This is a genomic window from Streptomyces sp. DH24 (genome assembly GCF_029813775.1).
Taxonomy (GTDB): Bacteria; Actinomycetota; Actinomycetes; order Streptomycetales; family Streptomycetaceae; genus Streptomyces.
The window spans coordinates 1-50,377 of record NZ_JARVKW010000050.1; the positions used below are offsets into that span (position 1 = coordinate 1).

Genomic DNA, 50,377 nt, shown 5'->3' on the forward strand with positions numbered 1-50,377 from the left:
CGTGCCGCGGACACCGCGAGACCCGGCCCCGCGACCGGGCGGGCGCGCGACCCCCGGTGGCCCGCGTCCGAGGCGACCGACGGCGAACGCGCCCTGCTCGCCGACTACCGGCTCGGCATGCGGGCCGTGCTCGAAGCGCGGCTCGACCAGGCGATCGAGCCGCTGCGGCGCGTCGTCGCCCAGGCCGGGGCCGACGTCCGGCCGCAGGCGCTGCTGAAGTCGGCCGCCGCCGGGCTGCTGCTCGGCGACGTGGCCGCCGCCCGCCGGGCCGGCGCCCGCGCCCTCGCCGCGACACGGAACCTCGGGCCCGCCGCGTTCGTACCGCAGGCGCTGGAGTACCTCGCCTACGCCGAACTCCGCGCCGGGCGGCACGCCCAGGCACGCGCCCACGCCGAGGAGGGCCTGCGCGCCGCGCAGCGCACGGACCAGCGCAACACCGCCGCGCAGCACCACGCCGTCCTCGCCCTCGCCGCGTCCATCGAGGGGGACACGGCCGCCGTCGTCGAACACGTGTCGGCCGCGCTGACCACGGCGAGACGGCACGGACTGGCGCAGGCGGCCACCCTCGCCGAGTGGGCCGCCGCCCGCGCCGACCTGGGCCGCGGCCGGCCCCTCGACGCCGCCGACCGGCTCGGCCCGCTGGTGCGCCCCGGCCCCCGGCGCGGCCACTTCGCCGTCTGGATGCTCGCCGTGCCCTGCTACGTCGAGGCCGCGGTGCTCGCCGGCCGGCCCGACGACGCCCGCACGGTCGTCGCGGAGTTCGCTCTGTGGGCCGACTTCGGGGCCGACCCGCACGCCCCCGCCCAACTGGCCCGCTGCCACGCCCTGCTGGCCGGCCCCGACGAGACCGACGCCCTGTACCTGCGGGCCCTCGCCCGGCACGAGGAGGCGGACGGCGACTTCGAGCGGGCCCGCACCGAACTGCTCTACGGCAAGTGGCTGCGGCGGCGGCGCCGGCTGCGCGAGGCCCGCGACCGGCTCGGCGCCGCACTCGTCGGCTTCGAGCGCTCCGGCGCCCGCGTGTGGGCCGAGCAGACCCGCGGCGAGCTCCGGGCCAACGGCACCGCCCCGCACGGCACCGGGGCAGGCACCGCGCGAACCGCGCCGCACGGCCCCGGAGCCGGCCCGCTCGCCCGCCTCACCCCGCAGCAGATGCGCATCGCGCGCTACGTGGCCGAGGGTGCCACCAACCGGGAGGTGGCGCTGCGGCTGGCCGTGAGCACCCGCACGGTCGACTACCACCTGCGTAACGTCTTCGCCGCAGTTGGGGTGCGATCCCGCGTCGAACTGGCCCGCCTGGTCGAGCAGGCCGAAAAGACCGCTGCACAGCCCTAGGGACCGACCGGACGGTATGCCATCCTTCGGAGCAGGACGAGTCAGGCGGCAGCCACCGCGCAGGCGTCCGTGCCCCGGGGCCACGACGGGACGACCGGAGCCGGACGCACCGCGGACAGCCGAACGTGGGGGAGGACCGCGATGCAGCACGCCGTACGGTCACGCACAGCGATTCGCCGGGCGCCCGCGCCCGCACCGGGAGCCCGGCCGCGCCGCGTCCGGTCCCTGATCGACGCCGACGCCCTGCGGGTCCTGCACCGGGCCGCCCGGACCCTGCTGGACGACCTGCCCGACCTCACCGACCGGCTGATCGCCGCGCTCCAGGAACAGGAACCCGCCTACCGCGCCACCATCGAGAGCGACCCGGTCGGCACCTGGCAGGAGGTGCACCGGTCACTGCGGCACAGCGTCGCCTCGCTGATCGACCCGCGCGACGCCCGGGAGGCGGCCCGCCGCTGCTCCTGGCAGATCGGCGCCTCCCGCGCCGAGCAGGGCCTCCCGCTGGACGCCCTGCTGCACGCCTTCCGGCTGGGCGGCTCCCTGGTGTGGCAGGGGCTCGTCGAGGAGACCTCCCGCGCGGCCCCGGAGGAGGTGCGCCTCCTCGTGCACGTGGCCTCCGACGTGTGGAACTTCGTGGACGAGCACTGCGGCCTCGTCGCCGACGCCTACCGGCAGGTCGAGCGGCAGCTGACCTGGCGGCGCGAGAACCGGGTGCGGCTGCTGGCCGGCGCGCTGCTCGACGGCACCAGCCGCATCTCCGACCTGCCCGAGGCCGCGCAGGCCCTCGACCTGCCCGAACACGCCCGCTACGTCGTCGTCGCCGTCGCGGGCGGCCACCCCTCGGCGTGCGCCGCCGCCCGCGCCGCAGCCGTGCCCGACGGCATGCGCGTCCACTGGCACACCGGCGTGGAGGTGGACTACGGCATCGTCCTGGCCGGCGACGGCGAACTGCCGGTTCCGGCGGCCGAGGCCCCGCCCGGCGCCCGCATCGGCGTCGGCAGCGCCGTCGAGGGCCTGGCCGCCGTGGGGGACGCCCGCCGGTCGGCCGACACCGCGCTCGGCATCTGCCCCGAGGAGGGCGGCACCGTACGGCTGCCGGAACATCTGGCCGCCGCCCTCGTCGTCTCCTCACCCGCGCTCGGCAAGGCCCTCGTGGCGCGGGTCCTCGGCCCGCTGCTGCGGCTGGAGCCCGCCGACCGGGACGTCCTGCTGGACACCCTGGCCGCGTGGCTCGCCTGCGACGGCTCCGCCCAGCGCGCCGGCGAGCGCCTGTACTGCCACCGCAACACCGTCCTCAACCGCCTGCGCCGCTGCGAACAGCTCACGGGCCGCTGCCTGGCCCGACCCGCGGACGTCGTGGAGATCAGCCTCGCCCTGACGGGCCACCGTCTCCTGCGCGACTGACACCGCCGTCGCGGGCGCCCTTCCAGGAGAACGCCCGCGACGACGCCCGCCCCTGGGCCCGCCTCCGGCCCGCCCCTGGGCCCGTCCCCGACGCCGCTCCCGGCCCGTCCCTCAGCCCGTCCCCGGCCCCGCTCCCGGCCCGCCCCCCGGCTGGGCGCTCCCGGCTTCGCCGCCGGCGCGTCCGGCCTCGGGGGCGTGCCCCTTCCCTGTACCTGTGCCCGGCCTTCGTGGTGCTGCGTGCCCTGGCCAGGCCGGTCGGCGTCGGGGCGTCCGGCCGCGGGGGCGTGCCCCTGCGCCTGTGCTCGCCCTCGGGCCGCTCCCCGCCACGCGGCACTGCGCGCCCCGGCCACGCCCTCCCCGGCCACGCCCGCCGCGTCGGCGCTCCCGCCCCCCGGGCGCCCGTACCCGTACCCCCCACCCCGTTCACCCCGCCCACCACCCCTGGGCACCCGCACAACCTCCCCCCTCCCCGGTTGTAACGGCGCAGCGTACGAGCCTGAAGACCTGTACCCGTGCCCGGCGCGCGTGCTGTCGTGAGCTCCCCTTCACTTCACCCGAAGACCCGTGCCGCGACCGGCACGGTCCCGAGGAGCCGCGATGTCCCACGCACCACCGGACGGGGAACAGGCCCTGCACGTCGAGGGCCTCGACGTGACGTACGGCCGCGCCCTGTCCGCCCTCCGCTCCGTGTCGCTCACCGTCCCGCACGGCGGCGTCGTCGCACTGCTCGGCGCCAACGGCGCGGGCAAGACGACGCTGCTGCGGGCGGTGTCGGGCACGCTGCGCCTGCATCGCGGAGCCGTCACCGCCGGGACCATCCGCTACGGCGACACCGCGCTCGACGGCCGCGACCCGGTCGCCGCCGTCCGCGCCGGGGTCGTCCAGGTCCCCGAGGGCCGCCGGGTGTTCGCCGGCCTCTCCGTGGACGAGAACCTGCGCTCCGGCGGACTCGGCCTCGGCCGCCGCAGGCCCGAGCTGGTCCGCGAGGCGCGCGACCGCGTGTTCACGCTCTTCCCGAGGCTCGCCGAGCGCACCCACCAGGCGGCCGGACTGCTGTCCGGCGGCGAGCAGCAGATGCTCGCCATCGGCCGCGCCCTGATGGCCGCCCCGCGCCTGCTGCTCCTCGACGAGCCGTCCCTCGGCCTCGCCCCGCAGATGGTGCAGCGGATCGCCGGGGTGATCCGCGAGATCAACGACCAGGGCACCGCCGTCCTGCTGGTCGAGCAGAACGCCGGCATGGCGCTGTCGCTCGCACAGCACGCCTACGTCCTGGAGGTCGGCGAGATCGGCCTGTCCGGACCCGCCGGCGAACTCGCCCGCACCGACGCCGTGCGCCGCCTGTACCTGGGCGAGGCCGCCGACGACCAGGGGGCCGCGTGACCGCCCGTACCACCACACCGCCCCGGCTCGAGGTCCGCGACGTCACCGTCCGGTTCGCCGGACTGACCGCGCTCGACGAGGTGTCCTTCACCGTCGCCCCCGGCACCGTGCACGCCGTCATCGGACCCAACGGCGCCGGCAAGTCGACCTGCTTCAACGTGCTGTCCGGCCTGTACCGCCCGGCCGCCGGCACCGTCCGGCTCGGCGACACCGAGCTGACCCGGCTCGCCCCGCACCGAATCGCCGCGCTCGGCGTGGCCCGCACCTTCCAGAACATCGTCACCACCGAGGGCACCGTCGCCGACAACCTGATGCTCGGCCGGCACGCCCTGACCCGCGCGGGCTTCGCCGCCAGCGCCCTGCGCCTGCCGCGCGCCGTGCGCGAACAGCGCGAACACCTCGCCCGCGCCCGCGAGATCGCCGAACTCACCGGTCTGGAACAGCACTTCGACTCCCCGGTCGCACTGCTGTCGTACGGCGACCGCAAGCGCGTCGAGTTCGCCCGTGCCCTCTGCCTGGAGCCCAGCGTGCTGCTGCTCGACGAACCCGTGGCCGGCATGAACGGCGCCGAACGCGCCCGCACCGCCGAGGTCGTCCGTACCGTCCGCGACCACCTGGGCCTGTCCGTGGTGCTCGTCGAGCACGACATGGGCCTGGTGATGCGCCTGGCCGACGACGTCACCGTGCTCGACTTCGGCCGCGTCATCGCCCACGGCACCCCGGACGAGGTCCGCCGCGACCCCGAGGTGCTGCGCGCCTACCTCGGCACGGAGACCCCCCGGGAGGACGTGGCATGACCGGCTTGCTCGACAACGTCCTCAACGGCATCGCCCTCGGCTCCGTCTACGCCCTGGTCGCCCTCGGCTTCGTGGTCATCTTCAAGGCCTCCGGCGTGATGAACTTCGCGCACGGCTCCCTGCTCCTGCTCGGCGGCTACCTCACCGCCGTCCTCCACGACGACCTCGGCTTCGCCGGGGCGCTGGCGGTGGGCGTCCTCGTCACCGCGGCCGTCGCGGGCGCCATGGACCGCTTCCTGCTGCAACGCGGCGACCCCGACCCGCGCCACGCGCACGTGCAGACCATCGTCACCATCGGCGTCGACATCGTCCTGCTCACCGACCTGGCGCGCCGCATCGGCGGCGACCTGCTGTCCATGGGCGACCCCTGGGGCGACTCGGTGAGCGGCCTCGGTCCCATCACCGTCGCCGACAGCCGGCTCGCCGCGATCGTGGTGTCCGCCGTCGTCATCGGCGCGGTCTTCGCCCTGTTCCGGTTCACGTCCTGGGGCCTGTCGCTGCGCGCGGCGGCCGAGGACGTGGAGGCGGCGTCCCTCATGGGCGTGCGCCTGGTCCGGGTGCGCACGCTCGCCTGGTGCCTGGCCGGAGCGCTCGCCGCGCTGGCCGCCGTGTTCCTCGCCGCGTTCCCGGCACCAGGCCTGGAGCGCACCACCGGCCAGATCGCCCTCAAGGCGTTCCCCGCCGCGATCCTCGGCGGCATGGCCTCACCCACCGGCGCCCTCGCCGGCAGCATGATCATCGGCCTGACCGAGGCCCTGGTCGCCGGCTACCAGACCGACCTGCACGTCCTCGGCGAGGGGTTCGGCGACGTCGCCCCGTACGCGGTGATGATCGTGGTGCTCCTGATCCGGCCCACCGGACTGTTCGGCGCGAGAGGAGCGGCTCGTGTCTGAGCTCACCGCCCGCCTGCTGCCCGCCCGCCTGCTGCGACCGGCGCTGCCGCTCGTCCTGCTCTGCGCCCTGCCGTTCTACCTCGACGCCTTCTGGCTGCGCATCGGCCTGTTCTCCATGGCCGCGGCCATCGGCGCCGTCGGCCTCGGCCTGCTCAGCGGCACCGCCGGCCAACTCTCCCTCGGCCACGCCTTCTTCCTCGCCGTCGGCGCCTACGGCTACGTGTGGCTCGCGGGCGAGCCCGGCCCCGGACTGCCACCGGCGCTCGCGATGGTCCTCGCGGTGCTGCTGGCCGGTGCCGCAGGCGGACTGTTCAGCCCCGTCGCGGGCCGCGTGCGCGGCATCTACCTCGGCGTCGCCACCCTCGCGCTGGTCTTCATCGGCCACCACGTCCTGCTCACCGCCGACTCCGTCACCGGCGGCTTCAACGGACGCTCCGTCCCGCCCCTGGAGATCGGCGGGTTCACCTTCGCCTCCGCCGACCCCGAACTGGTCGTCCTCGGCGTGCCGTTCGGCGCCGAGGAACGGCTGTGGTACCTGGGCCTCGCCCTGCTCGCCCTCACCTGGTTCACCGCGCGCGGACTGCTGCGCGGCCGGCCCGGACGCGCCCTCGTGGCGCTGCGCGACAGCGAGACCGCCGCGTCCGTGATGGGCGTCAACATCGCCCGCTACCGCTCCGCCGCCTTCGTCGTCTCCTCCATGTACGCGGGCCTCGCCGGCGTCCTGCTCGCCCTCGCCTTCCGCCGTGTGGTCCCCGACTACTTCGGCCTCGTCCTGTCCGTCGACTACCTCGCCATGATCGTCATCGGCGGCCTCGGATCCGTCGCCGGAGCCACCGCGGGAGCCGTCTTCGTGACCGCGCTGCCCCTGCTGATGACCCGCTACGCCGACCAGCTCCCGCTGGTGACCGCACCCGGCTCCGCCGAGGGCACGGTCGGCCCGACCGAGGCGGCCCGCTACCTGTACGGCGCCGCCATCGTCGTGATCCTCCTCTACGCCCCCGACGGCCTGCACGGCCTTGCCCGGCGCACCCGTGCCCGGCTGCGCCGCCGACGGCCCGCCACCCCGCCCGCCGGGACCCCGTCGTCGTCACCCCAACCCTCACCCGCACGAACCAAGGAGCACACCCCGTGAACACGCACCACAGGCACCGCACCACCAGAGTCATCGCTGCCTCGGCCCTCTCGGCCGTGCTCCTCGCGGTCACCGGCTGCAGCTCCAAGGCGGGCGGCACCAGCACCGAGGAGGGCGGCGACGGCGTCAAGACCGGCCCCGGCGTCACCGCCAAGACCATCAAGCTGGGCGCCCTGACCGACCTGACCGGCCCCTACGCCACCCTCGGCAAGAGCATCGTGCAGGCCCAGCAGATGTGGGCGGAGGAGACCAACGCCAAGGGCGGCATCTGCGAACGGAAGATCGAGATCGTCGTCAAGGACCACGGCTACGACGTGCAGAAGGCGGTCACCGCCTACGCCGACATCGCCCCGGACGTCGTCGCCATGCCGCAGGTCATCGGCTCGCCGGTGGTCGCGGCCCTGCTCGACGACATCGAGCGCGACAAGGTGCTCACGTTCCCGCAGGCCTGGGCCGCCTCCCTGCTCGGCAAGGACCCCGTGCAGGTCCTCGGCACCACCTACGACGTCGACATGATCGGCGCCGTCGACTTCCTCGTCCGCACCAAAGGGCTGAAGAAGGGCGACACCATAGGCCACGTCTACTTCGAGGGCGACTACGGCACCAACGCCCTGGAGGGTTCCACCTGGGCCGCCGAGCGGGCCGGGCTGAAGATCACCGGCCAGAAGATCAAGGCGACGGACACCGACCTGTCCGCGCAGGTCTCGGCGCTGCGCAAGGCGGGGGTCAAGGCCGTCCTGATCAGCGCCGGACCCGCCCAGACCGCCTCCCTGGTCGGCGTGGCCGCCTCCAAGGGCCTGCGCGTCCCGGTCGTCAGCAGCGCGCCGGGCTTCGCCCCGCAGCTGATGAAGACGCCGGCGGCACCCGCCCTTGAGGCCATGCTGAACGTGGTCAGCGCGGCCCCGGCCGTCAGCTCGGACCTGCCCGGCGTCAAGAGCATGGTCGCCGCCTACCAGAAGAAGTACCCGGGCTCCCCGGTCGACTCCGGGGTGCTGTCCGGGTACAACGCCGCCCAGCTCCTCGGCCAGGACCTGGAGAAGGCCTGCGAGGACGGCAGCCTCGCCCGCGAGGACGTGGTCAAGGCCCACCGCGCACAGCGGAACGCCGACACCGGGCTCGGCACCCCGCAGGACTTCTCGGACGTCAACCGCCCCGCCAGCCTCGCCAGTTACATCCTCAAGCCCGACCCCAAGGCGGTCGGCGGAATCGTGCAGGTGGAGAAGGCCCACGAGGCGCCCGGCGTCGAGGAGTACCTGAAGTCCGGCGGCTGAGCCTCCGCCCTCGGGGTTCACAGGGAGCGCGGACGATTCGGCGCCGCCGGTGCTGAACCCGTTCGCGATCCCCTGTCCGACCACCGGCCGCCGCACGGCAGGCCCGCTGCGAGCGCCCGGCCCGCCGGAATCACCTCCGGCGGGCCGGCGGGCCGGCGTGCCGTCGCCCGGACCGCGGCTGTGCGACGGCTCGGCAGCGGCGGCGGACCACTCCTGACGGCCGCCCAACCCACGGAACCGGACGCGGGCCGAAGCGTCCTGCGTCCGTGGACTGGTTTCGCTGAAGGGCTGCTCCCTAGGATGTACTCTCAGTCAGGCCAGCGCAGTTGGCGCGTAGTGATGCTGGGGGAACGATGCAACCGGGTAAGCAGCTGTCCACGGAGATCAATGCCAACGTGCCGACGGCCGCTCGCATGTACGACTTCTACCTGGGCGGCAAGGACAACTACGCCGCCGACCGGGCGGCGGTGGCGGAACTCGACAAGGTCGTGCCCAGCACCCGCCAACTCGCCCTGAACAACCGGCGCTTCCTCCAGCGGGTCGTCAAGGTGCTCGCCGCCGACTACGGCATCCGGCAGTTCCTCGACCACGGGTCCGGCCTGCCCACGCAGGACAACGTGCACCAGGTCGCCCAGCGCATCGCCCCCGAATCGCGCGTGGTCTACGTCGACAACGACCCGATGGTCCTGGTCCACGGCCGTGCGCTGCTCGACCAGAACGACCGCACCGCCGTCATCCACGCGGACATGCGGGAGACCGACGAGATCTTCTCGCACCCGGACACCCAGCGCCTGATCGACTTCTCCGAGCCGGTCGCCGTGCTGTTCAACTCCGTCTTCCACTGCATCCCGGACAGCGAGACCGACGGCCCGCTCGCGGTGGCCCGCCGCGTCCGGGAGCGCCTGGCGCCCGGCAGCATCATGGTGATGTGCCAGCTGGTCAGCGAGGACCCGAAGGTCCGTGAGACCGTCACGGACTTCATGGACCAGGTGACGCAGGGACACTGGGGCCGGGTCCGCGAGGAGAAGGACGTCGCCGAGCTGTTCGAGGGCCTGGAGATCCTGGAGCCGGGCCTGGTCGAGGTGTCCACCTGGCGCCCCGACACCGAGGTGGCGCCCCGTCAGAGCACCCAGGAGTGGATCGAGTTCGGCGGCGTGGGACGGATCGCCTAGCCAAGACGGCCGAAGGGCCGTCGGCGTCGGTCTCCCGACGCCGGCGGCCCTTCGCGCATGTTCAGACGGAATCAGTACGCCCCGCCGGGCGCCCGCCGATCACGAGGTGGCCGGGTAACGCCCCTCCATGGTCTCGCGCAGCAGCTTCAGCGTCTCGCGCGGCTGGAGGGCCTCGTCGGCCAGCCGGTCCAGCGCGAGCCGGTACTCCTCCGTCTCGTCCCTGTCCTCCAGGAAGTTGGCGCTGCGGATGTGCTCCAGATAGACCACGTCCGGCAGGTCGAGCCCGCCGAAGCGCAGATAGGTGAGCGGGATCGCGGGTGCCGACGCGTTCGTCACCGCGAGCGGCACGACCTGGAGCGTCACATTGGGCCGCTGCGCCATCTCCACGAGGTGGGCGAGCTGCTCCCTCATGACCTCGGGGCTGCCCAGCACCCGCAGCAGAACGGATTCGTCGATGATCGCCCACAGCTGCGGGGCGTCCTGGCGCAGCAGCAACTCCGCGCGGCGCATGCGCAGTTCCACCCGGCGCTGCACCTCGCCCGAGGGCGCGTTCGGCAGGCCGCGCTCCACGACGGCGCGGGTGTAGGCGGCCGTCTGGAGCAGGCCGGGCACGTACTGGATCTCGAACGTACGGATCGTGGCGGCGGCCTCCTGGAGTCCGACCAGGCGGTCGAACCACTCCGGCATCAGCCGCTTGTCGTAACGCTGCCACCAGCCCGGCTCACCGGCGCGCTGCAGGATCTTCAGCAGCACCGCCACCTCGTAGGGGTCGGTGCCGTACAGCTCCAGCAGGGCGCGGACGTCCCGCTCGGACGGAGGTCTGCGGCCCTTTCCGGCCTCGATGCGCGACAGCTTCGCCGGGCTGAACCCGAGCTCGCGCGCCGCCTGGTCCTGGGAGAGGCCCGCGTCCTCGCGGAAACCCGCGAGCTGCACGCCGACCAGCATCTTCAGCAGAGTCGGCGCGGGCTCCGGCCGGTCCAGGTAAGGTTCGAGGCGGGAGACGCGCTGTGACTCGGCGGACATCCTGGGCTCCCCAACAGACCGGCAGAATTGAGACTTACACTATCTCACCCGGTTCGGCGATGCCGCATCCCGACGGACAAGTCACGGAAAGTCGCGCGGCCGTGTTCCGTTTGTGCACGCCGCCCGGGGCGTGCGTGGGGCACACCGCCCGGGCCCGCGCGGCGAGTGGCCGAAAACCGCCGCGCCCGGACCCCGGGCCGCGGGACTTTCAGAGCAGATGGTCGAACTCGCCCGCCTTGGCCCCGGCGAGGAACGCGGCCACCTCGGCGTTCGTGTAGACGAGCGCGGGCCCGTCGGGATCGCGGGAGTTGCGCATCGCCACGCCGCCGTCCACCAGCGCGACCTCGACGCAGTTGCCCTCGGCGTTGCTGTAGTGGCTCTTGACCCAGCGGGCGTCCAACGAGCTCGCCCGCACTCCGTTCTGCACTGGTGGCACCGCACTCTCCTTGCTGTTCGCGTCCGTGCCGCCCGCCGTCCGAGCCGCCGCGGAGGGCGACGGGCCGCACGCTCGACGGTCCTGACTGCTCCCGATCGATTTTCGCGCAATTTCTCGTGCAATTGCACGCGAGCGCCATCGGCGTGGATAATAGCCGTGGCGTCAACCCCTCGGAGGACGCCTGGTCCTGACGTCGCATCAGGGAGATGTCGTGTCGTTACCTGCGCATCGAGAGCTCCGCATGCCGAGCCCGCCCCTGTCGTGGGGGCCCGGTGTGGCGGGCCCGATCAGCGGGTTGCCGACCGACCTCCTCCCGGCCGGTGAGCGCCGGGCGCCGGCACCGTCCCCCGTGCTCCACCGGCCGACGGCCGTAGAGATGCACATCGGCTGCACCGGGGAGGGATTCGCCCGGGCGCGCGGCTTCACGCGCGACACCCTGCGCCGCTGGGACCTCGACCACTGCGCCGACGACGCGGTCCTCGTCCTGACCGAACTCGCCTCCAACGCCGTGGCCCACGCGGTCCCCCGGGCCCTCGGTGGCGACCAGGACGTCCGGCTCGGGCTCGCGCTCGGCCCCACGCACCTGACGCTCACCGTCTCCGACCCCGCCGACGCACCCCCCGTGTGCCGGCCGCCGGACGGTTACGCGCTGGAGGAACACGGCCGCGGCCTGTGCCTCGTCGACGCCCTGTCCGACGAGTGGGGCTGGACCCCGAGGCCCCCGGCGGGCAAGACCGTCTGGGCCAGGCTGTCGACCCGGTCGCACCTTCCCCCCATCTGACATGACTGCCGCGGAAAGGCCTCACGCCATGCGCACCGCTCCGACTCACCAGACGAGCACACCGCGCACAGCTCGCGAGACGCTCCCCACCGAGATGGCCGGGACCGGCCCCCTCGCCGCCGTGCACCAGGTCCCCTGGCACCAGATCCAGGACTCGACCGGCTCCGCGGCCGCCATTCCCGCACTGCTCGCCGACATCGCCTCGGGTGACGCCGACACCGCCCTGGCCGCCCTTGAGGACCTGCGCAAACGCGTCTGCCAGTACGGCTTCGTCGTGGAGCAGGCGACCGCGGCCACCGTCCCCTTTCTCTGGGAGCTCGCCCAGCTGCCCCAGGTGACCTGCCGCGCGCAGATCATCCAGCTGCTGAAGAACATCGCCGACGCCCGGCAGTGGGAGAACACCGCCACCGCATACCCCAAGCTGCTCAACCACCGTGAGAACCACGTCGTGTGGGAGCGCAAGGCCCGGCAGGCCGTCCGCGCCCGCCGCAACGCCATCGAGCGGTTGATGGACGAGAGCGACACCGAGATCGCCCGGGCCACCACGGAGCTGGCCCGCGCCCTCGCGGACTGAGGCGGCCCCCTCCTCACGCGGCGGGGGAGGGGAGGGAAGGGCGGCCCGCCCCGCTGTGGTCCACGGCGAGCGCGGCGTGATGTACTCCTCACCGACTGGCGCAGAAAGCGCTTGCCGTCGATTCCGGCAACCCGGGGAGGACCACCGCCGATGGCGTCGTCGCTGGAGAGACCACTCGACCACCGCTACCGCGGCGAGCACCCGATACGCACGCTCGCCTATCTGTTCCGCGCCGACCGCTCGCGCCTGGCCGGAGCCGTCGTCGTCTTCACCGTGAAGCACAGCCCGGTCTGGCTGCTGCCGCTCATCACCGCGTCCATCATCGACACCGTCGTCCAGCACCAGCCCATCAGCAGGCTCTGGACCAGCACCGGGATCATCATGTTCATCCTGCTGGTCAACTATCCGCTGCACCTGCTGTACGTCCGCCTGCTGTACGGCAGCGTCCGCCGCATGGGCACCGCGCTGCGCTCCGCGCTCTGCACCCGCATGCAGCAGCTCTCCATCGGCTACCACTCACGCGTCAGCGCCGGCGTGCTCCAGGCCAAGGTGGTGCGCGACGTGGAGACGGTCGAGCAGATGGTCCAGCAGACCGCCGAGACCGGGCTGGGCGCGACCACCGTCCTCGTGGGCGGCCTGGTCATCATCGGCGTCCGCACCCCCGAGTTCCTGCCCGTCTTCCTCGTCGTCGTGCCCGCCGCCGCGCTTCTCGTGGCCCGGCTCCGGGCCCGGCTGCGCACCCACAACGAGGACTTCCGGCACGAGGTGGAGACCCTGTCCTCCCGCGTGACGGAGATGACCCGGCTCATTCCGGTCACCCGCGCGCACGGCCTGGAGGGCAAGGCGCTGCGCCGCATGGACGGCACCCTGCACCGCCTGCTGACCTCGGGGATGCGCCTGGACCTGCTCAACGGCCGCTTCGGATCGCTGGCCTGGGTCGTCCTCAACGTGGTCGGCGTCCTCGTGCTGGCGGGCGCCGCGCTGATCTCGTACTACGACGTCTGGGGCGTCACCGCCGGCGACGTCGTCATGCTCAGCGCCTTCCTGACGACGCTCACCAACTCGACGACAACGTTGGCAGGCCTCGCGCCGGTCATCACCAAAGGGCTGGAGTCCGTCCGCTCGGTCGGCGAGGTCCTCCAGGCGCCCGAACTGGAGGACAACGAGGGCAAGGCCGAGCTCACCGCGCTGCGCGGCGCCGTCACCTTCGAGAACGTCGGCCACGCCTACGAGGCCGACGGGCGGCCCGCCGTCCGCGACTTCACGCTCGACGTCGAACCCGGCGAGACCATCGCCCTGGTCGGCGCGTCCGGAGCGGGCAAGTCCACCGTCCTCAACCTCGTCATCGGCTTCATCCGCCCGACGTCCGGCCGGCTCCTGCTCGACGGGACCGACATGAACACCCTCGACCTGCGCACCTACCGGCGTTTCCTGTCCGTGGTGCCGCAGGAGTCGATCCTCTTCGACGGCACGATCCGCGAGAACGTCGCCTACGGCATGGACGACGTGGACGAGGAGACGGTGCGGACGGCGCTGCGCGACGCCAACGCGCTGGAGTTCGTGGACCGGCTCCCGCGAGGAGTCGACACCCTCGTCGGCGAGCGCGGCGCGCGGCTGTCCGGCGGGCAGCGGCAGCGCCTCGCCATCGCCCGCGCGCTGATCAGGGACCCCAAGGTGCTCGTCCTGGACGAGGCGACGTCGGCGTTGGACACCCAGTCGGAGGCGCTCGTCCAGCAGGCGCTCGCGCGGCTGCTGCGCGGCCGCACCACGTTCGTCGTGGCGCACCGGCTGTCCACGGTGCGCGGCGCGGACCGGATCGTGGTGATGAGGGACGGCCGGATCGAGGAGATCGGCACCCACGAGGACCTGCTGCGCCTCGGCGGGGCCTACGCGGGACTGCACAGCGGGCAGGTCGCCTGACGGCGCACCGGTGCGCGGCCCCGCGCGCGACCCACGGCGGTGGCGCGCGGGGTCAGGCCGCGCTGCTGCGCGGGGCGCGGTGGGCGCAGGCCGCGTCGTGGTCGGTGCCCAGGCTGGTCCACCACCGCTCGCAGCAGGCGGCGTCGAGCTCCCTGCGCACGATCGTGTCGGCCAGTCGCTCGCCCTGCCCGCGCGGCCCGGCGGACAGCTCGGCGAGGGCCCGCTGCTGGTCGCCGATCACGCTCTCGCGTACGACGGCGATGGTGGGGACCAGGCTCGCCGCCGTGAACAGGAACGCCGCCCACAGCGGTCCGTACCGGTACTGGAGGACCGCGGTCCAGGCGAGCAGTCCGCTGGTGAGGACGTACAGGGTGGACAGCAAGCGGCTGTAACGGTTCATGGGGTCGTACACCGTCCGGGGTGAGGAGTCGTGCCCTCTGCACAACTGCTCAGGGCCGCCCGGGAAGCGGGTCGGCGGGGGCGAATTCCCGGCCGCTGCCCGGCACGGGCCGCTTCCGGTCGATCTTCGCCGCTGTCCGCTCAGACAACGACATGTTTTCGTCATTCCTGAGCACTTGTGCGTGTGTGGTGAATGCTTACGGCCCGTTCGGGCATACGGAGCGAAAATCGAGAGAGGGGCGCATCGTGCTCGTACCGGACCCGAAGGTCGTCAGGACGTTGCTGACGCGTTACGCGTCGCTGCAGATCGCTCAGGCGGAGCGGGACAGGCCGGCGGCGGCGCGGGAACTCGAGGACGTCAGCTACACGCTGTGCGTGATGATGGGCACCAACGACGTCCGCGAGGCGATCGACAGAGCGGACGCCCTGCTGATGGGCAAGGAACCGGCGGCCCCGGCGGCGGAGCCGGACGGCGAGAGCGACCTGTCGCTGGCCGTCTGACTCCGGCCCGTGGGCCCGCCCCTCGGATCACCCCGGGACCCGGTCCCGGGGTGATCCGGCGGACGGCCCGCGGTGGCCCGCCGAGCGCGCGGGCCCCGCGCGGAACGCCGCCCGGTAGGCGTACGGCGTCGTGCCCACCACCCGGCGGAACCGCTCGCGGAAGGCCGTGGGGGAGCCGAACCCGGCCTGGTGCGCGATCCGTTCGATCGCGTGGTCGCTGTTCTCCAGCAGGTACTGCGCGCGCCGCACCCGCGCCCGCAGCAGCCACTGCAGCGGTGTGGTGCCCGTCTGCTCCCGGAACCGGCGGCTGAAGGTGCGCTCGCTCATGCCGGTGCGCGCCGCCATCGTCCCGAGTGTGATCTCCCCGGCGAGGTTGTCCTCGATCCACTCCAGCAGCGGTTCGAACGCCGAGCCGCGCGGCACCGGCGGATGCTCGTGCACGATGAACTGGGCCTGCCCGCCCTCCCGTTCGAGCGGCATCACACACATCCGGGCGGCGTGCGCCGCGACGGCCGAGCCCAGGTCCCGGCGGATCATGTGCAGGCACATGTCCAGCCCCGCGGCGGCCCCGGCCGAGGTGAGGATCTGGCCGTTGTCGACGTAGAGCACGTCCGGCTGCACCTCGACCTCGGGGAAGCGCCGCGCCAGTTCGTCCGCGGCCACCCAGTGCGTGGTGGCCCGCAGGCCGTTCAGCAGGCCCGCCTCCGCCAGCACGAAGGCGCCCACGCACACGGACGCGATCCGGGTGCCCGAGGCCGCGGCCCGCCGCAGGGCCGCCGTCACCTCCTCGGGGAGCGGGCCCGCGTCGGGCGAACGGCCGGGCACGATGATCGTGTCGGCGTCCTCCAGCGCCTCCAGCCCACGGTCGACGCGCAGCGTCATCCCCTCCGCGCGCACCTCGGGGGAGGCGGCGCACAACCGGATCCGGTACGGGCGCCGGCCGTCCGGCAGCCGCGTCCAGTCGAAGGTCTGCATGGGCGCGGCCATGTCGAAGGGCACCACGTCGTCGAGAACCAGGATCGCCACCGTGTGCATGACCGCCACGATAGACCGGTTCCCGCCACACCGACGAGCCGCAGGTCAGCGCACTGATCACGGTAGGCGGACCGGCCAGCTGTGTTGGCGAGAACCCGTTGGAAGCTGTCGATCCAGCCCCTGTGCCCTCCCTCGGCGGCTGCCTAGCGTGGGGCCGGCACCACCGCCCGACGACCGCACCCCGCCCTCCGGAGCCCCGCACGATGACGAAGTTCCTGCTGACCCTGCACGTCCTGGCCGCGATCGTGGCCGTCGGCCCCGTCACCGTCGCCGCCAGCATGTTCCCGCCCGCGGCGCGCAGGGCGGCGGCCGCCGCGGGGGACGAGGCGCCGACGGCCGTGGGCACCGTCCGGCTGCTGCACCGCATCTGCCGCGTCTACGCGCGCCTCGGCATCGCGGTGCCCGTCCTGGGATTCGCGACCGCCGCCGCGATGGGCGTCCTCGGCGACGCCTGGCTCGTCACGTCCATCACCCTGACCACCGTGGCCGCGGGCATCCTGATCGCGTTCGTCCTGCCCGGCCAGGACGAACTCCTCGGTGAACTGGCCGGACGGCAGGCCGTCGAACGCGCCGACACGGTCCGACTGGCCATGTTCACCGGTGTGTTCAACATCCTGTGGGCCACCGTGACCGTCCTCATGATCGTGCGGCCCGGCTCCACCACCGGGGCCTGACCAGGCCGTAAGACCGTGATCCCGTTCGCGTCAAGACCTCCGCGAATTCCCGCCCCGGGGTGCCCGGACGCATACACTCGGCTGTTGTTGCCCATCACACGGGCAGACGACACGAAAGGCGCGTTGACGGGTGTTCCAGGATTCCCCCATTTATGACCGACTCGTCGCGGAGTGCGGCGACGTACCCGCGCAGGTGCGCCGGGAGGCCGAGCGAGTGAGCAGGGAACTGGAGCTGGTCATGCGCCCGCTGCACGCTTCCGGTCCCGCTCCGGGCGGCCAGCACCCGCCGGGCAACCCGGGAGCGGGCTGGCAGCGCACGGCTCTGCTCCCCGGGCCGCGCTGACCCGGCGGTACGAGACCGCCGGCGTCCCCCACGTCACCGCCGCCGTCCTCCCTGTGTCGGCGGCGGCCGCCCTCGCCGGCACGCTCAGCGCACGGTGGAGCCCTGCCCGTTGACGTGCGCGTGTTCCTGGGGTCCCGAGTGGGACAGCCATGCGGCGATGGCGCGGGCGATCGGCTGGGCCGTCTCCACCTCCACGAAGCCGAACTGGCCGGACTGGTTGCACTCCAGAAACCACCACGTGCCGTCCGCGTCCTCGGCGAAGTCGAAAGCACCGTAGGACAGTTCCGTCTCCCTCATGTACGCGTGGACCGCCTCGGCGATGCGCGGCGGCACGTCGGCGGGCCGCCACGGCGAGGTCGGGGGAGCGAAGCGGACGTCGACCTCCTCGGCGTCGGGATCGGCGGCCCTGCGGGCCGCCAGCAGCCGCTCGCCCACCACGGTCAGGCGGATGTCGGCCCGCTTGGCGACCCGTCTCTGCAGCAGGGTCGGGCCGTACGCGACGGCGGAGAAATCCGTGTCCGGCGCGACACGGCTGGTCGGCACGGCCCGCGGCGGATCCTTCGGATGCGCCCCCGAGACGGGCTTGACGACCAGATCCGGGAACCGCTGCGCGAACTCCTCGGCGGCGCGCGGAAACGTCGTGATCAGCGTGGCCGGCACGGGCAGCCCGCAGAGCTGCGCGACACGCAGCTGCCACGGCTTGTACCGGGCGCGCCGGGCCGCGTCCGGATGGTTCATCCAGCGCGCCCCGCAACCGCGGAGCATCCCGTACAACGCCTGGGAGGTCTCCTCGGTCAGCCACGCGGAGGGCTCCTCGGCGCGGCCGGCCGGGGTGCCGGGTCTGCGCACCCAGACCGACCGCAGTCCGTCGATGCCCACCAGGCGTCCCCCGGACGACAGATGACCCTGGAAGGAGCCGTGCACGTACTCGCCGGAGAGCGCGACACCGCCGGGCAGGTCGGCGGGATCGAGGCGGACCACCGGAACCCCGGAGGCGTTCAGGTGGACGACCACCATGTCGGCGGTCACGTCTTCTTCACAGGTCAGGATCAAAACGGTCATTGTCGTCCGGTCGGTGTTCAGTCGTCGAAGTGTGTCTTCGAGCCCGCGGTGGAGGTCGTGGTGGCCAACTCCCGCAGCAAGGCGTGGTCGCAGGCGGCGGGACTGCCGTCCAGGAGCACGTTCAACTGCCGCCCGGAGTCGTAGACGTACGGCACGACGGCCTCCAACTGCGCTGCCGGACGTGCGTAGTTGAGCGCGAACGGTTGCATCGCCTCTCCCTGGGTCGGTGCTTCCCCGGTCAGGCGGGGCCACCCCGTGACGCCGCCTGGTCCGCTTCTTCCTTGGACTTCCAGTCACTTATACGAATCGAACGGGTGAATGGTTTCCTTACGCTCCGTAGTGGCCGGAGGGTCACCCTGCCGCCGCGTCAGGTATCAGACCCTCGCAGGCCGCGCAGAGCGAGGAGGAGCACGCCGATGTCGTCCAGGTACACGGGATCGGGCAACAAGTCGGTCGGCAGTACGAAATAGAGCACGGCACCCCAGAAGATCCAGCGAGGTCCTGTCGGAAGCCCGGCGCGCCGCAGCTCACGCCGGGTGCGCACCAGCCGCACGAGTACCGCGACCGCCACGGCCAGCACGGCCGCGGCGAGGGCCGCGGCGGCGGCGACCAGTGCCGTCGTCGAGTCCACGCTCCCCCCTCCCATGTCCCCGTGTGCCCCGATCCCGCGTGTCCCCGTAGAGGATTCCCTGCTTGGCCAGGTGTATGGCGCCTGGCACGCAGTGTCCTAAAGGGGTTGTTGGCGGCCGAGCGTGCGGACGGGCGCGGACCGGTCACCGCGCACGGGCGCCGCCCAGCAGCCCGGTCAGCACCCGGTCGGGCGTGAGGGGCAGCTCACGGAACCGCACCCCCGTGGCATGGTGCACGGCGTTGCCGATCGCGGCGGCCGTGCCGACGATGCCGATCTCACCGATGCCCTTGCTGCCCATGGGGTTCAGATGCGGATCGTCCTCCTCGACCCAGTGCGCCTCGGTGTCGGGAACGTCGCCGTGCACCGGCACGTGGTAGGCGGCGAGGTCCTTCTCGGCGAAGTCGCCGAACGCCGGATCCACGGTGCTGTTCTCGGTGAGCGCCATCCCGAGGCCCATGGTCATGCCGCCGACGAACTGGGAGCGCGCGGTCCGGGCGTTGAGGATGCGCCCGGCGGCGTAGACACCGAGCAGCCGGCGGACCCGGACCTCGCCGGTGACCGTGTCGACGGTGACCTCGGCGAAGTGCGCGCCGAAGGCGTGCCGGGACCACGGGCTGTCGGTGCCGGCCCGGCCACCGGTGTCAGCACGCTCGGTCAGGCCCTCCTCGGGCAGCGGGCCCCGCCGCTCCGCGAGGCGTTCGGCCAGCCGGGTACAGGCGTCGTGCACGGCCCAGCCCCAGGACGCGGTGCCGGACGAGCCGCCGGCCAGCGGCGCCGACGGCAGGTCGCTGCTGCCCACCTCGGTCCTGACCCGGTTCAGGGGCACCCCGAGCGCGTCGGCCGCGATCTGCGCGAGCACCGTCCGGGCGCCGGTGCCGATGTCGGTGGCGTTGGTCCGCACGACGAAACCGCCGCCCGGCAGGGCCCGCGCGGTCGCGGTGGAGGGCCCGACGAGCACGGGATAGGTCGCGGCGGCCACGCCCGAGCCGATCAGCAGCGGCCCCGCCGCACGCGAACGCGGCCGGGGATCGCGCGACGCCCAGTCGAAGCGCCGGGCGCCCTCGCGCAGGCACTCGACGAGATGCCGGCTGCTGAACGGCTTGCCGCTGTCGGGCTCGGTGGAGGGCTCGTTGACGACGCGCAGCTCGACGGGGTCCATGTCCAGCTCGCCGGCGAGCTCGTCCATCGCCGACTCCAGCGCGTACATGCCGGGGGCCTCGCCGGGCGCGCGCATCCACGACGGCGTCGGCACGTCGAGCGCTGCCACGCGGTGCAGCGTGCGGCTGTTCGGGGTGGCGTACATGACGCGGCCCGGCGTCGCGGCCTGCTCCACGAACTCCTTGACGCGGGAGGTGTGCGTGGTGACCTCGTGCACGAGGCAGGCGAGGCGGCCGTCGCGTCCGGCGCCCAGCCGCAGCCGGTGCATCGTGGGCGCCCGGTGCCCGACGACGGCGGGCAGGTACCGCCGGGGCAGGGCCAGGCCGACGGCCCGGCCGGTGTGCCGGGCCGCCATCGCGGCGAGCACCACGTCGGGGCGGGGCGTGCCCTTCGACCCGAAGCCGCCGCCGACGTGCTCCGCGACGACGCGGATGGACTCCTCGGGCAGCCCGAACATCCCGGCGAGCACGGCCCGTACGGCGTTCGAGCCCTGGCTGGAGGTGTGCACCGTGAGCCGGTCGCCGTCCCAGCGGGCGGTGCTGGCGTGCGGCTCCATGGGGTGGTTGTGGAGCGGCGGAACCCGGTACTCCACGTCGACCCGCACGGGGCTCGCGGCGAGCTCGCCCTCCGGGTCGCCGTGCTCGCGGACGGCCGGGTGGCCGCCGTTGGCCTCCTCGGGCACGTACGCCGCGGGGTGCGCCGGCGCGAGCGTGACGTCGGGCTCCTCGCGGGAGTAGTCGACGCGCACCGCGTCGGCGCCGGCGCGGGCGGCTTCCAGGCTCTCCGCGACGACCAGGGCGACGAACCAGCCGCGGTGCGGCACCCGCGGGTTCTGCAGCACCGCGAGCGTCGGGTCGTCGGGGTCGGCGAGGCGGGGCGCGTTCTCGTGGGTGAGCACGGCGAGGACACCGGGCTGCGCGAGCGCGACGGACGCGTCGACGCCGGTCACCCGGCCGCGCGCGATCGACGCCGGTACGGGCCAGGCGTGTGCGAGGCCGGGGGAGAAGTACTCGGCGGCGTACCGCGCGGTGCCGGTGACCTTCTCCCGGCCCTCCCGGCGCTCGGCGGGGGCGCCGAGGGCGGGGCCTGCCCCGGTGGCCCGCGGGCCGGCTTCGGCGGTGGTCCGGGAGCCGGCCGCGGTGGCGTTCGTGGCCGCGGCTTCGGCTCCGGTCCGGGCGTCGGTCATGGCGGGAAGCCTCCTCGGGAGCGCCGGTTCAGGTCCGGGCGGGCGCGGCGAGCCGGGTCAGGACGTCCAGGGCGATGCCGCGCGCCAGCGGCACCTTGTAGGCGTTGTCCCGCAGGGGCCGCGCGGCGGACAGTTCCAGGTCGACGGCGCGTTCGAACGCCGCCTCGGTGGGCGCGGCACCCAGCAGGGCCTCCTCGGCGCGGCGCGCCCGCCAGGGCCGGTGCGCCAGCGCGCCGAACGCGATCCCGGCGTGGGCGACGACACCGTCCTCGACCCGCAGCACCGCCGCCACGGACGCCAGCGCGAAGGCGTACGACGCCCGGTCCCGCACCTTGCGGTACGCGGACGGCAGCCCGGCGGTCGCGGCGGGCAGCAGCACGCCGGTGACGAGTTCCCCGGGCCGGATCTCGGTGTCCTGCTCGGGGTGGTCGCCGGGCAGCCGGTGGAAGTCGGCGGCGGCCATGCCGCGGGCGCCGTCGGGACCGTACAGTTCGACGCCGGCGTCCAGCGCGGCCAGCGCCACGGCCATGTCCGAGGGGTGGGTGGCGATGCACCGCGCGGAGTGCCCGAGCACCGCGTGGTCCCGGTGCACGCCGTCCCGCGCGCCGCAGCCGCTGCCCGGCTCGCGCTTGTTGCAGGGCTTGGAGGTGTCCTGGAAGTAGGGGCACCGGGTGCGCTGGAGGAGGTTGCCGCCCGTGGTGGCGGCGTTCCGCAGCTGCCCCGAGGCGCCCGCGAGGACCGCCTGCGACAGCGCCGGGTACCGGTCCTGGACGGCCGGGTGGGCCGCGAGGTCGCTGTTGCGGACCATGGCCCCGACGCGCAGGCCGCCGTGGGGCAGCTCCTCCACGGCGTCCAGCGGAAGCCGGGTGACGTCCACGAGGGCGGAGGGTGTCTCCACGCCGAGCTTCATCAGGTCGACGAGGTTGGTGCCGCCGCCGAGATAGCGGGCGCCGGGCCGGACGGCGCACTCGGCGGCGGCTTCCGCCACGCTGCCGGCGCGCACGTAGGCGAAGGGCTTCACCGGATCACGTCCTCCACGGCCTCGGCGATGCGCGGATAGGCGCCGCACCGGCACAGGTTGCCGCTCAGCCGCTCCCGGATCTCCTCGCGGCCCAGCGGCACGGGCCCGCCGGTGGGCGTCGCCGGATCGGTGACCCGCGAGGGATGGCCCGCCGCGGCCTCGGCGAGCGCGCCGAGCGCGGAGCAGATCTGACCGGGCGTGCAGTACCCGCACTGGAAGGCGTCCCGGTCCAGGAAGGCCCGCTGCAGCGGGTGCGGCTCCTCCCCGTCCCCGGCGAGCCCTTCGACGGTCGTGACCTCGCAGCCGTCCAGCGCGACCGCGAACAGCAGACAGCTGTTGACGCGCCGCCCGTCGACCAGGACGGTGCACGCGCCGCACTGACCGTGGTCGCAGCCCTTCTTCGCGCCGACGAGGCCGAGATCCTCCCGCAGCACGTCCAGCAGGACGCGGCGGTTGTCGACCGTGAGGGTGTGCGGTTTGCCGTTGACCCGGAGCGTGGTGTCCGAGTGGTGCTGGAGCGACGCGGCGGTGCCGCCGGGCCCGCTGTCGTCGTGGTGCCGGCTGCCCATGGGCGGATGACCTTCCGGGACGGACGGGCGTGCTGCTGTCCGCACCGCGTATCCAGGTTGCGGCGGCCGACACATCGACCGCCCCGGACGGCCGGACAGGCCGCCCCGACGGCCTACCGGCCGTCGTCCTCGCGCCCGGTTTCGGCGGCCGGAGCGGACCGCGGGCCCCTCACCCTGAACCGGTCCAGGGTCCGCGTCAGCTGCTGCAACGGCGACGCGGGGGCGGGAAGGGACACGGGCTTGGGGCCGCCGCCCGCCCCGTCCGCCTCGCGCAGGGCGGCCAGTGCCTCGTTGGCCGCCTCGGCCGCCTCCCGGTACAGGTCGCGGGACTTCGTCATCGCTTCCAGCGCCTCGGCGTACATCGCGACCAGCCGGCGCTCGCGGGCGAGCTCCTCCTCCAGGGTCAGCAGGCGCCACTGCTCGCGCAGCGCCGTCAGCGCCCGGTCGGCGTCCTCGGGCAGCGGCCGGTCAAGGGCGGCGTACGCGGTCACCGCCGCGACGAGCTCGGCCGGCTCGGAGCCGTCCAGGAAGACCGCGCGCACCGAGAAGTCCCGGTCGTCGTACCCGGCGGGCGGCGGATCGCCGGGCAGGACGACCGCTCCGCCGCGCGGGACCTCCACGTCGAGCGCGCGCAGCGCCCAGTTGACGACCCGCAGCTGCTGGGGGGCCGCTCTGTGCTCCACCACGCGGTGCCGCAGTCCGGGCGGCAGGTGCCGGGCGAGGGGCACCCGGCCGCGCTCGTCGGTCGTGTGCGCCTCGTGGACGACGACGTGCACGCCCCAGGCGCTGCGCCCGGCGTCGCGCAGCAGACGGCGTGCGTCCTTGTCGTCGTCGGGGAGGGGGTTGATGTCCCGCAGGCGCAGGCCCGTGGTCGCGTCGTGGTCCCAGGCGGTGTCCGGTGCGTCCGGCCAGAACATGGTGGCGGGCGAGGGCCATGCCTGGTCCCAGTGCTGTTCGGCCTCGGCGATCAGCAGCCAGTCCTGCCCGCCGCCGGACGCGGGGGCCAGCTCCAGCCGGGCGCGGACCGTGACCGTGCCGTCCACCCGCCAGCGGGCTTCGAACACGCGGTGTCCGCCGGTGCCGTCCGCCCCGTCTTCCCCGGGGGCTTCGGCGCCGGGCAGTTCGAGGAAGTCGTCGAGGACCTGGCCGTCCTTGTGGCGTTTCAGGGTGCCGAGGACGACGTCTGCCGCGTCGGTTCCGGTGTGGCGGCCGCGGGCCGGCCACACGGTGGGGGGAGCGGGGCGGGCGGTTCGGGAAGTCGGCATGGGTCCATCTGGAGGCAGGGGCTGGTGCGACTGCCAGTATCGCCGCCGCGGGGCGCGGAAGATCGGCCGGGGGTGTCCGGCCTCGCCCGGTCCCGGCGGTCCGCTCCCGGTCGAGCCGCCGGTCGGGGCGGGTTTCGCGGCCCGTGGCGAGGTCCGTCACACCGGGCGCGTCGGCCGTGTCGTCACCCGTACGAGGGCTCGGGCAGACGCCGGACCGCCGTCGTCGCCGGGCCTGCCCGCGCCCGGCCCGTGTGCCGCGCGCTCGGGGTGTGCGGGGTTCGCACGTGCCGGGCGTCGTTCACACGTGGTCCGGACGCGGGCGCGGTCACGACAATGGCGTGCGCGGACGGGGTCCGTTCACCATCCGCATCGGGACGGGCCCCGCTCGCGTGTCACCGGTGGAAGGTGATGTAGCCGTTGTTGTCCGCGTCGGAGCCGCTCTTGGTGTACGAGTGCACGTCCGCCCGGCTGCCGGTCGGCTTGTACAGGTAGATCGTGTCCTTGTCGTTGTTCCACATGAAGTTGCAGTTGTCGCGGTAGACGACGTTGCCGGCGTCGGAGTCCGAGCCGTTGCCGCCGCGCAGCTTCACGTAGTCGCCGGGCTGGAGGTAGTGGTTCGCCGTGAAGGCGAAGCGGTTGCCTGCGGCGTCCTTGACGACGTAGCCCTTGAGGTTGACGGTCTTCGACGAGGAGTAGTTCTTGACCGTCAGGTACTCCTCGTCGGTGTTGCCCGTGGAGCAGTTGTTGGAGTCGCGGCCCGGCGCGTCGTACTGGACGCCGCGGACCTTCAGCGCGGAGTCGTACTCGGCGGCGTGCGCCGGGACGGCGGCCAGTGCGGTCAGCGAGCCGGCGACGGCGGCGGTGACGAGCGTGGCGGCGGACATGCGTATACGCATGAAAAGAACCCCCCTTGTGTGGATCTGGTGAAGGACTGGAGCGTATACGTAGCGTGGCCGGACGGGAACACCGGGGTAGGGAAAGGGGGTTGGGGGCAGGGCCCGGCGGGGCATGCGAAAGGGCCCGGAGGTGGTGCCTCCAGGCCCTTTGCCGATGTCGGCGCCCTGCGCGGGCAGGTTACGCGCCGCTGGCCCGCAGCATGTCCTCGCGCTCGACGATCTTCACACGCTCGCGGCCCTGCGGCTCGCCCAGCGCCTTCTCGGCCGCGTCCAGCCGGTACCAGCCGTCCCACGTCGTGAAGCGGACGTCGTGCTCGGCGAGGAACGCGTCCACCGCCTCCGGCTCGGGCGCGTCCGGCGTGTGCAGCCGGCCGTTCGCGAAGTCGTCCAGCAGATTCGCCACCGTCTCGTTGGCGTCGCCCTTGGTGTGCCCGATCAGACCCACCGGGCCGCGCCGGATCCAGCCGGTGACATACGTCGACCGGAGGTGCTCCCCGCTTTCCTCGACGACCCGGCCGCCCTTGTCCGGCACGGTGCCCGAGTCGATGTCCCAGGGCAGCTTGGGGAGCTTGTCGGACAGGTAGCCGACCGCCCGGTACACCGCGGTGACGTCCCAGTCGGTGAACTTCCCGGTGCCCCGGACGTTGCCGGTGCCGTCCAGCTCGGTGCGCTCGGTGCGCAGGCCGACGACCCGGCCGTCCGCGCCGAGGATCTCGGTGGGCGACTCGAAGAAGTGCAGGAACAGCTTGTGCGGCCGGTCGCCGGCGTCGCGGATCGCCCAGTTCTCCAGGGTCTTGGCGACCATGTCGGCCTGCTTGTTGCCGCGCCGGGTCGCGATCGAGCCGTCGTCGTAGTCGATGTCCTCGGGATTGACGACGACCTCGATGGTGGGGGAGTGGTCCAGCTCCCGCAGCTCCATCGGGCTGAACTTCGCCTGCGCCGGGCCGCGCCGGCCGAACACGTGGATCTCCAGCGCCTTGTTGGCCTTCAGGCCCTCGTAGACGTTCGGCGGGATCTCGGTCGGCAGCAGCTCGTCGGCCGTCTTGGCGAGGATGCGCGCCACGTCCAGGGCGACGTTGCCGACGCCGAGCACGGCGACCTTCTCCGCCTCCAGGGGCCAGGTGCGCGGCACGTCCGGGTGGCCGTCGTACCAGGAGACGAAGTCAGCGGCGCCGTAGGAGCCTTCGAGGTCGATGCCGGGGATGGGCAGCGCCCGGTCGGCGGTGGCGCCGGTCGCGAAGATGACACCGTCGTAGAACGCGCGCAGGTCGTCCAGGCTGATGTCGGAGGGGTAGTCCACGTTGCCGAAGAGGCGGATCTGCGGCTTGTCGAGCACCTGGTGCAGGGCCGTGATGATGCCCTTGATCCGGGGGTGGTCCGGGGCCACGCCGTAGCGGATCAGCCCGAACGGGGCGGGCATGCGCTCGAAGATGTCGATGGACACGCCGGGTTCGGAGGCGACGTCGGACTTGAGCAACGCGTCGGCGGCGTAGATCCCGGCCGGGCCGGATCCGACGATGGCTACCCGCAGCGGGCGGGGCATGATCAGGTTCCCTTCGAGCGGTGACAGGCGACTCGACGGGAAGCCTAAGCTAAGGCAAGCCTAAGTTGGTACGCGGGTCCGGTCTATGAGCCCATAAGGCCCGCTTATGGCAGGTCAAAGTCGAACAGGGGGAGCGCCGGCTCCGCGCCCGGCCGCGGCAGCGCCTGCTCCGCCCAGATGACCTTGCCGCCCGGCGTGTACCGCGTGCCCCAGCGTTCCGTGAGCTGCGCCACCAGGAACAGGCCCCGCCCGCCCTCGTCGGTCATCGCCGCGTAGCGCAGGTGCGGCGAGGTGCTGCTGCCGTCGAACACCTCGCAGATCAGGTTCCGGTCCCGCAGCACCCGCACGTGGATGGGCGAACCGCCGTACCGGATCGCGTTGGTGACCAGCTCGCTGAGGATCAGCTCGGTGGTGAAGGCCAGTTCGTCCAGCCCCCACTCCGACAGCCGCCGGCTCACCGCCGAGCGCACCTCGCCGACGGCCGCCGGGTCCGGTGGCACCGGCCACTGCGCGATCCGGTCGGCGCCCAGCGCCCGGGTGCGCGCCACGAGCAGCGCGATGTCGTCGGTCGACCGGGACGGCACCCGGGCGTCCAGCACGGCCTGGCAGGTCTCCTCGGGCGACGGGCCCGCCCCCTCAAGGGCCGTGCGCAGCAACTCCAGGCCGACGTCGATGTCCCGGGTGCGGTCTTCCACCAGCCCGTCCGTGTAGAGCACCAGCCTGCTGCCCTCCGCCAGGTCCAGCTCCGCCGTCTCGAACGGCAGCCCGCCGAGCCCCAGCGGCGGACCGGCCGGCACCTCCAGGAACTCCACACGCCCGTCCGGACGCACCAGGGCGGGCGGCGGATGCCCGGCCCGCGCGACCGTGCAGCGCCGGGACACCGGGTCGTAGACCGCGTACAGGCAGGTCGCGCCCGTGACCGGCGCGGTGCCTCCCTCGGCCGCCTCGTCCTGGTCGATGCGCCCCACCAGCTCGTCGAGGAGCGTGAGCAACTCGTCGGGCGGCAGGTCCAGCGCGGAGAAGTTGTGCACCGCCGTACGCAGCCGGCCCATCGTCGCCGCCGCGTGCAGGCCGTGCCCGACCACGTCACCCACCACGAGCGCCACCCGGGCACCGGACAGCGGCAGTACGTCGAACCAGTCGCCGCCCACCCCGGCCTGCGCCGGCAGATAGCGGTAGGCCACGTCCAGGGCGTCCTGCTCGGGCAGCCGCCGCGGCAGCAGGCTCCGCTGGAGCGTCACCGCCATGCTGTGCTCGCGCGTGTAGCGCCGCGCGTTGTCGATGGACACCGCCGCCCGCGCGACCAGTTCCTCCGCGAGCGCCACCTCGTCCGCGTCGAACGGCTCCGGCTTCTCGGACCGCCAGAAGCTCACCACGCCCAGCACCAGCGCACCCGCCCGCAGCGGCACCGTGATCAGCGAGTGGATGCCGTACTCCACGATCTGCCCGGAGCGTTCGAAGTCCTGCGCCCGCCAGCCCGCCGCCCGGCCGAGGTCCGGCTCCAGCAGCGTCTGCCCGGTGCTCAGACTGCGGCCCTGCGGGGACGACTCCACGAACCGGATGCGGTCGCCGACGCCGTACAGCGGGGCGTCCTTGCGGATCCCGGCGAGCGCCGTGCGGCGCAGCACGGCCGTCGCGTCGGGCTGGCCGCCGCCGAGCACCGTGTCGAACAGGTCCACCGTGAGGAAGTCCGCGAACCGCGGCACGGCCAGCTCCGCCAGCTCCTCGGCGGTGCGGGTGACGTCCAGGCTGGTACCGATGCCCACGCCCGCCTCGTACAGCATGTTGAGGCGCTCCCGCGCCTCCTCGGCGCGGCCGGACAGGGCCCGCAGCTCCGTGGAGTCGCGCAGGGTGGCGACGCTGCCGGGCGGGCCGCCGCCGCGGTCCGTGGGCCGCTGGTTGATGGCCAGCAGCCGGTCTTTCACCAGATGCACCTCGTCGGTGGCGACGCGCCCGGAGGACAGCAGGTCGGCGGTGTCCGGATCGAGGGACAGGGCGAGCACGTGCCGGCCCTCGGCGTCGTCGGGCAGGCCGAGCAGCCGGCGCGCCTCGTCGTTGGCGAGGAGCAGGGTGCCGTCGCCGTCCACGATGAGCACGCCCTCCTTGACGGCGTGCAGCACGGCGTCGTGGTGCTCGTACATCCGGGTCATCTCGTGCGGGCCCAGGCCGCGCGTCTGGCGCAGCAGCCGCCGGCTCACCAGCGCCGCGCCCGCCGTGGCCAGGGCCAGCGCCGCGCCCGCCGTCGCCAGCACCAGCGGCAGCTGACGTGCGGTGGCGCCGCCCACGTGCGCGGTGGTGATGCCCGCGGAGACCAGGCCGACGACCCGCCCGTCGGGAGCCTTGACCGGCACGACCGCCTGCACCAGGGGGCCGATGGTGCCGTCGACCTCCTCGGTCATGCTCCGTCCCGCCAGCGCCGGGCCGAGGGTGCCGACGAACTTCTTGCCGATGCGGTCCGGTTTGGGATGGGTGTAGCGGATGCCGTCGGTGTTCATGACGACCACGAAGTCGACCCTCGCCTGTCTGCGGGCCGCCTCCGCGCGGGGCTGCAGCACGGCCGTGGGATCGGGGGCGTCGAGTGCCTCCCGGGTGCCCGGCGCGTTGGCGAACGTCTCGGCGACGGCGAGCGAACGGTTGCGGGCCTCATCGTCGCTGTCGTGCCGCACCTGGAGCACCAGCGCCGCGACCGCCGACAGCACCAGGAGCAGCACGATCACCACGACGAGCAGGAACACCTGCCCGGCGACGCTGCGCCCGCGCAGCACCGACCGCAGCCCCGTGGCACGCAGCCATCGGGGCCGCTCCCCGTCCTGCCGCTGCCCGTCGGGCACCCGGTCCGGCGCGCGCCGCATGGGACCGCCGGCGCGCCGGGTCGACCGGGTCCCGGAGCGACCCATCAGTCGGACCATGTGCTCATGTCTACACTGCACGGCCCCGGGAGGCGAGGGGCATCACACACGGTGACGGGCCGCGGTCCGTGGAGTGGCGCACGTCGCCTCCGCGTGACCGCTCATCGGCCGTCCGAGCGGGTAACCGCCCCGGATGGGTGAGATCCTTGTCGGTACCTGTTCGTGGACGGACCGGATGCTGGTCGGCAGCGGCTGGTATCCCACCGGTTGGCGTGACGCCGAGAAACGGCTGCGGTACTACGCCGGGCGGTTCCGGATCGTCGAGGTGGACGCGAGCTACTACGCCCTGCCGAGTGAACGCAACAGCGGGCTGTGGGCGGAGCGCACCCCCGACGGTTTCGTGTTCGACGTGAAGGCCTTCTCCCTGCTGACGGGCCATCGGACCCGCCCGTCCCTGCTGCCGGACGGTCTGCCCGCCGACGCGGGGGACCCGCGCGTGCTGGACGAGGTGTGGGCGCGGTTCGCCGCCGGCGTGGAACCGCTGCGCCGGGCCGGCCGGCTCGGCGCCGTGCTGTTCCAGTTCCCGCCGTGGTTCCGGCCCGGCCCGCGCTCCCGGGACTTCCTCGAACAGTGCGCCGCGCGGACCGCCGGATGGCCCGTCAGTGTCGAGTTCCGCCACCCCGACTGGTGGCGGGAGGACCAGCGGGACGGGACGGCCGGGCTGCTGCGGCAGTGCGGATTCGCCGCCGTCGCGGTGGACATGGCGCCGTCCCTGCCGGCCTCCCTCCCGCCCGTCACGCCCGTGACCTGTCCGCGCCTGTCCGTCGTGCGCTTCCACGGCCGCAGCGCTGCCTGGGGCACCGGCAGCAAGGAGGACCGGTTCCGCCACCGGTACGACGACGCCGAACTGCGCGAGTGGGTGCCCCGTGTGCACCGCCTCGCGGAGCGGACCGAGCGGGTGCACGTGCTGTTCAACAACTGCTGCGGCGACGCGTCCGTACGCGCCGCCGAGCGGATGCGCGACCTGCTGGACCGCTGACGCCGTCAGGGCAGGCGCAGCGTCCGCTTGGCGAGTTCGTACGCGGGGAGCATCGCCTCGTGCTCCTCGCTGTCCATACCGCCGAGGTGCAGGACGACCGGGCCGTCCGGCGTCGCGACGGCGAGGGCGCGCTCCTCCTTCGTCTCGTCGAGGAGCTCGCTCGTGTACCGGTACGTCACCTCCGCACCGTCGAGCCCGCCGCTGGTGAAGGTCCGGTACGCCGCCCCGCTCGCACCGTCCTCGGCGGCGACGAAGTCCTCCAGCACGGTCCGGGCGTCGCCGGCGTCCGGTTCGCCGGTCCACACGCGCAGGAACCCGATGTGCCCGGCCGGCTTGGCGTCGATCTCGCAGGCGGCCGTGACCGGCCCCTGGCGCAGGAGCGCGTCGGCGACCTCCCGGGCCAGTTCGTCGTCCGCGTCGCCGGAGCCGCCGGTGCCGCCGGAGCCGCCGGTGCCGCCGGGCCCGTCCGTCACGCCGTCCACGGACTCGGCCTTCCAGTCCGCCGCGACGTCGAAGGTCACCGGCAGCCGGCACGCCGATCCGGCCGCGCCGATCCGGCCGCCGCTCCCGGCGACCTCGGCTGCGCCGCCCGCCGCCGGCGACGTGCTCACCGACGGCTTCGCGTCCGCCCCGGCGTCCCCCGAGCCGCCGCCGTCCGTCGAACAGCCCGTCAGAACCCCCACCAGCAGCGCCGCGCACACGGCTCCGCGCCCCACGTTCCCCACCCCTGTGACCCCTCTCGGTACGAGCGGCACACTGTAGCCGAGGGCGACCGCCCCGACCTGCGGGGACCGCCCGCTTCCCGCACCGGGGACCGCCTGCCTTCCGACGGGCCGCCGCCTGCCGCGCGACTGGTCACTGCCTCCCTGTCTTCCGACGGGCCATCGCCCGCCGCCCGACCGGCCACCGCCCGCCTTCCGGTGGGTCACCGCCCGCCGCCCGACCGGTCACCGTCCGCCGTCGTCGCCTGGGCCCGCGTGCCCCCTCACCCGGCCGCGTGCGCCGGTCCCGTCTCGCGGCTGCCGGGGTGGCGGTGCCGCCAGATCCAGAACACCGCGCAGGACACCAGCGCCCATCCGGCCAGCACCAGGAACGGGAAGGCGTGCTCGTGCCCGGGGAAGTACACGGCCGTGTGCTGGGCGTTGACCGACGCGCCGGGCGGCAGCCACCGGCCGATCGCGCCGAGCGGCGACGGCAGCAGCGGCCAGGACACCGCGCCGCCCGACGACGGATTGCCGAGCAGGACCATCAGGCCCCAGGTCGGCAGCATCGCCCAGCGTCCGACGAGGGTGTTGAACATGGTGAACACCATGCCGCTCGCGAACATGGTCAGCGCGAGGATCGCCCACGACTCGGCGAAGGGCAGGTCCAGCGCGCCGAGCAGCCAGTCCACGGCCGCCGCGATGGCGAACGCCCCGAGCATCGCGTACGCGGCCGTGAACGCGACCCGTTCCGGCGGGGTGAGCGCCCGCGCGTGCACGCTCAGCTGGATCGCGCCGACGAAGCCGATGATGACGGCGGCGAGGGAGACGTAGAAGATGGCCAGCCCGCGCGGATCGCCCTCCTGGAGGGGTTTGATGTCCCGGACGGTGACCGCCACGCCCGTCCGCCTGCCGACGGCCGGTGCCGCCTCGCCGAGCACCTCGGCCACCGTCGCCCCGGACGCGCCCGACAGTTCCAGGACGACGGACCGGCCGTCGTCCCGTACGTCGAAGACCGCGAAGACCTCCTGCTCGTCGATCGCCGCCCGCGCCGCTCCGACACCGGGGTAGGGGTGCACCTTCACCGAGGCGTTGAGCGCCTTCTCCATGCCGTCGAGGAACGCCTTGCCCCGGTCCTGCTCGTACGAGCCGACGACCGCGACGGGGATGGAATGCGGAGTGGGGTCCGCCATGGAGTAGGTGTAGGAACCGGCGAACAGGCCCGCGGCCGCCGCCAGGATCAGCACCAGCACGGTGGCCGGGAGCAGGGGCGACTCCTTGAACCTCGCCCACCGCTGCTCGCGCGTCGGGGACTTGCCGTGGACACCATGAGCACCGCGTGACATGTCGGACATGGGGGACACGTTAGCTTCGGGGTTCCGGGGTTCCGGGGTTCCGGGATTCGGCGGTGGGCGCGGGCCAGGCCCGCCCCGGCGTCGTCCCTTGCGTCCGCCGTCCGTTTCCGGCCGCGTCAACTGCCCCAGCCGAGCGGTGAGTCGGCGGCAGGCGGCAGGCTCTCTCCGCCTCCCGTGTCGTAAGAGGTTCGAGTCGATTCCCGGGACCTCTGAACACTCCGCCTCCGGCATCCGTATGGGGCGAAGGCACTCGACTGCCCGAGCCCCCACCGATGTGTAGGAGCACGCCTTGGGACGCAACACGCGCAGACGCCCGACCGGCGCACGACGCGCGACCTCCGCAGCCATCGCCCTGATCCTGGGCGGCGGTGGCCTGGTGGCGGTCAACGTGTACGCCTCCGCCACCGAGGCCGGTCCGGACGGCACCGGCGCGTCGTCCGCCTGGCCGACCGGCGCCGCCACGATCGACTGCCCCGACGTCGGCAGCCGCCTGACGGAGGTTCCGGAGCAGGCGAAGGGCGACGTCGACGGTGAACTCGCCGCGCTCGACGAACAGATCGCCGACGCCTACAAGAAACTCCAGGACGCCGCCGGGGCCGCGCGGCAGGACGGCGGCGCCGCCGCGGACCCCGACGGCACGATCGTCCAGCCGCTGGAGAAGCGGCGCGCCGGGACCATCGAGCGCATCGCCGCGGCCATCGACCGGGTGGGCGACCGGCCGCAGGGCCTGGACGCGCTCGCCGACTGCTCCCTGCGCGGCGCCGAACCCGCCGGCGAGGCGGGCCAGGACGTCCGGGACGCGGTCGGCGACGGTCAGGGCGACGAGGGCGACCAGGGCGATCAGGCCGGCGAGGAAGGCGGCGGCGAAGCCGGACAGCCGCCCGACAACGGCGGCCAGGCCGGCAACGGGCCCGTCGCGGCGGACTACGCGGACATCACCACCGTCCAGCCCGGCGCGGCGGCCCAGGGCGGCCAGGAGCAGGACGCCTCCCGCGGCACGTTCAGCACCGAGTGCGGCGTGAACGCGAACGGCCTGTTCAACTCGGACAACGTCATCGCCGCCCCGGGCGTCAGCAACGGCGCCCACCACTTCCACGACTACATCGGCAACCAGGCCACCAACGCCTTCTCCGACGACGAGCAACTCGTCGGCGCCGACACCAGCTGCGCCGACGAGGGCGACAAGTCCGCCTACTACTGGCCCGTGCTGCGACTGCAGAACGGCAAGCAGGAGCAGGACGCCGCCGCACCCGGTGGCGGCATCGAGGGCAACGCCGGCGAGATCGTCACCCCGGAGGACGTGACGCTCACCTTCGTCGGCAGCCCGCGCGGCGAGGTCACGGCCATGCCCCGGCTGCTGCGCATCATCACCGGCGACGCCAAGGCGTTCGTCAACGGCACGGCCAACGCCAACGCCTCCTGGAGCTGCACCGGGTTCGAGGACCGGCAGCTGAAGGACAAGTACCCGCTGTGCCCGGACGGCAGCGACGTGGTGCGCACCTTCCGCTTCCAGAGCTGCTGGGACGGCCGGAACATCGACAGCGCCAACCACCGCACCCACGTGGCGTTCGCCGCCGCCGACGGCACCTGCCCCGAGGGGTTCCGGGCGATTCCGCAGCTGGTGCAGCGGATCGTGTACGACGTGGACCGGCCCAGCGTCGAGGACGGCGGCCGTACGACGCCGCTGTTCGCGGTGGACTCCTTCCCGGAACAGTTGCACAAGCCGGTGACCGACCACGGTGACTTCATCAACGTCTTCGACGAAAACCTGATGCGGGAGATGGTCGACTGCATCAACGAGGGCCGCGAGTGCGGTCCGGACGCCGCCCCTCAGGAACCCGGCGACGGAGCGGGCGAGGAGTCCCCGGAGCCGACGGAGGAGCCCGGCGAGCCCACCGACACGCCGACCACCGCCCCCGAGAGCCCGACGGCCGCCCCCGAGGCACCGCAGGACGGCAACGGCGACGAGGGCGGCGAGGACCAGGGAGGCGGCACGGATCAGGGAGAGGGCAAGGACCAAGGGAACGGCAAGGAGGAGCAGGGCGACGAGGCCGGTCAGGAGGACGGGGCCGGTCAGGACGGCGGGCAGGGCGGCGGTGACGCCGGTGAGCAGACCGCCGGGCCCGCCGAACGGTCCGACCTCACCCGCGCTCCCGGGGCCACGGCCGACCCGGTGAGGCCGACCGGTGACGCCGTGCCCCGCGCGGTCACCACCGCGCCGGACCCCGCCCGGTCCGGGACCACCGGTGACAACGGCGGCGAAGCCGCGGCGTCCGCGCCGGCGGGCGGCGTGACCTCCTCGGCCCCCGCGCGGACCGCACCGCAGGCGCAGGGCGGGCTCGCCGACACGGGCGCCGGGCTCGGCCTGTGGCCGGCGGCGGCCGGGGGCGTCCTGCTGGCCGCGGGCTGTGTCCTGCTCGTGCGGACCAGGCGCCGCGCGATGTGACGCCGGTCCGTGTTTCAACCGCGCCGCACGGTGCACCCGGACGGCAGTTCCGGAACGGGTGCACCCGGACCGCGACGACCGTATCGCCCAACGCAGGTCGAGGTGAGTGACTGTGGCACGGGAGAAGAAGAGCAAGGCCAAGATGGATCAGCTCAAGGGCAAGGGCAAGGAGGCCGTCGGCCGCGCGACGGGTGACGAGCGGCTGGAGACCGAGGGTCGCACCGACCAGATGAAGGGCGACGCCCGACAGGCCAAGGAGAAGGCCAAGGACGCGTTCCGGCACTGACTCCGGCTCACCCGGCGAGGGGCCCGTCCACGCGGACGGGCCCCTCGCCCTTGCCGTGACGAACGCGCCAACGGCGGCGTGAAAGTGGCGCGATCGAATGTTGCGGTTGAGTTTCGGAGCGCGCAGCCTGACTGCGGGAGCGCTCCCACGTTCAACATCCCCCCATCCACGAAAGACCCAAAGATCCGAAAGAGGAGATCATGTCTTGTCATGCGCATGATCAAGTGCGCGGCGATCGTGGCCCCCGCACCCGGCTCGCCCTGCTCCTGAGCGCGCTCACCGCACTGCTCGTCGCCCTCGTGCCCTGGAGCGGTACCGCCGTCGCCCACGGCTCGGTCATCGACCCGGCGTCCCGCAACTACGGCTGCTGGCTCCGCTGGGGCAGCGACTTCCAGAACCCCGCCATGGCACAGCAGGACCCCATGTGCTGGCAGGCATGGCAGGACAACCCCAACGCCATGTGGAACTGGAACGGCCTGTACCGCAACGGCTCCGGGGGCAACTTCCAGTCGGTCGTCCCCAACGGCCAGCTGTGCAGCGGCGGCCGGACCGAGGGCGGCCGGTACAACTCCCTGGACGCCGTGGGCCCGTGGAAGACCACGGACGTCGGCAGCAACTTCACCGTGAAGCTGCACGACCAGGCCAGCCACGGCGCCGACTACATCCAGGTGTACGTCACCCGGCAGGGCTTCGACCCCACCACCCAGCCGCTCACCTGGAACGACCTCCAGCTGGTCGCCCGCACCGGCAAGTACGCCCCCAGCCAGAACTACGAGATCCCGGTGAGCACGTCCGGCTACAGCGGCCGCCACGTCGTGTACACCATCTGGCAGGCGTCGCACATGGACCAGACGTACTTCCTGTGCAGTGACGTGAACTTCCGCTGATCCGGACCCGTTTGGAACCGTCCGGACCAGTCCGGACCTGTTTGGAGCCGCCGGGAACCGTCGGGAACCGTCCCGGTCGGGACCGGAGCGTGGTCATGGCCCCGGCCCCGGCCTCGTTTCCGGCACCGGTCTTGAGGTGGGCCGGCGCCCCGCCGGACGAGCCGCGTCCGGCGGGGCACCGGTGACGGGAGCACCCCCTGGGCCCAGGGCCCGGGGGCCGTGGTGGTCAGTCCGGCGCGACGGCCTGACCCGCCGCGCTCCGGGGCGCCGGCTGCCTGTCCGCCACCTGCACCATCAGCAGCAGGAGCAGTGCCGCCAGGGACGCCAGCGACGCGCACACGGCGGTGAGTCCGGCGCTCCAGGGCGGGGCGAGCATGAGCTCCACCGCCCGGGTGAGCGTGGTCGACCTGACCCGGTCCTCCAGCAGGACCAGACCGGCCAGACCCGCCGGTACGACGGCGCCCGCCGCGAGCAGCGGGATGCTGGGCCGGAAGGCGACCAGCAGGGCCAGGACGACACACGCCGCGGACGCGGTCAGGGGCACGGCGTAGGAGAGGAAGGGCGCGCCGTCGCGGTGCAGCGGGAAGCAGGCCGCGGCACACACGAGCAGGGCCGCCGCGGCGAGCCAACTCGGCCAGAACAGGGGCCGGTCGGGCTGGTCGCCGGGTATTCGGGGCGACTGCTCCCGGGCGCGGACCCGAGCGGGCTTGCCCGTGGGCATGACGGGGGTGGAGCCGGGCGACAGTCCGCTGCTCGTGATCGTCTCCCGGACCGGGGCGGTCGAGGGGTCGGGCTGCCGGGTCGCCCCGCCCGTGTGCCGGCTCTGCTCCTCGGTGAGGCGCCCGATGAGTTCGACGAGCTCCTCGACCGGTCGGCCGGTCGCGGCGGCCCGGACGGCCTCCTCGCCGCAGTGCGGCTGCAGGGGCGCTCGGTGCAGCAGGGACATCAGACGTGTCACGTCCTCGACGTCACGGTTCTCGATCGCCGCGCGGATCGTCGCGTCCGCGCTGTCCGCGTCACGCGGCGGCCGGGTCAGCTCCGCCACCAGCCGGGCGACGTCCTCCACGGGACGGTCCACGGCGGCGGCCCGGAGTACCTCCACGACCGTCTGCGCGTACTCGGGCGACTCCTCCAGCAGGGTGACGAGGCGGACGACCTCGTCCAGGGGGCGGTCGCTGACGGCGGTGTGCACCAGATCGCCGACGGGATCGCGGCCTTCGCCCCCGGCCGGTGGGTGGTCCGGAGGGGCCACGGGGCCGTGGTGGGGCGGCGTGGCGAAGGTAAGCGGTTCGACGGGCGGCGGCGGTCCGGAGACGGCCGTCGCGATCGGATTCGACGGAGATGTGTTGGGGCCGGTGGTCATTTGTGCTCCATGGGGAGTCGTGCGGCCGCCGCTCCTGCGCCCCCGACATGCGGCACGCGTGTTGCCTAGACCATTCCTAGGCCCGCCCACCGCGGCCCGCCACCCGGGTGGCGCACGGGGGTGACACGCGCCGCCGCCCGAACCTCCGTGCCCCCGGCCGGAAGAGAGAGGATCCGGCCCGCCCGCGGCAGTCGGCGGCCCCGGGCCGGAAGAGAGAGGGTTTGGCCCGCCCGCGGTAGTCGGCGGGCCCGGTGCTCGCGCTCCGCGGGCCCGCCGCCGTGCGGCCGTGCGTCAGGCCGTGTGGAGCCTCAGTCCGTACCGGTTGAGGATCTCGTTGACCGGCTGGAACCAGGTCTCGCCGCCGCCGCTGCAGTTGCCCCAGCCGCCGGAGGTGACGCCCTGCGCCTGGTCGCCGCTGATGAACGAGCCGCCCGAGTCGCCGGGTTCGGCGCAGACACTGGTCTTGGTCATCTGGTGCACCGCGCCCTGGCTGTAGTTGACCGTCTCGTTCTTGGCCAGGACCCTGCCGCAGTGCCAGTGGGTCGTCGAACCCGAACGGCAGATGGAGGCGCCGATGGGCGCTTCCGCCGAGCCGCGCACGAGCTGGTCGGGCACGGTGCCCCAGCCGAGCACGACCGGCACCGTCCACCAGCCGCTGCCGACGTTGACCCAGGCGTAGTCGTTGTCCGGGAACGAGGAGCCCTGGAAGTTGCCGATGTACGTCCGGTCCCAGCCGCTCACGCTCTGGCCGACCCCGCCGCAGTGGCCCGCGGTGACGAAGCCGCCGTGCACGGAGAAGCCGATGGAGCAGCGGACGTTCCCCGTGTAGTAGGGGTCGCCGCCGACGGTTCCGGCCGCGAACGTCCGGGGTGTCGCCGCCGTCTCCTTGACGGTGACCGGACCGGCCTCGCGGGCGCGCTCCAGGAACCGCCGCACGTCCGCGTCCTCGCGCTCGCCGCGCACGACACCGACCACGACCGTGCCGGCCTTCGGGTCGACGTGCCAGCTGCTCACGCCGGCGGGCGCGGACAGCTTGTCGATGCGGGCCTTCGTCGCGTCGAGCTCCTCGGCGGTGTGCTCGGCGGTGCGCACGGTGACGCCGGCAGCGCGCAGCTCGCGGACGGCCGTGGGGGAGGCGTCGTCGGTGACGGCGACCGTCAGCCGGCCGGTGGCCGCGTCGAACCAGGAACCGCCGTAGGCGGCGCCGGCGGTGCGCCGTGCCTTCGGCTCCAGCGCGGTCGCCTTCTCCTCGGCGTCGAGCCGGGCCTCGGCCTGCGCCGGGGTCAGGCCCAGGTCGCGCTCCATGGCGGCGAGCAGACCGGCCGAGGCCCGCTGTTCGGTGGCGGAGGCGGCTTTGGAAGAGGTGCCGTCGGCGGTGGGGAGGGCCTGCGCGGCGGCCGTGCTGCCGAGCACGAACATCGCGGTCAGGGCCAGGACGGTACGTGGCATGCGTCTCACGGGGAGTTGCCCTTCGTTGTTCCAGCGGAGGTGGGGGTGGAACGGCAGAACTCTGAGAGCGCTCTCAACGCGGAGTGTAGCTGTTGATCATGAGCAGGTCCATGCCAATTTTGGCTCACGTGTGACAGTCGGCCGACGTGGCGGAACGAGACCTCCGGCAGTCGCCCGGCGCTCCCGCCGCAGCCGGAACGCCGCCCCGTGAAGCGGACGGATACGTATCCCGGGCCGGGGGGCCGGGGGGTCGGGGCCGGGGCGCCCCCGCCGTCCCTACGCATACGGATCTTCCTCGGAAACGGATGCGGAGCCGCCGCCCGTCCGAGACGCTCGGTCTGCCGCCCCGTGCCGGGAACGGAACAGGCACCCCCGGCCTGTGGCGAGCCCACCCGGGCCGCCGACCGGCACGCGAGGCGAGACCGCGCCGCGACCCCCTCGGGCGGCGCGGAACGGCGTGTGGCCGCCTTCGTCGGAGGAGGCGGCCGCACGCCGGTGGGTTGCGTACGGCTGGGAGTCGGGTGGGGGTGGACCGCGTGCGGCTGGCGGTCGGGTGGGGGTGGGTCGCGTGCGGCTGGCGGTCGGGTGGGGGTGGGTCGCGTGCGGCTGGCGGTCGGGTGGCGGTGGATCGGGTACGGCTGGCGGTCGTGTGCCGGTTGCGTCGTCGTACGGCACAGCCTCGCGCGCCGGTTGAGTAGTCGATCGGCACGGCTTCGCGTGCCCTTTGCGTCGTGGCTCGGTACGGCTTTGCGTGCCGGTTGCGTAGTCGTTCGGTACGCGCTCGCATGCCGGTTGCGTTGCCGCCTGGCTCGCGTGGGCGGTTGGATGGCCGCTCGGCGACGCTCGCGCGCCCCGGCGGACGCGCCGTGTGCCGCCGTACACGGGAGGCCCGTCCGCCCTCGCCGGGGCAGCCCGGCCGATGGTGCGCGGTCGCCGCGTTACTAGGGATTTTCCCGTGCGTCGCGCCACAGACTTGCCGCGTGCCGCACCCGAGAGAGCCCGCGGAAGAACAGACGTGACCCGAGGCCGCGCCCACCCCATGCGTCCAGCCGCCGGGTCACCCAAGGGGCGGTCGCCTTCCCCCGGAGGCGACCGCCCTGCGCGTGACGTCTCTCCGTCGGTTCACGCGCAGGCCCGGTCCGTGCCGCCGGACGACTCCACGGGACATCCCGCTCGGTAACCGCTGTCGAGGTGACTTGAGATGGACAACGAACAGAAGCTCAGGGACTACCTGAAGCGGGCCACCGCCGACCTGCGGCACAGCAGGCAACGCGTCCAGGACCTGGAGGCCGCCGCCCACGAGCCCATCGCCGTCATCGGCATGGCCTGCCGCTACCCGGGCGGCGTGACCGACCCCGACGGCCTGTGGCGGCTGCTCGTCGACGGCGAGCACGGCATCGGCCCCTTCCCCGACGACCGCGGCTGGGACCTCCGGGCGGTGTCCGCCGCCGCGTCCGGCGGCGGATTCCTGTACGACGCCCCCGACTTCGACGCCGAGTTCTTCGGGATCTCCCCGCGCGAAGCGGTCGCCATGGACCCCCAGCAGCGGATCGTGCTGGAGTCCACCTGGGAGGCCGTCGAGTCCGCCGGGATCGACCCCACCACCCTGCGCGGCACCGAGACCGCCGTCTTCATGGGCGCCATGGCCCAGGAGTACCGCGCCGGGACCGAGGACGGCGCCCAGGGCCTGCACCTCACCGGCAACGCGGGCAGCGTCCTGTCCGGCCGCATCGCCTACACCCTCGGCCTGACCGGCCCCGCCCTCACCGTCGACACCGCCTGCTCCTCCTCCCTCGTCGCCCTCCACCTCGCCGGGCACGCCCTGCGCACCGGCGAGTGCGGCCTGGCGCTCGCCGGCGGCGTCACCGTCATGTCGAGCCCGTCCACCCACCTGGAGTTCGGCAGGCAGGGCGGGCTCTCGCCGGACGGGCTGTGCCGCTCCTTCGACGACTCCGCCGACGGCACCGGCTGGTCCGAGGGCGTCGGCGTCCTGCTGCTGGAACGGCTCTCCGACGCCCGCCGCAACGGCCACCGCGTCCTCGCCGTGGTCCGGGGCTCCGCCGTCAACCAGGACGGCGCCTCCAACGGCCTCACCGCCCCCAACGGGCCCTCCCAGCAGCGCGTCATCGAGCAGGCCCTCCTCAACGCCCGGCTCTCCGCCGACCAGATCGACGCCGTCGAGGCGCACGGCACCGCCACCGCCCTCGGCGACCCCGTCGAGGCGCAGGCCCTGTTCGCCACGTACGGCAGGGGCAGGCCCGCCGACCGCCCGCTGCTCCTCGGCTCGGTCAAGTCCAACCTGAGCCACACCCAGGCCGCCGCCGGTGTCGCCGGCGTCATCAAGATGGTGCAGGCGATCCTGCACGGCGTCCTGCCCCGCACCCTCCACGTCAACGAGCCCAACGCGCACGTCGACTGGTCCGACGGCACCGTGCGCCTCGTCACCGAGAACACGCCTTGGCCCGCCACCGGGCAGCCGCGCCGAGCCGCCGTCTCGTCCTTCGGTATCAGCGGCACCAACGCCCACGCCGTCATCGAGCAGGCGCCCGCCGACATCGACGCCCACGGGGCTGTCGGGCGGGCGCCTGCTGCCGGCACGGGCGTACCGGCATCCGTTGGGCAGGCGCCCGCCGACACCGTCGTACCGGCGACCGAGGTGACGGCGACGCCGGTTCCGCTCGTGCTGTCCGGGCGCACCCCGCACGCCCTGGCAGGGCAGGCCGCCCGTCTGCTGACCGCCCTCGGCCGGGCGGACACCCCGGCGCCCGTGCCCGACCTGGCCCGCGCCCTCGCCACGAGCCGGACCGCCTTCGAGCACCGCGCGGCGTTCATCGCCGCCGACCACGAGACGGTCACCGCGGCGCTGACCGCCCTCGCGGCAGGGGAACCGGCCCCCGGCCTCGTCCGGCACGCCGCCACCGACGCCCCCACCGCCTTTCTCTTCTCCGGACAGGGCGCCCAACGCCTCGGTATGGGACGGCAGTTGTACGAGACCCAGCCGGTCTTCGCCACCGCGCTGGACGAGACGCTCGCGCTCCTGGAGCCCGGCGTCCGCGAAGCCATGTGGGGTTCGGACGAGGCCGCCCTGAACCGTACCGGGACCGCCCAGCCGGCCCTGTTCGCCGTAGAGACGGCCCTGTTCCGGCTGCTCGAATCCTGGGGCGTACGACCCGACTTCGTGGCCGGTCACTCGGTCGGCGAGGTGACCGCGGCGCACGTCGCCGGTGTCCTCTCCCTCGCCGACGCCTGCACGCTCGTCACCGCCCGCGCCCGCCTGATGCAGGACCTGCCGGCCGGCGGCGCCATGACGGCCGTCCGCGCCTCCGAGGAGCAGGTCCGCCCCCACCTGACCGACGACGCCGCCGTCGCGGTCGCGGTCGCCGCAGTCAACAGCCCCACGTCCGTCGTCCTTTCCGGCCCTTCCGACGCCGTCGCCGGGATCGCGGCCCGGCTCGCCGCCGAGGGACACCGGACCACCCCCCTGCGGGTCTCGCACGCCTTCCACTCGCCGCTGATGGACCCGATGCTGGACGACTTCCGGGAGGCGCTGTCCGCCCTGGAGTTCCACGAGCCCCGCATCCCGGTCGTCTCCAACCTCACCGGCGCCCCGGCCGGCCCGGGCGACCTGCGGTCACCCGACTACTGGGTCCGCCACGTCCGCGAGACCGTCCGCTTCGCCGACGGCATCCGCGCGCTCGCGGAGCACGGCGTCACCCGATTCGTCGAACTCGGCCCCGACGGCGCCCTCACCGGGCTCGTGCCCGAGTCGGCCGGGGACCAGTGCGTCGCCCTGCCCGTCCTGCGCAAGGACACCCCGGAGGCCACGGCGGTGGCCACGGCCCTGGCCCCGCTGCACGCCACGGGCGCCCGCGTCGACTGGCCCCGCTACTTCGGCGACGACACCCCCGCCCGCCACGTCGACCTGCCCACCTACGCCTTCCAGCGCCGGCGCTTCTGGCCCGCCGCCGGCGTCGGCGGTGCCGCGGGGGACGTACGAGCCGTCGGCCTCGCCCCCGCCGAGCACGGCCTGCTCGGCGCGGCCGTCGCCCTCGCCGACTCCGACGGCGCCCTCCTGTCCGGCCGCATCTCCCTCGCCACCCACCGCTGGCTCGCCGACCACCGTGTCGGCGGCCGGACCCTCCTGCCCGGCGCGGCCTTCGTGGAACTCGCCCTCCGCGCGGGCGACGAGTTCGGCTGCGACCGCGTCACCGAACTGACCCTCCCCACCCCCCTCGAACTCCCCGAACACGGCGCCGTCCAGATCCAGACCTTCGTCGGCGGCCCCGACCACGCCGGCGACCGCCCCGTCACGATCTACGCCCGTCCCGACGGCCACGACGACCTCCCGTGGACCCCGCACGCCACCGGCCGCCTCACCCCACCCGACGACACCGACCGGGCGAACGCCTTCGACAGCGGCCGGGCGAACGCCTTCGACACCGGCCACTGGCCGCCGGCGGGCGCCGAACCCGTCGACACCGGCGACCTCTACGACACGCTCGCCGAGACAGGCTTCTCCTACGGACCGTCCTTCCGCGGCCTGCGCGCCCTGTGGCGCCGGGGCGACGAGCTCTACGCCGAAGCCGTCCTGCCCGAGGGAAACAGGACCGCCGGGTTCGGCCTGCACCCCGCTCTGCTCGATGCCGTCCTGCACGCCTCCGCCCACGGCGGCACGGGCCGCCTCGGCGTGCCCTTTGTCTGGGAGGGCGTCCACCTGCACGCGTCGGGCGCCACCGAGGTACGTGCCCGCCTCACACCTCACGGCGACGGCGCGCTGAAATTGGACGTCCTGGACGGCACCGGCGCCCCCGTCCTCACCGTGGACACGCTGGCCACCCGCCCTCTCGACACCGCCGCCGTCACCCCGGCAACCGACTCCCTGTACCGGGTCGACTGGACCACCGCACCGGCCACCACGCCCTACGGCGGCACGCTCGCCCTGGCCGTCACCGGGCCGGAGGACGACGCGTCGGCCGGGGAGATCGCCGAAGCCCTCGACAGGGCGGTCGCACCGGGCTCCGTGAGCCGGTACGCCGGGCTCGACGCCCTGGCGGACAGCCTGACGGCGGCGACGCCCGACGCCCTGGCGGACGACCTGACGACGGTGGCGCCCGACGCCCTCACCGCGCCGAGGCCGGGCAACCCGGCGGTGACGCCGCCGGACACCGTGCTCGTCCCGGTCACCGTCGGGACGGCCGACCCGGACACCGCCGCCGACCTGCACGCGTCGACCGGACGCGTCCTCGCCCTCGTCCAGCGCTGGGTCGGCGACGACCGCTTCCGCCACTCCCGACTGGTCGTCGCACTCCGCGACCAGAACCCGACGACCGCCGCCGTCCGCGGCCTGCTGCGCGCGGCGGAGGCCGAACACCCCGGCCGGATCGCCGTGCTCGACCTGGGCACCGAACCGGCCGACGGCCCACGACTCCTGCGGGCCCTCGCCACCGGCGAACGGGAGACCGCCCTGCTGGACGGCGCAGTGGTCGTCCCCCGCCTCGTGCGCACCGCGTCGGCGGACACGGCTGCCGGGGTGGGGGAGTTGTGGTCCGGTGCGGGTGTGGTGTTGGTGACTGGTGGTACGGGTGGTTTGGGTGCTTTGGTGGCTCGGCATCTGGTGCGGGTGCATGGGGTGCGGGAGTTGTTGCTGGTTTCGCGGCGGGGTGGTGCGGCGCCGGGTGCGGGTGAACTGGTCGCTGAGCTGTGTGGGTTGGGTGCCGCGGTTGAGGTGGTGGCCTGTGACGTGGCGGACCGTGAGGCGCTGGCCGCGTTGGTCGAGGGCCGGTCGATTCGGTCGGTGGTGCATGCGGCGGGGATGCTGGACGACGGGCTGGTCGGTGGGCTGACGACGGAGCGACTGGCCGCAGTCCTCGCCCCGAAGGCCGACGCCGCCCGACACCTGCACGAACTCCTCCCGGACGTCGAGAAGTTCGTTCTCTTCTCCTCCGCCGCCGGCACCTTCGGAACCGTCGGCCAGACCGCCTACGCCGCCGCCAACGCCTACCTCGACGCCCTCGCCACCCACCGCCGGAGCCACGGACTCAACGCCACCTCGCTGGTCTGGGGCCCCTGGCACATCGAGGGCGCCGGCATGTCCGCCGCACCCGGGGCGGGCGGCGTGCTGCGTCCGGTGTCGGCCGAGGAAGGTCTCGCGCTGTTCGACGCGGCCATGGCCAGCGGAGCCGGCGTCGTCCTGCCCGTACCGCTCGACCTGCGGTCCGCGCAGGTCGGCGGCGACGTACCCGACCTCCTGCGCGGCCTCGTGCGCCCGCGCCGACGCGTCGCGGGCCGGAGCGCCGGAGTGCGGGACCTCGTGCGCCAGCTGCAGCCGTTGGATGTGGTGGAGCGGGGTGAGGTGCTGCTTGATCTGGTGCGGGGTCAGGTGGCGTTGGTGTTGGGGTATGAGGGTGCGTCGGGGGTGGATGCGTCTCGGTCGTTCCGGGATTTGGGTTTTGATTCGTTGCTCGCGGTTGAGTTGCGTAATGGGTTGCAGGCGGTGACGGGTCTGCGGCTTCCGGCGACGCTGGTTTTTGATTATCCGACGGTGGATCGGCTGGCGGAGTTTTTGCTGGGTGAGGTGCTGGGGGCCCGGGCTGAGGCGGCGCCGCCGTCTGTTGCCGAGCGTCTGCCGTCCGTCGCGGATGATCCGGTCGTGATTGTCGGGATGGCGTGCCGTTTCCCGGGTGGGGTGGCTCCGCCCGAGGATTTGTGGCGGCTGGTGTCCGAAGGCGGCGATGCGGTATCGGAATTCCCCTCCGACCGCGGGTGGGATCTGGAGCGGCTGTATCACCCGGATAGTGAGCACGCCGGGACGTCGTCGACTCGTGCGGGCGGATTCCTGGCCGGTGCGGGGGAATTCGATCCCGAGTTTTTCGGGATGAGTCCGCGTGAGGCGTTGGCGACGGATGCTCAGCAGCGGTTGCTGCTGGAGTCGTCGTGGGAGGCGATCGAGCGGGCCGGAATCGACCCGACCTCACTGCGCGGCAGCCGGACCGGCGTCTTCGCCGGCGTCATGTACAACGACTACGGCCTCCTCCTCGACAGCCGCGAATTCGAAGGCCTGCGCGGCAATGGCAGCGCGATGAGCATCGCCTCCGGGCGGATCGCGTACACGCTCGGGCTGGAGGGGCCGACGGTTTCCATTGACACGGCGTGTTCGTCGTCGTTGGTGGCGGTGCATTTGGCTGCGCAGGCGTTGAGGTCGGGGGAGTGTTCGCTGGCGTTGGCCGGTGGTGTGACGGTGATGTCGACGCCGACGACGTTTGTGGAGTTCTCTCGGCAGGGTGGGTTGGCGCCGGACGGCCGGTGCAAGGCGTTCTCGGATGCGGCTGATGGGGTGGGCTGGGCCGAGGGTGTCGGTGTTCTGGTTCTGGAGCGGGAGTCGGATGCGCTTCGGAACGGGCATCGGGTTCTTGCGGTGGTGCGTGGCAGTGCGGTGAATCAGGACGGTGCGTCGAATGGTTTGACGGCGCCGAATGGTCCGTCTCAGCAGCGGGTGATTCGGCAGGCGCTGGCTGCGGCTGGGTTGTTGCCCGCTGATGTGGATGTGGTGGAGGCGCACGGGACCGGTACGACGCTGGGTGACCCGATTGAGGCGCAGGCCCTCCTTGCGACGTACGGGCAGGACCGTGAGCGTCCTCTGTTGCTGGGCTCGGTGAAGTCGAACCTGGGGCATACGCAGGCCGCTGCTGGTGTGGCGGGTGTGATCAAGAGCGTGATGGCGATGCGGCACGGAGTGGTGCCGCCGAGTCTGCACGCCGATGCGCCGTCGCCGCACGTCGACTGGTCCGCCGGGGCTGTGGAGTTGGTGCGGGAGGAGACCCTCTGGCCGGAGACGGGCCTGGCCCGTCGGGTGGGTGTGTCGTCGTTCGGGCTGAGCGGGACGAACGCGCACGTGATCCTGGAAGCCGGTCCGGAACCCGGTCCGGAGCCCGAGCCGGTCGACGATCGACCCGACGGGGTGCTTGTCCCACTGGTGGTGTCGGCCCGTTCCGAGCGGGCCCTGGACGAGCTGCTTCAGCAGCTCGGGGACTGTGACCCTTCGGTGGATGTCGGGTTTTCGCTGGCAGTTGGGCGGGCTCGGTTCGCGCATCGGGCCGTGCTGCTCGCGTCCGGGGACGGCGTCACGGAGGTCGCCCGTGGTGTCGCGGACGACGTGGCGCCGGTGGCGTTCCTCTTCGCCGGCCAGGGGTCCCAACGGCTCGGCGCGGGGCGGGAATTGTACGAGCGCTTTCCTGTCTTCGCCGAGGCCTTGGACACCGTGCTCGCGGCGCTTGATCCCGCTTTGCGAGGGGTGATGTGGGGCGAGGACGAAGCGGCCCTGCACCGGACGGAGTTCGCGCAGCCCGCTCTCTTCGCCGTGGAGGTCGCCCTCTTCCGGCTCGTCACCTCTCTCGGCGTCACTGCGAAGTACCTGGTCGGGCATTCCGTCGGTGAGATCGCCGCCGCTCATGTGGCGGGTGTGTTGTCGCTGGCGGATGCGTGTGCGTTGGTGTCGGCTCGGGCCCGGTTGATGCAGGCGTTGCCCGAGGGCGGCTTGATGTTGGCCGTGGAGGCCGGCGAGGGCGAAGTCACGCCGCTGCTGGGTGACGGTGTGTCGATCGCGGCGATCAACGGGCCGTCGTCCCTCGTGCTTTCCGGAACCGAAGAGGCCGTCCTGGCCGTCGCGGCCGGGTTGCCCGGCCGTCGTACGACGCGCCTGCGGGTCTCGCACGCCTTCCACTCGCCTCTGATGGACCCGATGCTGGAGGACTTCCGGGCCGCGCTGTCCGCGCTGGAGTTCCACGAGCCGCGCATCCCCGTCGTCACGAATCTCACGGGGGGCCTCGGGGGCGATCTGCACACTCCCGAGTACTGGGTCCGCCACGTCCGTGAGACCGTCCGCTTCGCCGACGGCGTTCGTGTCCTCACCGAACAGGGCGTCACCCGCTTCCTCGAACTCGGCCCCGACGGTGTGCTGTCGACGCTCGTGGCCGAAGCGGCGCCGGGAGCCGATGCGGCGGTCCCTGTGCTGCGCAAGGACCGTGCCGAGGAAGCGTCGCTGCTCGCGGCTCTGGGCCGGCTGTTCGTGCGGGGTGTCTCCGTGGACTGGCCGGCCGTGTTCGCCGGCACCGGCGCCCGGCGTGTCGACGTACCGACGTATCCCTTCCAGCGGCAGCGGTTCTGGCCGGCGGGTGGCGGGCCGGGGCTCGGTGACGTGCGCGCCGCCGGTCTCGCGGCGGCGGACCACCCGATGCTGAGGGCGGCCGTGGCCCTGGCCGACTCCGACGACGTGGTGCTCTCCGGCCGGTTGTCCCTGGCCACGCATGCCTGGCTGGCGGATCACGAGGTGTTCGGCAGGGCGGTCGTGCCGGGTACCGCCTTCGTCGAGATGGCCGTCCGGGCGGGCGACGAGGTCGGGTACGGCACCCTGGAGGAACTCACCCTCGCCGCTCCGCTCGTCGTGCCCGAGGGCGCGGCCGTACAGGTCCAGGTGCGGGTGGCGGACGCCGACGACGGTGGCCGACGGGTCGTGACCGTGCACGCGCGTCCCGACGACCCGTCCGGCGACGCCGTATGGACGCAGCACGCGTCGGGTGTGTTGACGGAAACGCCGGTCCGGCCCGCGTGGCACGACACCGCCCAGTGGCCGCCCACGGGTGCGGAGCCGGTCGATATCGGCGACCTCTACGAGGAACTGGCCGACGCCGGCTTCTCCTACGGCCCGCACTTCCGGGGCCTGCGCGGGGTGTGGCGGCGTGGCGACGAGGTGTTCGCCGAGGTCGTTCTGCCCTCCGGTACGGAGGTCGGCGGTTTCGGAGTGCATCCGGCGCTGCTGGACGCCGTGCTGCATGCCGTAGCGGCGGCGGCAGGCGGTACGGGGGAGCAGGGGCTGCCGTTCGTCTGGGAGGGCGTGTCGGTGCATGCCTCCGGCGCGGCCGAGGTGCGGGCACGCCTGGTGCGGCACGGTGAGCGCGACGCGGTGAGCGTCGATCTGGCCGACGTGGAGGGCCGGCCGGTGGCGCACGTGACGGGCCTGGTCACGCGTCCGGTGACCAGCGACCAGCTCGGTGCGGCCGACGCACCGGCGACTGGCTCACTGTTCACGGTGGAGTGGACCGAGGCGCCGGTCCTCACCTCGGGACGGACGCTGCCCGCCGTTGCCGTGGTGGGTGACGACTCGGACGCTGTGGCCGATGCCGTGCGGGAGGCGGTGCCCGACGTTCGGTCGCACCCCGGGCTTGCCGAACTCGCCGTCGAGAGCGGTCCCGTGCCTGCGACCGTCGTCGCGGTGGTGGGCTCTGGGGGCGGACCGTCGGCCGATGCCCTCTCGGACACCCACACCGCAGTCTCCCGCGCGCTCGAACTGGTCCAGGCGTGGGTGGCGGACGAACGGTTCCGCCACGCGCGCCTGGTCGTGGTGACGCGCGGCCCGGCGGCCGTCGTCTCCGCCGCTGTGCGCGGTCTCGTACGGTCCGCCGTGGCCGAATACCCGGGCCGGTTCGGGACGGTGGACGCCGCGGACGGAGCACTGGACCGACTCGGCGACGCGCTGCGCGTGTTGGCCGAGGGAGAACCGGAGGTGGCACTGCGCGGAGACACCCTGGCGGTGCCCCGCCTCGTGCGCACCGCGCCGGCGGACACGGCTGCCGGGGTGGGGGAGTTGTGGTCCGGTGCGGGTGTGGGTGTCGGTCCTGCCTCCGGTGCGGGTGCCGGTTGGGGTGTCGGTCCTGGTTCCGGTGCGGGTGTGGTGTTGGTGACCGGTGGTACGGGTGGTTTGGGTGCTTTGGTGGCTCGGCATCTGGTGGGGGTGCATGGGGTGCGGGAGTTGCTGCTGGTTTCGCGGCGGGGTGGTGCGGCGCCGGGTGCGGGTGAACTGGTCGCTGAGCTGTGTGGGTTGGGTGCCGCGGTTGATGTGGTGGCCTGTGACGTGGCGGACCGTGAGGCGCTGGCCGCGTTGGTCGAGGGCCGGTCGGTTCGGGCCGTGGTGCATGCGGCGGGGGTGCTGGACGACGGGCTGGTCGGCGGGCTGACCCCCGAACGCGTTGCCGACGTTCTCCGACCGAAGGCCGATGCCGCCTGGCACCTGCACGAACTGCTCGACGGCGACACCGCGTTCGTCGCCTTCTCGTCCGTCGCCGGTGTCCTCGGCAGCCTCGGCCAGGCCGCCTACGCCGCGGCCAACAGCTTCCTCGACGAACTCGTACGCATACGTCGTGCCACGGGCCGGGACGCCGTCTCCCTGGTGTGGGGACCGTGGGAGCAGGAAACCGGAGGTATGACGGCCGACCCGGGCCGCAGTGCGGCGCTCGGGATACCGGCGATCACCGCCGAGCAGGGGCTGAGCCTCTTCGACGCGGCACTGAACACCCCCGACGCCGTCGTCCTGCCCGTGCCGCTCGACCTGCGCACGGTACGGCAGCTCACCGAAGTCCCCGCTCCCTTCCGCGGCCTGGTGCGGTCGCGCCGTCGGGGGGTGGCGGCTGCGGGGAGCCTGTTGCAGCGGTTGGTGCCGTTGGATGTGGTGGAGCGGGGTGAGGTGCTGCTTGATCTGGTGCGGGGTCAGGTGGCGTTGGTGTTGGGGTATGAGGGTGTGTCGGGGGTGGATGCGTCTCGGTCGTTCCG

37 protein-coding genes are annotated in these 50,377 nt (G+C 73.5%); 19 read left to right on the forward strand and 18 right to left on the reverse strand.

Translation table 11 applies throughout. The annotated features are described in order from the left end of the window. The 8 genes from QC282_RS28170 to QC282_RS28205 form a co-directional block, all read left to right on the forward strand. Positions 1 to 1,335 (forward strand): helix-turn-helix transcriptional regulator (locus tag QC282_RS28170; RefSeq protein WP_279552397.1); only part of this gene is annotated, 1,335 nt, incomplete at its 5' end. Positions 1,336 to 1,476: 141 nt separating this feature from the next. Then, the gene (locus tag QC282_RS28175; protein WP_279552398.1) at positions 1,477 to 2,739 is read left to right on the forward strand and encodes a helix-turn-helix domain-containing protein; all 1,263 of its coding nucleotides are present in this window, start codon (positions 1,477 to 1,479) and stop codon (positions 2,737 to 2,739) included. A gap of 597 nt (positions 2,740 to 3,336) precedes the next feature. Then, positions 3,337 to 4,119, forward strand: a complete 783-nt coding sequence (locus QC282_RS28180) for an ABC transporter ATP-binding protein (protein ID WP_279552399.1) — start codon at positions 3,337 to 3,339, stop codon at positions 4,117 to 4,119. Continuing rightward, positions 4,116 to 4,916, forward strand: a complete 801-nt coding sequence (locus tag QC282_RS28185; protein WP_279552400.1) for an ABC transporter ATP-binding protein — start codon at positions 4,116 to 4,118, stop codon at positions 4,914 to 4,916. The genes QC282_RS28180 and QC282_RS28185 overlap by 4 nt, the downstream gene beginning before the upstream one ends. After that, the gene (locus QC282_RS28190) at positions 4,913 to 5,809 is read left to right on the forward strand and encodes a branched-chain amino acid ABC transporter permease (protein WP_279552401.1); all 897 of its coding nucleotides are present in this window, start codon (positions 4,913 to 4,915) and stop codon (positions 5,807 to 5,809) included. The genes QC282_RS28185 and QC282_RS28190 overlap by 4 nt, the downstream gene beginning before the upstream one ends. Positions 5,810 to 5,825: 16 nt before the next feature. Next, complete coding sequence (locus QC282_RS28195; RefSeq protein WP_279552433.1) at positions 5,826 to 6,941, forward strand: branched-chain amino acid ABC transporter permease; 1,116 nt, start codon at positions 5,826 to 5,828, stop codon at positions 6,939 to 6,941. Continuing rightward, complete coding sequence (locus tag QC282_RS28200) at positions 6,938 to 8,212, forward strand: ABC transporter substrate-binding protein (RefSeq protein ID WP_279552402.1); 1,275 nt, start codon at positions 6,938 to 6,940, stop codon at positions 8,210 to 8,212. The genes QC282_RS28195 and QC282_RS28200 overlap by 4 nt, the downstream gene beginning before the upstream one ends. A 353-nt stretch (positions 8,213 to 8,565) precedes the next feature. After that, positions 8,566 to 9,384, forward strand: a complete 819-nt coding sequence (locus QC282_RS28205; protein ID WP_279552403.1) for an SAM-dependent methyltransferase — start codon at positions 8,566 to 8,568, stop codon at positions 9,382 to 9,384. A 99-nt stretch (positions 9,385 to 9,483) separates the two neighbouring features. Here QC282_RS28205 and QC282_RS28210 read toward each other — a convergent pair whose 3' ends face one another. Together QC282_RS28210 and QC282_RS28215 are read right to left on the reverse strand one after the other, a co-directional pair. After that, positions 9,484 to 10,407 carry a helix-turn-helix transcriptional regulator gene (locus tag QC282_RS28210; protein ID WP_279552404.1) on the reverse strand — a complete coding sequence of 308 codons (924 nt, stop codon included), beginning with the start codon at positions 10,405 to 10,407 and terminating at the stop codon, positions 9,484 to 9,486. Between the two features lie 208 nt (positions 10,408 to 10,615). Next, positions 10,616 to 10,843: a DUF397 domain-containing protein gene (locus QC282_RS28215; RefSeq protein ID WP_279552405.1), complete on the reverse strand. Its 228-nt coding sequence runs from the start codon at positions 10,841 to 10,843 to the stop codon at positions 10,616 to 10,618. A gap of 241 nt (positions 10,844 to 11,084) precedes the next feature. Here QC282_RS28215 and QC282_RS28220 point away from each other — a divergent pair, with 241 nt between their 5' ends. The 3 genes from QC282_RS28220 to QC282_RS28230 all read left to right on the forward strand — a co-directional run bounded on the left by QC282_RS28220 (position 11,085) and on the right by QC282_RS28230 (position 14,118). Then, positions 11,085 to 11,624 (forward strand): ATP-binding protein, encoded by a 540-nt coding sequence (locus QC282_RS28220; RefSeq protein ID WP_279552406.1) that lies wholly within the window; start codon positions 11,085 to 11,087, stop codon positions 11,622 to 11,624. 28 nt (positions 11,625 to 11,652) lie between these two features. Then, the gene (locus QC282_RS28225) at positions 11,653 to 12,198 is read left to right on the forward strand and encodes a hypothetical protein (protein ID WP_279552407.1); all 546 of its coding nucleotides are present in this window, start codon (positions 11,653 to 11,655) and stop codon (positions 12,196 to 12,198) included. Between the two features lie 150 nt (positions 12,199 to 12,348). Continuing rightward, on the forward strand, positions 12,349 to 14,118 hold the full coding sequence (locus QC282_RS28230) for an ABC transporter ATP-binding protein (protein WP_279552408.1): 1,770 nt from the start codon (positions 12,349 to 12,351) through the stop codon (positions 14,116 to 14,118). Between the two features lie 52 nt (positions 14,119 to 14,170). Here QC282_RS28230 and QC282_RS28235 read toward each other — a convergent pair whose 3' ends face one another. Further along, positions 14,171 to 14,518, reverse strand: a complete 348-nt coding sequence (locus QC282_RS28235; protein ID WP_279552409.1) for a hypothetical protein — start codon at positions 14,516 to 14,518, stop codon at positions 14,171 to 14,173. Between the two features lie 245 nt (positions 14,519 to 14,763). Between QC282_RS28235 and QC282_RS28240 the strand changes: the two genes are divergently transcribed. Then, positions 14,764 to 15,018, forward strand: coding sequence for a DUF5133 domain-containing protein (locus tag QC282_RS28240; RefSeq protein WP_279552410.1), 255 nt, complete (start codon positions 14,764 to 14,766; stop codon positions 15,016 to 15,018). Positions 15,019 to 15,045: 27 nt separating this feature from the next. On the opposite strand, the gene QC282_RS28245 is transcribed toward QC282_RS28240, so the two are convergent. Next, on the reverse strand, positions 15,046 to 16,053 hold the full coding sequence (locus QC282_RS28245; RefSeq protein ID WP_279552411.1) for a GlxA family transcriptional regulator: 1,008 nt from the start codon (positions 16,051 to 16,053) through the stop codon (positions 15,046 to 15,048). Positions 16,054 to 16,256: 203 nt separating this feature from the next. On the opposite strand from QC282_RS28245, the gene QC282_RS28250 reads away from it, so the two are divergent. Together QC282_RS28250 and QC282_RS28255 are read left to right on the forward strand one after the other, a co-directional pair. Next, on the forward strand, positions 16,257 to 16,727 hold the full coding sequence (locus tag QC282_RS28250) for a hypothetical protein (protein ID WP_279552412.1): 471 nt from the start codon (positions 16,257 to 16,259) through the stop codon (positions 16,725 to 16,727). Between the two features lie 130 nt (positions 16,728 to 16,857). Further along, the gene (locus tag QC282_RS28255) at positions 16,858 to 17,070 is read left to right on the forward strand and encodes a hypothetical protein (protein ID WP_279552413.1); all 213 of its coding nucleotides are present in this window, start codon (positions 16,858 to 16,860) and stop codon (positions 17,068 to 17,070) included. An 84-nt stretch (positions 17,071 to 17,154) separates the two neighbouring features. Here QC282_RS28255 and tgmB read toward each other — a convergent pair whose 3' ends face one another. From tgmB to QC282_RS28305, 10 genes are all read right to left on the reverse strand, one after another. Continuing rightward, positions 17,155 to 18,132, reverse strand: coding sequence for an ATP-grasp ribosomal peptide maturase (gene tgmB / locus QC282_RS28260; protein WP_279552414.1), 978 nt, complete (start codon positions 18,130 to 18,132; stop codon positions 17,155 to 17,157). 17 nt (positions 18,133 to 18,149) lie between these two features. Beyond that, positions 18,150 to 18,341: a putative ATP-grasp-modified RiPP gene (gene tgmA, locus QC282_RS28265; protein WP_279552415.1), complete on the reverse strand. Its 192-nt coding sequence runs from the start codon at positions 18,339 to 18,341 to the stop codon at positions 18,150 to 18,152. A 158-nt stretch (positions 18,342 to 18,499) separates the two neighbouring features. Beyond that, positions 18,500 to 18,763 carry a YkvA family protein gene (locus tag QC282_RS28270; RefSeq protein ID WP_279552416.1) on the reverse strand — a complete coding sequence of 88 codons (264 nt, stop codon included), beginning with the start codon at positions 18,761 to 18,763 and terminating at the stop codon, positions 18,500 to 18,502. Positions 18,764 to 18,905: 142 nt separating this feature from the next. Continuing rightward, positions 18,906 to 21,107: a xanthine dehydrogenase family protein molybdopterin-binding subunit gene (locus QC282_RS28275; RefSeq protein WP_279552417.1), complete on the reverse strand. Its 2,202-nt coding sequence runs from the start codon at positions 21,105 to 21,107 to the stop codon at positions 18,906 to 18,908. A 28-nt stretch (positions 21,108 to 21,135) separates the two neighbouring features. Next, entirely contained in the window at positions 21,136 to 22,128 is a 993-nt protein-coding gene (locus tag QC282_RS28280; protein WP_279552418.1) for a xanthine dehydrogenase family protein subunit M, read from the reverse strand. Further along, the gene (locus QC282_RS28285; RefSeq protein ID WP_279552419.1) at positions 22,125 to 22,697 is read right to left on the reverse strand and encodes a (2Fe-2S)-binding protein; all 573 of its coding nucleotides are present in this window, start codon (positions 22,695 to 22,697) and stop codon (positions 22,125 to 22,127) included. Before QC282_RS28285 ends, QC282_RS28280 begins: the two co-directional genes overlap by 4 nt. A 113-nt stretch (positions 22,698 to 22,810) precedes the next feature. Next, positions 22,811 to 23,962, reverse strand: a complete 1,152-nt coding sequence (locus QC282_RS28290) for a hypothetical protein (RefSeq protein WP_279552420.1) — start codon at positions 23,960 to 23,962, stop codon at positions 22,811 to 22,813. A 392-nt stretch (positions 23,963 to 24,354) separates the two neighbouring features. Further along, positions 24,355 to 24,858: a lamin tail domain-containing protein gene (locus QC282_RS28295; protein ID WP_279552421.1), complete on the reverse strand. Its 504-nt coding sequence runs from the start codon at positions 24,856 to 24,858 to the stop codon at positions 24,355 to 24,357. A 178-nt stretch (positions 24,859 to 25,036) separates the two neighbouring features. After that, the gene (locus tag QC282_RS28300) at positions 25,037 to 26,401 is read right to left on the reverse strand and encodes an FAD-dependent oxidoreductase (protein WP_279552422.1); all 1,365 of its coding nucleotides are present in this window, start codon (positions 26,399 to 26,401) and stop codon (positions 25,037 to 25,039) included. Positions 26,402 to 26,505: 104 nt separating this feature from the next. Next, on the reverse strand, positions 26,506 to 29,310 hold the full coding sequence (locus QC282_RS28305) for a SpoIIE family protein phosphatase/ATP-binding protein (protein WP_279552423.1): 2,805 nt from the start codon (positions 29,308 to 29,310) through the stop codon (positions 26,506 to 26,508). Positions 29,311 to 29,443: 133 nt separating this feature from the next. Between QC282_RS28305 and QC282_RS28310 the strand changes: the two genes are divergently transcribed. After that, the gene (locus tag QC282_RS28310; protein ID WP_279552424.1) at positions 29,444 to 30,289 is read left to right on the forward strand and encodes a DUF72 domain-containing protein; all 846 of its coding nucleotides are present in this window, start codon (positions 29,444 to 29,446) and stop codon (positions 30,287 to 30,289) included. A 5-nt stretch (positions 30,290 to 30,294) separates the two neighbouring features. Here QC282_RS28310 and QC282_RS28315 read toward each other — a convergent pair whose 3' ends face one another. Together QC282_RS28315 and QC282_RS28320 are read right to left on the reverse strand one after the other, a co-directional pair. Continuing rightward, positions 30,295 to 31,014, reverse strand: a complete 720-nt coding sequence (locus QC282_RS28315; protein ID WP_279552425.1) for a lipoprotein — start codon at positions 31,012 to 31,014, stop codon at positions 30,295 to 30,297. Between the two features lie 260 nt (positions 31,015 to 31,274). Further along, positions 31,275 to 32,345, reverse strand: coding sequence for an ABC transporter permease (locus QC282_RS28320; protein WP_279552426.1), 1,071 nt, complete (start codon positions 32,343 to 32,345; stop codon positions 31,275 to 31,277). 289 nt (positions 32,346 to 32,634) lie between these two features. Here QC282_RS28320 and QC282_RS28325 point away from each other — a divergent pair, with 289 nt between their 5' ends. From QC282_RS28325 to QC282_RS28335, 3 genes are all read left to right on the forward strand, one after another. Continuing rightward, positions 32,635 to 34,791, forward strand: coding sequence for a DUF1996 domain-containing protein (locus QC282_RS28325; protein WP_279552427.1), 2,157 nt, complete (start codon positions 32,635 to 32,637; stop codon positions 34,789 to 34,791). 112 nt (positions 34,792 to 34,903) lie between these two features. Next, entirely contained in the window at positions 34,904 to 35,077 is a 174-nt protein-coding gene (locus QC282_RS28330; RefSeq protein WP_279552428.1) for a CsbD family protein, read from the forward strand. Between the two features lie 200 nt (positions 35,078 to 35,277). Beyond that, on the forward strand, positions 35,278 to 35,964 hold the full coding sequence (locus tag QC282_RS28335) for a lytic polysaccharide monooxygenase (RefSeq protein WP_279552429.1): 687 nt from the start codon (positions 35,278 to 35,280) through the stop codon (positions 35,962 to 35,964). A 226-nt stretch (positions 35,965 to 36,190) separates the two neighbouring features. On the opposite strand, the gene QC282_RS28340 is transcribed toward QC282_RS28335, so the two are convergent. Together QC282_RS28340 and QC282_RS28345 are read right to left on the reverse strand one after the other, a co-directional pair. Further along, positions 36,191 to 37,327, reverse strand: a complete 1,137-nt coding sequence (locus tag QC282_RS28340; RefSeq protein WP_279552430.1) for a hypothetical protein — start codon at positions 37,325 to 37,327, stop codon at positions 36,191 to 36,193. Between the two features lie 291 nt (positions 37,328 to 37,618). Beyond that, complete coding sequence (locus QC282_RS28345) at positions 37,619 to 38,776, reverse strand: S1 family peptidase (RefSeq protein ID WP_279552431.1); 1,158 nt, start codon at positions 38,774 to 38,776, stop codon at positions 37,619 to 37,621. A gap of 1,201 nt (positions 38,777 to 39,977) precedes the next feature. Here QC282_RS28345 and QC282_RS28350 point away from each other — a divergent pair. Next, positions 39,978 to 50,377 (forward strand): type I polyketide synthase (locus QC282_RS28350; protein ID WP_279552432.1); only part of this gene is annotated, 10,400 nt, incomplete at its 3' end.

Coding starts and splice junctions, on each gene's coding strand:
- QC282_RS28235 (WP_279552409.1), bottom strand. CDS start 14,518: ATGAACCGTTACAGCCGCTTGCTGTCCACCCTGTACGTCCTCACCAGC.
- QC282_RS28310 (WP_279552424.1), top strand. CDS start 29,444: ATGGGTGAGATCCTTGTCGGTACCTGTTCGTGGACGGACCGGATGCTG.
- QC282_RS28190 (WP_279552401.1), top strand. CDS start 4,913: ATGACCGGCTTGCTCGACAACGTCCTCAACGGCATCGCCCTCGGCTCC.
- QC282_RS28245 (WP_279552411.1), bottom strand. CDS start 16,053: ATGCACACGGTGGCGATCCTGGTTCTCGACGACGTGGTGCCCTTCGAC.
- QC282_RS28180 (WP_279552399.1), top strand. CDS start 3,337: ATGTCCCACGCACCACCGGACGGGGAACAGGCCCTGCACGTCGAGGGC.
- QC282_RS28345 (WP_279552431.1), bottom strand. CDS start 38,776: ATGCCACGTACCGTCCTGGCCCTGACCGCGATGTTCGTGCTCGGCAGC.
- QC282_RS28340 (WP_279552430.1), bottom strand. CDS start 37,327: ATGACCACCGGCCCCAACACATCTCCGTCGAATCCGATCGCGACGGCC.
- QC282_RS28300 (WP_279552422.1), bottom strand. CDS start 26,401: ATGCCCCGCCCGCTGCGGGTAGCCATCGTCGGATCCGGCCCGGCCGGG.
- QC282_RS28305 (WP_279552423.1), bottom strand. CDS start 29,310: ATGGTCCGACTGATGGGTCGCTCCGGGACCCGGTCGACCCGGCGCGCC.
- QC282_RS28205 (WP_279552403.1), top strand. CDS start 8,566: ATGCAACCGGGTAAGCAGCTGTCCACGGAGATCAATGCCAACGTGCCG.
- QC282_RS28290 (WP_279552420.1), bottom strand. CDS start 23,962: ATGCCGACTTCCCGAACCGCCCGCCCCGCTCCCCCCACCGTGTGGCCG.
- QC282_RS28295 (WP_279552421.1), bottom strand. CDS start 24,858: ATGCGTATACGCATGTCCGCCGCCACGCTCGTCACCGCCGCCGTCGCC.
- QC282_RS28335 (WP_279552429.1), top strand. CDS start 35,278: ATGTCTTGTCATGCGCATGATCAAGTGCGCGGCGATCGTGGCCCCCGC.
- QC282_RS28250 (WP_279552412.1), top strand. CDS start 16,257: ATGACGAAGTTCCTGCTGACCCTGCACGTCCTGGCCGCGATCGTGGCC.
- QC282_RS28210 (WP_279552404.1), bottom strand. CDS start 10,407: ATGTCCGCCGAGTCACAGCGCGTCTCCCGCCTCGAACCTTACCTGGAC.
- tgmB (WP_279552414.1), bottom strand. CDS start 18,132: ATGACCGTTTTGATCCTGACCTGTGAAGAAGACGTGACCGCCGACATG.
- QC282_RS28225 (WP_279552407.1), top strand. CDS start 11,653: ATGCGCACCGCTCCGACTCACCAGACGAGCACACCGCGCACAGCTCGC.
- tgmA (WP_279552415.1), bottom strand. CDS start 18,341: ATGCAACCGTTCGCGCTCAACTACGCACGTCCGGCAGCGCAGTTGGAG.
- QC282_RS28320 (WP_279552426.1), bottom strand. CDS start 32,345: ATGTCCGACATGTCACGCGGTGCTCATGGTGTCCACGGCAAGTCCCCG.
- QC282_RS28285 (WP_279552419.1), bottom strand. CDS start 22,697: ATGGGCAGCCGGCACCACGACGACAGCGGGCCCGGCGGCACCGCCGCG.
- QC282_RS28175 (WP_279552398.1), top strand. CDS start 1,477: ATGCAGCACGCCGTACGGTCACGCACAGCGATTCGCCGGGCGCCCGCG.
- QC282_RS28230 (WP_279552408.1), top strand. CDS start 12,349: ATGGCGTCGTCGCTGGAGAGACCACTCGACCACCGCTACCGCGGCGAG.
- QC282_RS28220 (WP_279552406.1), top strand. CDS start 11,085: ATGCCGAGCCCGCCCCTGTCGTGGGGGCCCGGTGTGGCGGGCCCGATC.
- QC282_RS28275 (WP_279552417.1), bottom strand. CDS start 21,107: ATGACCGACGCCCGGACCGGAGCCGAAGCCGCGGCCACGAACGCCACC.